The 51,524-nt window shown below is 63.0% G+C and carries 38 protein-coding genes; 34 read left to right on the top strand and 4 right to left on the bottom strand.

What is annotated here, in order from left to right:
• From QZ307_RS02740 to cydB, 12 genes are all read left to right on the top strand, one after another.
• A partial coding sequence (locus tag QZ307_RS02740; protein ID WP_295995481.1) for a YfcC family protein occupies window positions 1-1,232 on the top strand: 1,232 nt, incomplete at its 5' end.
• Between the two features lie 335 nt (window positions 1,233-1,567).
• Complete coding sequence (gene rplU / locus QZ307_RS02735; RefSeq protein WP_275208080.1) at window positions 1,568-1,888, top strand: 50S ribosomal protein L21; 321 nt, start codon at window positions 1,568-1,570, stop codon at window positions 1,886-1,888.
• 22 nt (window positions 1,889-1,910) lie between these two features.
• Window positions 1,911-2,171, top strand: coding sequence for a 50S ribosomal protein L27 (gene rpmA / locus QZ307_RS02730; RefSeq protein WP_275208079.1), 261 nt, complete (start codon window positions 1,911-1,913; stop codon window positions 2,169-2,171).
• Window positions 2,172-2,509: 338 nt separating this feature from the next.
• Entirely contained in the window at window positions 2,510-3,907 is a 1,398-nt protein-coding gene (gene obgE / locus QZ307_RS02725; protein WP_295995476.1) for a GTPase ObgE, read from the top strand.
• Complete coding sequence (proB, locus tag QZ307_RS02720; RefSeq protein WP_295995474.1) at window positions 3,907-5,046, top strand: glutamate 5-kinase; 1,140 nt, start codon at window positions 3,907-3,909, stop codon at window positions 5,044-5,046. The genes obgE and proB overlap by 1 nt, the downstream gene beginning before the upstream one ends.
• A 53-nt stretch (window positions 5,047-5,099) precedes the next feature.
• On the top strand, window positions 5,100-6,392 hold the full coding sequence (locus QZ307_RS02715; protein ID WP_295995469.1) for a glutamate-5-semialdehyde dehydrogenase: 1,293 nt from the start codon (window positions 5,100-5,102) through the stop codon (window positions 6,390-6,392).
• A gap of 122 nt (window positions 6,393-6,514) precedes the next feature.
• Window positions 6,515-7,186 (top strand): nicotinate-nucleotide adenylyltransferase, encoded by a 672-nt coding sequence (gene nadD / locus QZ307_RS02710; RefSeq protein WP_295995466.1) that lies wholly within the window; start codon window positions 6,515-6,517, stop codon window positions 7,184-7,186.
• 1 nt (window position 7,187) lies between these two features.
• Window positions 7,188-7,829, top strand: coding sequence for a bis(5'-nucleosyl)-tetraphosphatase (symmetrical) YqeK (gene yqeK / locus QZ307_RS02705; protein ID WP_295995463.1), 642 nt, complete (start codon window positions 7,188-7,190; stop codon window positions 7,827-7,829).
• Between the two features lie 116 nt (window positions 7,830-7,945).
• Window positions 7,946-8,419 carry a ribosome silencing factor gene (gene rsfS / locus QZ307_RS02700; RefSeq protein ID WP_295995460.1) on the top strand — a complete coding sequence of 158 codons (474 nt, stop codon included), beginning with the start codon at window positions 7,946-7,948 and terminating at the stop codon, window positions 8,417-8,419.
• 376 nt (window positions 8,420-8,795) lie between these two features.
• Window positions 8,796-11,546 (top strand): BTAD domain-containing putative transcriptional regulator, encoded by a 2,751-nt coding sequence (locus tag QZ307_RS02695; protein ID WP_295995457.1) that lies wholly within the window; start codon window positions 8,796-8,798, stop codon window positions 11,544-11,546.
• 134 nt (window positions 11,547-11,680) lie between these two features.
• Window positions 11,681-13,162, top strand: coding sequence for a cytochrome ubiquinol oxidase subunit I (locus QZ307_RS02690; protein ID WP_295995454.1), 1,482 nt, complete (start codon window positions 11,681-11,683; stop codon window positions 13,160-13,162).
• Window positions 13,163-13,164: 2 nt separating this feature from the next.
• Window positions 13,165-14,196: a cytochrome d ubiquinol oxidase subunit II gene (gene cydB / locus QZ307_RS02685; protein ID WP_295995451.1), complete on the top strand. Its 1,032-nt coding sequence runs from the start codon at window positions 13,165-13,167 to the stop codon at window positions 14,194-14,196.
• A 937-nt stretch (window positions 14,197-15,133) separates the two neighbouring features.
• On the opposite strand, the gene QZ307_RS02680 is transcribed toward cydB, so the two are convergent.
• Window positions 15,134-15,760 carry a hypothetical protein gene (locus QZ307_RS02680; protein ID WP_295995449.1) on the bottom strand — a complete coding sequence of 209 codons (627 nt, stop codon included), beginning with the start codon at window positions 15,758-15,760 and terminating at the stop codon, window positions 15,134-15,136.
• A gap of 621 nt (window positions 15,761-16,381) precedes the next feature.
• On the opposite strand from QZ307_RS02680, the gene QZ307_RS02675 reads away from it, so the two are divergent.
• The 17 genes from QZ307_RS02675 (at window position 16,382) to fdhD (ending at window position 39,342) form a co-directional block, all read left to right on the top strand.
• Window positions 16,382-16,786, top strand: coding sequence for a PaaI family thioesterase (locus QZ307_RS02675; protein ID WP_295995446.1), 405 nt, complete (start codon window positions 16,382-16,384; stop codon window positions 16,784-16,786).
• A 351-nt stretch (window positions 16,787-17,137) separates the two neighbouring features.
• Window positions 17,138-19,933 (top strand): preprotein translocase subunit SecA, encoded by a 2,796-nt coding sequence (gene secA / locus QZ307_RS02670; protein ID WP_295995442.1) that lies wholly within the window; start codon window positions 17,138-17,140, stop codon window positions 19,931-19,933.
• The gene (gene prfB, locus QZ307_RS02665; RefSeq protein ID WP_295995439.1) at window positions 19,934-21,031 is read left to right on the top strand and encodes a peptide chain release factor 2; all 1,098 of its coding nucleotides are present in this window, start codon (window positions 19,934-19,936) and stop codon (window positions 21,029-21,031) included.
• A gap of 230 nt (window positions 21,032-21,261) precedes the next feature.
• Window positions 21,262-22,095, top strand: a complete 834-nt coding sequence (locus QZ307_RS02660) for a transketolase (protein WP_295995436.1) — start codon at window positions 21,262-21,264, stop codon at window positions 22,093-22,095.
• A gap of 13 nt (window positions 22,096-22,108) precedes the next feature.
• Window positions 22,109-23,086, top strand: coding sequence for a transketolase C-terminal domain-containing protein (locus tag QZ307_RS02655; RefSeq protein WP_295995432.1), 978 nt, complete (start codon window positions 22,109-22,111; stop codon window positions 23,084-23,086).
• 216 nt (window positions 23,087-23,302) lie between these two features.
• Entirely contained in the window at window positions 23,303-24,007 is a 705-nt protein-coding gene (gene ftsE, locus QZ307_RS02650) for a cell division ATP-binding protein FtsE (RefSeq protein ID WP_366143067.1), read from the top strand.
• Window positions 24,000-24,914 carry a permease-like cell division protein FtsX gene (gene ftsX / locus QZ307_RS02645; protein WP_295995429.1) on the top strand — a complete coding sequence of 305 codons (915 nt, stop codon included), beginning with the start codon at window positions 24,000-24,002 and terminating at the stop codon, window positions 24,912-24,914. Before ftsE ends, ftsX begins: the two co-directional genes overlap by 8 nt.
• An 88-nt stretch (window positions 24,915-25,002) precedes the next feature.
• Entirely contained in the window at window positions 25,003-26,310 is a 1,308-nt protein-coding gene (locus QZ307_RS02640; protein ID WP_295995426.1) for a S41 family peptidase, read from the top strand.
• 3 nt (window positions 26,311-26,313) lie between these two features.
• Complete coding sequence (locus QZ307_RS02635) at window positions 26,314-28,383, top strand: VacB/RNase II family 3'-5' exoribonuclease (protein WP_295995423.1); 2,070 nt, start codon at window positions 26,314-26,316, stop codon at window positions 28,381-28,383.
• A 5-nt stretch (window positions 28,384-28,388) separates the two neighbouring features.
• Entirely contained in the window at window positions 28,389-29,339 is a 951-nt protein-coding gene (gene nrfD, locus QZ307_RS02630; protein ID WP_295995420.1) for an NrfD/PsrC family molybdoenzyme membrane anchor subunit, read from the top strand.
• Window positions 29,340-29,411: 72 nt separating this feature from the next.
• Window positions 29,412-29,846, top strand: coding sequence for a GntR family transcriptional regulator (locus tag QZ307_RS02625; RefSeq protein ID WP_295995418.1), 435 nt, complete (start codon window positions 29,412-29,414; stop codon window positions 29,844-29,846).
• A 27-nt stretch (window positions 29,847-29,873) separates the two neighbouring features.
• Window positions 29,874-30,806, top strand: a complete 933-nt coding sequence (locus QZ307_RS02620; RefSeq protein WP_295995415.1) for a slipin family protein — start codon at window positions 29,874-29,876, stop codon at window positions 30,804-30,806.
• A gap of 300 nt (window positions 30,807-31,106) precedes the next feature.
• Window positions 31,107-33,842, top strand: a complete 2,736-nt coding sequence (locus QZ307_RS02615) for a molybdopterin-dependent oxidoreductase (protein WP_295995412.1) — start codon at window positions 31,107-31,109, stop codon at window positions 33,840-33,842.
• 15 nt (window positions 33,843-33,857) lie between these two features.
• A complete protein-coding gene (locus tag QZ307_RS02610) occupies window positions 33,858-34,469 on the top strand; it encodes a 4Fe-4S dicluster domain-containing protein (protein WP_295995410.1) in 612 nt (203 codons plus the stop codon).
• A gap of 361 nt (window positions 34,470-34,830) precedes the next feature.
• Entirely contained in the window at window positions 34,831-37,572 is a 2,742-nt protein-coding gene (locus tag QZ307_RS02605) for a molybdopterin-dependent oxidoreductase (protein WP_295995408.1), read from the top strand.
• Between the two features lie 14 nt (window positions 37,573-37,586).
• Window positions 37,587-38,198 carry a 4Fe-4S dicluster domain-containing protein gene (locus QZ307_RS02600; RefSeq protein ID WP_295995404.1) on the top strand — a complete coding sequence of 204 codons (612 nt, stop codon included), beginning with the start codon at window positions 37,587-37,589 and terminating at the stop codon, window positions 38,196-38,198.
• A gap of 343 nt (window positions 38,199-38,541) precedes the next feature.
• On the top strand, window positions 38,542-39,342 hold the full coding sequence (gene fdhD / locus QZ307_RS02595; RefSeq protein WP_295995401.1) for a formate dehydrogenase accessory sulfurtransferase FdhD: 801 nt from the start codon (window positions 38,542-38,544) through the stop codon (window positions 39,340-39,342).
• 497 nt (window positions 39,343-39,839) lie between these two features.
• Here fdhD and QZ307_RS02590 read toward each other — a convergent pair whose 3' ends face one another.
• A complete protein-coding gene (locus tag QZ307_RS02590; RefSeq protein ID WP_295995398.1) occupies window positions 39,840-41,219 on the bottom strand; it encodes a sodium-dependent transporter in 1,380 nt (459 codons plus the stop codon).
• Between the two features lie 216 nt (window positions 41,220-41,435).
• On the opposite strand from QZ307_RS02590, the gene QZ307_RS02585 reads away from it, so the two are divergent.
• Complete coding sequence (locus QZ307_RS02585) at window positions 41,436-41,906, top strand: DUF523 domain-containing protein (protein ID WP_295995395.1); 471 nt, start codon at window positions 41,436-41,438, stop codon at window positions 41,904-41,906.
• Window positions 41,907-41,974: 68 nt separating this feature from the next.
• On the opposite strand, the gene QZ307_RS02580 is transcribed toward QZ307_RS02585, so the two are convergent.
• Window positions 41,975-42,331: a hypothetical protein gene (locus tag QZ307_RS02580; protein WP_295995393.1), complete on the bottom strand. Its 357-nt coding sequence runs from the start codon at window positions 42,329-42,331 to the stop codon at window positions 41,975-41,977.
• Window positions 42,332-42,791: 460 nt separating this feature from the next.
• On the opposite strand from QZ307_RS02580, the gene QZ307_RS02575 reads away from it, so the two are divergent.
• The 3 genes from QZ307_RS02575 (at window position 42,792) to ffh (ending at window position 49,192) form a co-directional block, all read left to right on the top strand.
• Window positions 42,792-46,115 (top strand): SNF2-related protein, encoded by a 3,324-nt coding sequence (locus QZ307_RS02575; RefSeq protein WP_295995390.1) that lies wholly within the window; start codon window positions 42,792-42,794, stop codon window positions 46,113-46,115.
• A gap of 86 nt (window positions 46,116-46,201) precedes the next feature.
• On the top strand, window positions 46,202-47,728 hold the full coding sequence (gene ftsY / locus QZ307_RS02570; RefSeq protein WP_295995387.1) for a signal recognition particle-docking protein FtsY: 1,527 nt from the start codon (window positions 46,202-46,204) through the stop codon (window positions 47,726-47,728).
• Between the two features lie 48 nt (window positions 47,729-47,776).
• A complete protein-coding gene (gene ffh, locus QZ307_RS02565) occupies window positions 47,777-49,192 on the top strand; it encodes a signal recognition particle protein (RefSeq protein ID WP_295995384.1) in 1,416 nt (471 codons plus the stop codon).
• A gap of 87 nt (window positions 49,193-49,279) precedes the next feature.
• Here ffh and QZ307_RS02560 read toward each other — a convergent pair whose 3' ends face one another.
• Window positions 49,280-50,176, bottom strand: coding sequence for a LysR family transcriptional regulator (locus tag QZ307_RS02560; RefSeq protein ID WP_295995381.1), 897 nt, complete (start codon window positions 50,174-50,176; stop codon window positions 49,280-49,282).
• 221 nt (window positions 50,177-50,397) lie between these two features.
• Between QZ307_RS02560 and QZ307_RS02555 the strand changes: the two genes are divergently transcribed.
• Window positions 50,398-51,524, top strand: a 1,127-nt coding sequence (locus QZ307_RS02555; RefSeq protein WP_295995378.1) for an FAD-binding protein, incomplete at its 3' end; no start/stop codon positions are given.

The following is a 51,524-nucleotide window of genomic DNA, read 5'->3' as shown; positions in this document are numbered from 1 at the left end:
TCTACCTGCTGCTGGCCGCCACCATGGTGGCCGCGGGCTTCGACAGCCTCACCGGCGCCGCCGTCGTCCTGCTGGGCGCTGGCTGCGGCGTGTTGGGCTCTACGGTGAACCCCTTCGCCGTGGGCGTGGCCGTGGACGCGCTGTCCGGCGTGGGCATTGCAGTGAACCAGGCCACCATCATCGCCCTGGGCGCTATCCTCTGGATTGTGACCATCGCCATCTCTATCGTGTTCGTTATGCGCTATGCGAAGAAGGTCAAGGAGGACAAGGGTTCCACCTTCCTGTCTCTGCAGGAGCAGCAGGACATGATGAACGAGTGGGGTCTTGAGGAGTCCGAGGACGAGGGCAAGGTGGGCGACACCGCCGCCACCCCGAAGATGACGGCTCGTCAGAAGTGGTCCCTCGTGGTGTTCGCTCTGACCTTCGTGATCATGATCATCTCCTTCATCCCCTGGACTGACCTGAACGTGAACGTGTTCGAGGCCGGCCAAGTGACTGAGGAAGTTACCACCACCGTGGGCGCCGAGGACATCGTGGCAGCCTATGACCAGCAGACTGACACCTCTCTGGCCCTGCCCGAGGGCACCGAGGGCGTCGACACCGCTGAGGTCACCGTGCAGCCCGCTTGGTCCTCGTTCCTGACCGGCGTGCCCCTGGGCGGTTGGTACTTCGATGAGGCCTCCACCTGGTTCCTGCTGATGGCTCTGATCATCGGCATTATCGGCGGCGTGTCCGAGAGCCGCTTCGTGAAGGCCTTCATCAACGGCGCTGCCGACATGATGTCCGTCGTGCTCATCATCGCCCTGGCCCGCTCCATCACCGTGCTCATGGCCCAGACTGGTCTTGACATGTGGATCCTGGAGAATGCGGCCAACGCCTTGTCCGGCATGTCGGCGATTATCTTCGCCCCGTTGAGCTTCCTGCTCTACATCGTCCTGTCCTTCCTGATCCCGTCCTCCTCGGGCATGGCCACGGTGTCCATCCCGATCATGGGCGGCCTGGCTCACCAGCTGAACTTCTCGGTTGAGACCATGGTCATGATCTACTCTGCCGGCAACGGCCTCGTGAACCTGTTCACGCCTACCTCCGGCGCCATCATGGGCGGCCTGGCCCTGGCCAAGATCGAGTACTCCACCTGGCTCAAGTTCGGCGCGAAGCTGTTCGTGGTCCTGGGCGTGGTGTGCATGGTCATCCTGACGGCGGCCATGATGATCCTGCCCGGTGCAGCCTAAGAGGCAGCCCGCGGGCTCGGCTCGATGACCTTCATCGGCCGTACATAGTGAAAGCAGCCTGCCGGCTGTTATCCTTCCAAGGGCGCCCGCTTGTCGGGCGCCCGCCTTGTGTCCGCAGAAAGCGTGGAGAAGGGGAGGGGTGCGGCAAAGAGCCCTATACTGAGGGCAATCGATCCAGGACGCCTTCCCCGATGGCCTCCCCGCGTAACCAACGGTTCACTAATATGTAGATGCTCGGTGAACGGTGGTAAAAGTGCGGAGAAAATCATTGACGGAGGGGGATCACGCTGGTAAGATATCGCCTTGCGTTTAGTCACATTCAAGGAGAAATATACATGTACGCAATCGTGAAAACGGGCGGCAAGCAGTACAAAGTCGCCCCCGGAGACAAGATCAACATCGAGAAGCTCAACGTGGAGCCCGGCGACAAGGTCGAGCTGGAAGCCATTTGCGTGGTGGACGGCGACAAGGTCGAGGCCGACCCCGCGAAGGCTGCCAAGACGAAGGTTGTCGCTACGGTGCTCGAGCAGTTCAAGGGCGACAAGCAGTTGGTCTTCAAGTTCAAGAAGCGCAAGAACTACAAGAAGCTGCGCGGTCATCGTCAGAACCTGACCCGCGTCAAGATCGAATCCGTCGGTACGGCTAAGGCCGAGTAAACGGGTAAAGGAGGAATCTCTCATGGCACACAAGAAAGGCTTGGGCTCTACCCGTAACGGTCGTGACTCCCACGCACAGCGACTGGGCGTGAAGAAGTTCGCCGGCGAGGTCGTGAAGACGGGCAACATCATCGTTCGTCAGCGCGGTACCCATTTCCACCCCGGTGAGAACGTGGGCCGCGGCAAGGACGACACCCTGTTCGCCCTGTGCGACGGCACCCTGAAGTTCACGCGCGGCGACAAGCGCAAGATCCACGTGATCCCCGCCGAGCAGACCGCCTAAACGCTTCAGTCTCAACGACTGCGTAACATCAAGCTGGTAGCAATGCCCTCCGAGCCTCTCGGGGGGCATTGTTGCGTATAAAGACCTGGGGAGGGCTCCGGGATCCGCGCTCGCCGTCCGCTGAGCGCTTGTTCCCGCTGCGAACGCGGCAACAGAAATAGCGAAGATGATGCCCATAAGTCGGTACCATCCCCGGCCTGGTGCTGGCGAAGTAGAAGCTATTTCTTAACGGCCGCGTTCTCCGCGGGGCGCTCAGAGGCTGTCGATCGCGGAGCCCGGAGCCCTCGCGGGAGGTTTTCCTCTATAATCTCAACCAATGTCATCTATGAGAGGTTCATATGTTTATCGATAAAGTCAGAATCAATGTGAAGGGCGGCAATGGCGGCGCTGGCTGCATGTCGTTTCGTCGCGAGGCCCACGTGCCGAAGGGCGGTCCCGACGGCGGCGACGGCGGCCATGGCGGCAACGTGGTGGTGCAAGCCGACGCCAGCGTGTCCTCGCTGATCGAGTACCGCTTCAAGCACCACTTCAAGGCTGAGCGCGGCACCCACGGCAAGGGCAGCCGCATGCACGGCGCTACCGGCGAGGACTTGGTGCTCAAGGTGCCGGTGGGCACGGTGGTCCACGAGTACTTCGAGGACGAGAAGGAGGTGGGCGAGATGATCGCCGACCTCACCCATGACGGCGAGTCCGTGGTGGTGGCTCGCGGCGGCATGGGCGGTCGCGGCAACATCCACTTCGTCACCTCCACCCGTCGTGCTCCGGCCTTCGCCGAGCTGGGCGAGCCGGCTGAGGAGCGCTGGATCGAACTGGAAATGAAGCTCATGGCCGATGCGGCCCTGGTGGGCATGCCCAGTGCGGGCAAAAGTTCGCTCATCGCGAAGATGAGCGCGGCCCGTCCGAAAATTGCCGACTATCCCTTCACCACACTCGTGCCCAACCTGGGCGTAGCTACGTCGGGCGATCTTTCCTTTGTGGTGGCCGACATTCCCGGTCTTATTGAGGGCGCCCATGAGGGGCGCGGCCTGGGCCATGAGTTCCTGCGCCACATTGAGCGCACGGCGCTTATTGTGCAGATTGTCGACTTGACGGGCGACTACGAGGGTCGCGATCCCTTGGAGGATTACGAGATCATCAAAAATGAGCTGGAAATGTACGCTCACGACTTGGCCGAGCGGCCCCGCATCGTGGTAGCGAACAAGATCGACGTGCCGGGAACGGAAGAGGCCTGCGAGGCCCTGGCGGCTCGCGTGCGCGAGGATTCCATTGCCGCGGCTGGTGGCAACGAGTTCATCGACAGCCCCATCGACCCGAAGCTCTATCGCATCAGCGCGCTGACGGGCGAGGGCGTCGACTCGCTGAAGGCGGCCATTGCCACGAAGGTGCACGACCTGCGCGAGGCGGCCCGTGCGGCGGCCGAGGAGGACGTGCAGTACGATCATGTCTGGGAGCACAAGCGCGAGGCCCGCGAGCGTCGCTTCGACATCGTGCCCGAGGGCGACGGCATCTTCCGCGTCAAGGGCGTACAGGTGGAGCGCATGGTGGTGCAAACCGATTGGGAGAACGAAGAGGCCGTGGCCTTCTTCCAGCACCGCTTCAAGCGTCTGGGCGTCGACACGGCCCTGGAGAAAGCCGGCGCCCTCGACGGCGACGAGGTGCGCATCCTCGGGTATTCCTTCGCCTTTGAATCGCCCACGGCCCAGGCAGTCGACGTGTACCAGGAGCTTGATCTGTAATGACCGCGCAAGAGAAGACGGCGCGCGCCAAGCGCCTGGTGGTGAAAATCGGCTCGGCCACGCTTACCACCTCGGAAAGTTCCATCGACTACGGTTTCCTGAACGACCTGGCCGCTCAGCTGGCCCAGGTGCGCCAGGCTGGCTGGGAGCCCATCGTGGTTACCTCGGCGGCCATTGCCTGCGGTCTGGAGGCCTTGGGGATTGCCAAGCGCCCCGAGGACATGCCCAGCCTGCAGGCGGCGGCCTCGGTGGGGCAGAGCGCCCTGTCCACGGCCTACGCCCAGGCCTTCGCCCCCTACGATATGCTTACCTCGGTGGTATTGCTCACGCGACGCGATACGGCCGACCGCAGCGCCTACCTCCACGCCCGCGACACGCTCAACCGCTTGTTGGAGCTGGGTGTGGTGCCCATCGTCAACGAGAACGACACGGTGTCGGTGGAGCAGATTCGCTTCGGCGATAACGATACTCTGGCCGCCTTGGTGGCCTGTCTTATCGACGCCGACCTCATGATCATTCTGTCGGATATCGACGGCCTGTATACGGCCAACCCCCAGATTGATCCCGCAGCCACGTTGATTCCTCAAGTGGATCGTGTCAGCCGCGACATTCTGGCGGCGGCCGGTGGGGCGGTGTCCGGCGTGGGCTCGGGCGGCATGATCACCAAGATCAAGGCCGCTCGCGTGCTCATGGCCGCGGGCATTCCCATGGTTATCTGCCAGGGGCGCACCCCTGAGGCTATCGTGGACGTGGCGGCGGGAAAGTCCGTCGGTACCCTGTTCACCGCGCCCGAGCGACCCCATGAAATTACTCCGAAGAAGCTGTGGATTGCCCTCGGCGATGCCGTACACGGCACCGTGGTAGTGGACGAAGGTGCTCGTACGGCCCTGGTGGAGCGCGGCAAGTCGCTGCTCTCGGTGGGCGTGCGAGCCGTCAAGGGCGATTTCGACTACGACGACGTGATCGATGTGGCCGATGAGACGGGTCACGTGTTCGCCCGCGGCAAAGCGGCAGCCACCAGCGATCTTATTGCCCTGGCGGTAGGGAAGACGCGCGAAGAAGTGGCAGCCAATCGCCTTTTGTCCATCTTGGCCGATAAGCCCATCATCCATCGCGATGAACTGGTAGTCTTTGAGTAGGTAGTGGGCGCCCCGTCTGCAACGAGGCGTTTCATGTTCGAAGGGAGCATCTGTTGGAACTGCGCGAAGAGGTAGTGGCCTTAGCTGAAGAGGCCAAGCGGGCCAGCGTCCAGCTGGCCGTAACCACCGGCGAGGCGCGAAACGGCGCGCTGACGGCCATGGCTGCGGCGCTGCGTGACCATAGCCCCGAGATTGTCATGGCTAACGAGGCCGATATGGCGGCGGCCCGTGAGGCGGGTACCAGCGAGGCCCTGCTCGATCGGCTCATGCTGAATGCCGAGCGTGTCGAGGCCATGGCCGCGGCGCTGGAGGAGCTCCGCGAGCTTCCCGATCCTCTGGGCGTGGTGTCCATGGAGTCGACGCTGTACAACGGCATTGAGCTTACGCGGGTGAGCGTGCCTTTGGGCGTGGTGGCCATGGTTTACGAAGCGCGCCCCAATGTGACCGCCGATGCCGCCGGCATCTGCATCAAGTCGGGCAATGCCTGCATTCTGCGCGGCGGTAGTCTGGCGGCGCGCTCCAACGAGACCATTGCCGACATTTTGGCCGCCGCAGCGGTGGATGCCGGTATGCCCGAGGGTTGCATCTGCGCTCTTACCACCACCGACCGCGCGGCCACCGATGTGCTCATGACCTTGCACGGCCTGGTCGATGTACTCATTCCCCGCGGGGGCGCCGGGCTCATTCGCCATTGCGTCGAGCATGCGAAGGTGCCGGTCATCGAGACGGGCACGGGCAACTGCCACGTGTACGTGCACGCCTCGGCCGATCCGGCCATGGCCCGCGACATCATTCTGAATGCGAAGTGCCGCCGCTTGGGCGTGTGCAATGCGGCCGAGACCCTGCTGATCGACGAATCTGTGGCCGACGAGATGCTGCCCTCGATGCTGGAGGCCTTGCATGGACAGGGCATCACGCTGCACGGTGACGCCCGAGCCCAGGCGTGCGCCCGGGCCGCCGGCCTCTCGGTTGGAGACGAAGAGGGCGCCGCTCTGGTGCCGGCCACCGAGTACGATTGGGAGACGGAGTACCTCGGCCCTCATTTGGCGGTGCGCTGCGTGAGCGGCGAGGACGAGGCCATCGCGCACATCAATCGCTACGGTACGAAGCACTCTGAGGCCATCGTGGCTACCGATGAGGCTGCCATCGACACCTTCCTGAGCCAGGTCGATGCCGCAGCGGTCTATGCCAACGCCTCCACGGCCTTTACGGACGGCGGCCAGTTCGGCCTTGGCGCTGAAATTGGCATCTCCACCCAGAAGATCCACGCGCGCGGCCCCTTCGCTCTGGAGGCGCTGACGTCCTACAAGTACGTGCTCCGCGGCAACGGCCAAGTGCGCGCCTAGGGCGCGGTGCGGCACGGGAAAAGGCAGACGGTGCTTTGATGCAAGAGAGTAGGCGGGAATCGACGGGCGCCTCAGGCTCTTCGCGGAGGGCCGCGGGGGAGACGCGGGAAGCTCAGGGTCCCTTGAATACTTCGGCGCGGGGGGCGGCCCTTGGGCGCTTTGCGGCACTGGGGCAGACGGGCGCGCCGGCGCGGCTCGGCATTATGGGCGGCACCTTCGACCCTATTCACTTTGGGCACCTGGCCTGCGCCCAAGAGGCGCTCGAGGCACTCGATCTGGACGGCGTGCTGTTCATGCCGGCGGGCATTCCCTCGTTCAAGCGCGACCGGGCGGTGTCCCCAGCGGCCGATCGCGTGCGCTGGTGTCGCAAGGCCGTGGCGGGCAACGAGGCCTTTGATGTGAGCACCTTGGAGGTCGATCGTCCGGGAGTGACCTACGCGGTCGACACGCTGGCGCACTTGCGTGACGCCTATCCCTCCTGCGTTGAGCTCTTCTTCATCGTGGGCGCCGATGCGGCCTTGACCTTGCCGCGCTGGTATGAAAGCGAGCGCCTGGCCTCTTTGGCGCGGTTCGCTGTGGCGACGCGTCCGGGGTATACCGTGTCGGCCGAAGATCGCCGCTCCTTGGAGGAGCACGGTTTTCTTCTCGACTTTTTCGAGGTCACGCCGTTGGATATCTCGTCGAGCGATTTGCGCGGCCGACTGGCTTCGGGTCGATCGGTGCGCTATCTGACGCCCGATGCGGTGGCGGAATGCCTCGCCGATGAGCACTGGTATCGAAAGGAAGTGGTCTGAGATGACCAACGAGTCCCATAGCGACGCCTTTTTCGCGGCGCGCCGTGACGAGCTGCAAGATCGCGTCGGCCCGCGTCGCTTCGCCCATAGCCTTGGGGTATCGAAGACGGCGGAAGAGCTGGCGCGCGTGTACGACGTCGACGCCGATGAGGCGCGCATTGCCGGCTTGCTCCACGATTGGGACAAGGGCTACGACGATCCGGGGATCCTTGCCCGTGCCGACGAGCTGGGCATGGAGCTCGATGCAGAGCTGCGGGCCATTCCCCGCGTGCTTCACGGCATGACGGCTGCGGTGGCACTGGGCCGTGATTTCCCCTGTCTCTCCCCGGAAGTGCTCCAGGCCATCGATCGCCACACCCTGGCGGCGCCCGATATGACCGATCTCGACATGGTGCTCTACATAGCCGATGCCCTGGAGCCGGGACGCAAGGGCAAGCGCGTGGTTCAGCTGCGCAAAGCCATCGGTACGCTCACACTGCGAGAGTTGTTCGTGGAGGTGTACGCCTATTGGGTCGAGCTCATCTTGGAGCGGAGGCATCCCATGTATTCCAAGACCGTGGATATCTGGAATGCCTATATGCCCGAGCAGGAGCCCTTCACGGCGGCTCAAGGGGCCGACTATATGCCCTACGGCCGTCCGTAGCCTTCGTGGGGCGCTGCCTTCCCGTTTCCCGACGGATTGCGGAGAAAGGGGGAAGGGCCTGCGGGTTGTGCTATGGTGGTGCCAAACAATGACGTTACCCTGAAAGGGAGGAAGCTATGACCGATGCCGTTGCCGAGCAGGCGGCTTTTTCGCGCCGCTGCGCTCTGATTGCCGCTCAGGCGGCCGACGAGAAAAAGGCCACCGATGTGGTAGTGCAGGAAGTGCGCGAGCTCATCGGCGTGACCGACTATTTCATTATTGCCACTGCCGCCAACAGTCGCCAGGTGGATGCCATTATCGACGAAATTGAGGACAAGCTGCGGGAAGATGCGGGCATCAAGCCCACCCATCGCGAGATGTCCCCCGACGGATCGTGGTCGCTGCTCGATTACGGCAATATCGTGGTCCATGTGTTCCAGCCTGAGACGCGCGAGTACTATCGCCTCGAGGCTCTGTGGAACGATGCCCCCGTGGTCGACTTGGAAGCCGAGGCGGGCCTGAAGGATCTCCAGTACTCCGAGCGTATTGCCAAGCTGCTGTCCCGCGAGGCTCAGATCATGGCCGACGCCGCCGCAGCCTCTGAGGCCTAGCGATCGCTTGGGCTTCTCGGATGCTCTTGTAAGCGAGGCTTCGGCCTCGCTTTTTTTGTGGTTCGTAGGAAAACCGCCTTCGCTCCGTCGTGCCTTCGCGGTAAGTGACGGAAAAGAGCCTGTTGGTTTCCCTGCCCGATCGTGTGCGCGACCTGTCGATGGCTTCGGAGGCGCCTTGGGGGAGGGGCCAGGATAGCTGCAGTAGCCTACGGCGTTGCCGGCCAATACCTGTTGCTTTTGCTGTGCTCGGCGCTTGAGGCCCTGTCTTCTTCCTGAAGATACAGCGGCGAGGGCGCGGATCGCTGCCGACAGCTTGCGCTTGACGCGGAGCCCCTCTATGGTGTGATGCCCTGTCCAGGAAAGAGAGGAGTCCGCCATGACGACGTTTGTCCAGCAGGCTGCCTGCAAGGGCCATAGGCCATCGGCGGTGGTGCCCCGCCGCCATCAAAGCCGCGGGGCCTTGGTGGCTCAGCTGCTACGCGATAGAGAGGTCCCGCGCTTTTTGGTTGCGCCGACGGGCTATGGCAAAACGATGCTTGCCTATGAGTACGCCGAGGTGGTTTTCGGCTTCTCCCATGTCTTTTGGGTCAATGGCCAGTCGCCGTGCTTTTTGCGCGATGTGGACGAGGGATCGTTTGCCGAGGCCCTCCTTGCGGTCGACGAGCACTGTGCGCTGGTGGTTTTCGAGGATCTGCCGCTGTTGCTCGACGAGCGTGCCGAGCGGTTCTCGGCCGTGATCGATCGCCTTATCGAGCACGGGTGCGAGGTGATCGTCACCACCACGCCCTCGCGCGACGGACTCGCATCTCTGCAGCGCGACAGGCTGGTGCTCGACGGAGCCGACTTGGCGCTCAGCGACGAGGAGGCGGCCCGCAACGATAAGGGCGAGCCAACGGGACGGCGCGCCCCTTTTACCGCTGACGAGCAAACGCCCTGCGTGCAATGGGGCACCGACGGCGTTGATGTCGTTCTCGAAGGGTGCCGACACGAAGAGCTGCCCTCGGATCTCGCCTTTGTCCTCTGGCTGCTTCTCGCTCTTCAGCGGGGCACTGGGCAGCAAGTCGCTTCGTTTGTAGGGGAAGAACGCGCGGTCGAGGCTTGGGCGTTTCTTGGCGCACGGTATCCCTTTCTCGGCATCGACGAGGGGAGGGGCGCCTTCGCTGCCCTCGATGTGCCCATAGAGAACCTGGCGAAGGCCTACGAGGGCGCGTTGGACGATCTGGCCCGGGCGGCTCAGGGCCTATCGCGCGGGGTGCTGGTGGAGCAGGTGGCCGACCAGCTGATCGCGCAGGGGGATGCTCGGCGCGCAGTGAGTTTGGTGGCTCGGTGCGATGGGCGCGAGCGGGTGGCCCCCTGGCTCGTGAGCCGGGGTTGGAGCGCGCTGTGGGGTCGGGCGGCCGCGGAATTCTGCGATGCCTTCGAGCTGGTGGCCCGCATGCGCATCGAGGACCGTCCGACGGCCAATGCGCTTATGGCCTGGGCTTCGGCTCAGGTGAAGGACGCGCGGCGCTCCCTTGACTACGCAAAAAAGGTGCTCGCCGTAGACGAGGTGGATGATCGGGCGCGCATGACGGCCATTCTGGCCTGCCGCCTTCAGGGCAATGCCACCGTAGCGCGTCGCATGGCAGCGGCTCTGCGCGCCTGGGGCGAAGAGCGGTCGCCTGTCGAGAGCGAAAGAGCGGTCGCTGCCGATGGGGAGTCGGGAGAACCGCTTGAAACGGGGGCTCCCGCCGAGGAGTCCGTGGTGCCTGCCGAGACGGGTCTGCTTTCAGCGCGAAGGGCGCAGAGTGCCGCGCTCGACGTGTTGGCGCGCACTTCTTTGGCGGCCGATCGCTTCGATGAGGCCCTGGCCCAGTGGTGCCGAGCTTGGGAGCGCGTCTCGCCTCCCTTGCTGGCCACGGGCGAAGAAGCGGAGCCGTGGCTGCTGGCGGCTTCTTGGGTGCTCGAGGCCCTGGCGATCCGGGAGGAAGCCGCGGGCCCTGCTCTATCCCTTGAGGACAATGCGCGTCTCGATATCCTGCTCGACTTCGTCAGCGCCTCCCTGGAAGAGCGGGTGGCGTGGGGGATGCCCCTGGGCTTCGGCTCGCTTGCGGCCGCCGAGGCCCTGGAGCGCTTGGACGCGTTTCTGGAGGCGCGGCGCACCGCGGCCCTCGTGCCCGAGGTGGTGGCGGCTCTGCGGCGCGCCCAGATCGAGGTGGCTCGCGCCCGGGAAGACTATCGGGCCATGCGTCAGCGCCGCCAGCCGCGCAAACCCTTGGGCACCGTGGGGCCCTTGCGCAACCGGGCTGCGCAGACAGTGCACGAGAGCTGGCGAGAGAACGCGTCGAAGTCCCTCGAGGCGCCCTTGCTCTCGATACGGCTCTTCGGCGCGCTCGAGGTGCGCCTGGGCGACCGGTTGCTGCCTCCGTCCCTCTTTGGTCGTCGCAAGCTTCGCCTTCTTCTTGCCCTGCTGGCGCTCAATCGTGGCCGCGACCTTACGCGCGAGGCACTGACGACGATGCTCTGGCCCTCCTCGCAGCCCTCCTCGGCCGCTAAGAATTTCTACCGTCTGTGGAGTGATTTGGCCTCGGTGCTTTCCGTTGAGGGCCGTTGCCCCTACCTGGTGCGCGATCGCTACGGGTGCCGCCTCGATCCGGCTCTGTTCGCCACCGATGTGATGGAGTTCGAGGAGATAACGCGCAGCCTGCTGTTCGGCGATGCGCCCGCGGCCCTGGGATGGGAGACGCTCTACGAGAAAGTGACCGGGCCCTTTGCCGGTGAGCTTCTGCCCGTGGAGCAGGAGAACGAGACCCTGTGCGCGGTGCGCGATCGCTTGAACATCGAGATGGTCGACAGCCTCATTGCCGCGTCGCGTCGCCTTCGCGTCCAGGGGGAGCCCCAGGGGGCCCTATGGTTCGCCCGCGAGGCCCTTGCCCGCGACGAGACGCGCGAGGACTCCTGCGCGGCGCTCATGGAGGCGCAGATGGCCGCGGGTCAACGGACGGCAGCGCTGGACACGTTCTTCACCTGCCGCACCTATCTGTCCGAAGCGCTCGGCCTCGATCCCTCGACGCAGCTTTTGGTGCTCTACCAAGCGCTGCTGGAAGAGGATCCTTCCTTGATCCAACGTGCGCCGCTAAACGTTTGAAACTTGACACGCGAGGGGAGGGCATCCTCGTATATGATGGACGTTGACCAATTTGCCTCATAAATGGCTCATTGGTCGGCTCAATCGCTTGCGGTGCCCGCGGGGTGCCGCGCCAATCAGAGAGGGGGTGTGCAATGGAGGCTTTCGCTGATGTGGCCCTGTTGTCGCGCATTCAGTTTGCGCTGACGGTGGCCTATCATTTCTTGTTCGTGCCCCTGTCAATTGGACTCGGCCTGATTTTGGCCATCAACGAGACCCGCTATTACCGCTCACGCAAGGAAGAAGATGCGGCGGCGACGAAGTTCTGGGTGAAGGTGTTCACGGCTACCTTCGCCATCGGTGTCGCCACAGGTATCACCATGGAGTTCTCCTTCGGCACCAACTGGGCGAATTATTCCCGGTTCGTGGGTGACATCTTTGGTGCTCCCTTGGCGGCTGAGGCCCTGTTCGCCTTCTTCCTGGAGTCGGTGTTCTTGGGCGTGCTGCTGTTCGGCCGCAAGCGCGTCTCGCCGAAGTTCTACATGGTTTCGGCGTGGTTCGTCTGGTTCGGTTCCTGCCTGTCCGCCCTGTGGATTCTCATTGCCAACTCCTGGATGCAGACGCCGGCGGGCGGTGAGCTGAACGCCGCGGGCAACGAGGCGGTCATCACCGATTTCTGGTCTGCCGCCTTCAATCCGTCCATCTTCGCACGCTACACCCACACGGTTGACGCGCTGCTCATCATGGGCGCTTTTGTGGCCATGGCTGTGGCTGGCTGGTACATGCTCAAGCATCGCCACAGCGACTTCGCCATGAAGACCATGCGCATTGCCGCGGTGGTAGGCATTGTCACTTCCTGCGCCATGATCGTCTTCGCCCATGCCTCCGCTGTGGTGGTGTGGGAGGAGCAGCCCACGAAGCTGGCCATGATGGAGGGCCAGTACGAGACCGAGGCGCCTCCGCTGTACGCCATCGGCATCGTGGATGAGGAGAACCAGCAGGTTATCGCTCCGTTCGCCATTCCCGGCGGCACCAGCTTCCTGGCCACCGGCACCTTCGACACCGAGTATCCGGGCCTGAACGACCTGGCTCAGACGGAGGAGTACAGCGACATGGTGGTGGAGGACCTGCCCGTGGGCCTGGTGTTCCAGAGCTACCACATCATGGTGGCCATGTACGGCCTCATCATGATCACGTCCATTCTGGTGCTCATCTTCACCTTCAAGGGCGGCCGTATTCGCCAGATGCGCTGGCTGCAGTGGTTGGCGGTGCTGTCGCCTATCTGGCCGTTCATCGCCATCCAAACCGGTTGGATTACCGCTGAGGTGGGGCGCCAGCCCTGGGTGGTCTATCCCTCCGTGTCCGGCCCCGACGGCGTCTCACTGCTCACTGTCGATGGCATTTCCATGTCGGTGTCGGCGCCCGAGCTGTGGGTGACGCTGGCGCTGTTCGTCGTGGTGTACCTGGTCCTGCTCATTGGCTGGGCCCGCGTCATCGGGCGCTTCATCAAGGAGGGCCCGGTGGTCGAGGGCACCGGTGCGCTCGATCGTCAATTGGGCAGCGATGTTGACGACGAGGTTGTGGTCGAGGATGTCGTGATCGTGGCGGAAGACGCTGCTGCGAAGGGAGGCGAGTAGCCATGTTCGAGTTCTTAAGTGTTCTGTGGTTCTTCCTCATCTTCGTGCTCATCGCCGGCTATTTCGTGTTGGACGGCTTTGACTTGGGCATCGGCGTGCTGTCGCCGTTCATTGCCAAGAACGACGAGGAACGGGCTATTCTGCGTCGCGCCATCGGGCCGGTATGGGACGGCAACGAGGTGTGGCTCCTTACGGCGGGCGGCGCGCTCTTCGCGGCGTTCCCCAACGCCTATGCCACGACGTTCTCCGGGTTCTATCTGGCCGTTATGCTGGTGCTGTTCGGCCTTATCGTGCGTGCCGTCTCCTTCGAGTTCGGTGCGGCCGATCCTACCTGGCGCAAGCTGTGGGACGTGTGCTTCTTTGTGGGCTCGCTGCTGCCGGCACTGCTGCTCGGCGTGGCCGTGGGCAACATCTTCGCTGGCATTCCCATGGACGCCATCGGCGACTACGCCGGCGTGCCGCTGCTGGGCCTTGTCACGCCCTTCACCCTGCTCACGGGCTTGCTGGGTTTGGTGATGTTCCTGGCCGCCGGTGCCTGCTGGGCCGCCTTGAAAGCACCGCTTCCCTCCGAGCTGCAGGCGCGCGCCGCTGCGCTGCGCTTCCCGCTGCAGGTGGTGGCCCTCGTGCTGTTCGTCGTGGTGTCCGTCTTCGCCCTGGGGCTCGTCGGCACCGAGATGGACCCGGCTTTGGGCGTCCTGCGCTGGCTGTTCGCCGCGCTGGTTGTGGTGGGCCTCGGTGCTTCTATGCTGGTGGGCAAGATGCAGGGCGACGACCTCAAGGCGTTCCTGGCCCAGTCGGCGGCCATGATTGCCTTGGTGGCGCTTTTGGCTTGCTCGATGTTCCCCACGCTGGTAAACGCCACGGCCGATTCCGTCGGTCCGGCTATCACCATCTTCAACGCCGCCTCGTCCGAGCTGTCGTTGACGTGCATGACCATCATCACCTGCATCGGCTTGCCGCTGGTGCTGGCCTACCACGTCATCATCTACCGCACCTTCCGCGGTCGCGTAAAGCCGGAGGACCTGCAGCACTAAACGCTGCGCCGCTCCGCTTCAACCCCGAGCCAGGCTGCTTCGCGCAGCCTGGCTTTTTTGTGCTCACTCTTGTACGCGCATTTTTGCGCTCGCGTCCGCCCTTTTGGCGGCTTTCTCGAAATCGAAGGTCTCCTGGTGTTTACGGCAAAGAATTTGCGGTTTGTTAGCAGTATTCTGCAGACAGGACGTGCTCCGCTCTTTCTGCGAATGGAGATCAATGTGCGTAAAAATATGCCGTTGTCCTCATCAGGGGTTTTATTGACTGGAAGTCGCTTCCTTTATTGCGGGACATCCAAGACTGCGATACCTCGGGATTCCTGGGCAATTGATGGCCCTTTTTCGCTAACAAAACGAAAAAAATAGTTCCATTTCGGGGAAGGAGCTTTTATTTCGCTCAGGTTCGTTTACGAAGAAACAGCTTCTTCTTGAGTGGCGTTACTATGACGCCATGGATATCGTACTGGGCTACAGATCGGCTTTCGATTTCTGGCGTTCTTGGAGCGTTCGGCATCCCGTGTCGCTTGCGCGTTTTCACAGTCGCAACCCCTCGGATACGCGCGATCTGCCCTTTCGGGTGCTGTCAACGTCGGGAATCTTGCGCGATGCCGCTTACGACGTGCGATCGGCGCAGCGGGTTTGCCAGGACCTTCGACGTCGATGCGATCAAGAGGGCGAGCGTGCGGCGGGGACTTCGTTGATGGATAAAAGCGATGTTGAGTTTGCGCTTGCTCTGGTAGCTGGTGCCGTTTTCCCTCGAGAGCATCGGGAGGGGTGCGCGGCGGAGGGCCAAGAGGGGATGCCCGTGCTTCACCTGGTTGGACGAAGGCGGCCGGGACTTAGGAGAAAACCCGGAGTGATATACCATCATCGGAGTGTTGATTTTCCAGCGCCGTTCCTTGCGAAAGTGACTTCGGGGCTGTATGTGTGTCTTCCAGAATTAGTCTTTTGCCAAATGGCTGAAACGCTCAGCTATGGAGAGCTTCTTGCGCTTGGGTTCGAGCTCTGTGGTTGCTATCCGCTTGACGGGGAGCGTGGGATGATGGTGCGCCATCCGTTGTGTTCCCCCGGTCGATTGCGTTTGTTCGCAGAGCGGTTGCATGGCGCCCACGGGGTCAAGAAGGCTCGCGTGGCGGCGTCGAGGGTGCTGGCGAAATCGGCTTCGGTGATGGAAACCGAAGTGGCTGCCGTACTTTGTGCGCCTCGGTTGCGCGGTGGCTTTGGTGTAAGGAACATACGCCTTAATGAAACCATCGAATTTGTCCGAGGGGCGAGAACGTTGGCTCGTAGAGACCGTATGACCGCGGATCTTCTTCTGGCCGATGGACGCCTTGTCATCGAGTGCGACGGATTGGCTTTTCATGCGGACGCCCGTGCCCAGGTGCTTGATGCGCGCAAGCGCAATGCCCTGGCGGCGTGCGATATCCAGATGCGCTCTGTCACCTGGAGTCAGTTTGCGAATGTGATCGAGTTCCAAGAGCTCGTATGCCAGTCGCTTGGGGAAGCGGGCCAGCGGGTGCGACGGATGGATGCTCGCGAGCTGGAGAGGCATATGGAACTGCGGCATGAGCTAAGCGCGTTCCATCGGAACTTCGCCCCAGAGCTTCAGACGCCTGCTAGTCAAAGAGGGCTCCCGCGGTAAGGCATGGGACGCGGACTGTTTCGAAGGCAGACGTGCTTTTTGGTCAGGTTTTCTGCGTTTTGTTAGCGGTATAGGTGCTGAATTGCGGTAGAGGTGGACCAACTTGCCGCTAAGCAGAAGAGCAGTGATGCTCTGACCTGGTCTTTTTTTGAATAGATTACACTCGTGCGAGAAAAACGAGAGGAGCGGTTTTGCTGGAGAGGGTGGACAGTTAACATATCGAAAAAAATCACCCAATTGAGGCTCGAAGCTTTTGCCGGGCGGTCTAGAGGGCTGCAGCCTTTCGATTTTGCTTGGGGCGGTTAAGGCGGTGTGACGTTTTTGCTCAGGGGGTTGGGGCACCGCCTTGCGCTTTGCGCTCAGAGCCGAGATCGTAGTTCTGCGCTCTCGGTTCGGATAAGTTGCGTGCAGCACCTCGCGCTTTCCGCTTGAAGTGGCAGGAGGGGGCGTGCTTCTCTTAGGAGATTGGTGGGGAAGAGTGGGCCATGGTCTTGCCTGCCAGGTAAAATATTCTGAAGATAAAGAGACTCGGAAGAGGAGGCAGCTATGCTGGACGAATCGTTGGCTCAGGCGGCTATGAAGAACGTGACGGCGCAGGCGGAGATGGCTTCGCTGCGCATTACCGAGGCCGAGCGAGGGCATATTGCGTTTGAGGTCGAGGTGCCGGAAACGGCGGCCAACTACCATGGAGGCATCCACGGCGGCTTTCTCGCCACGCTGCTGGAGGTGGCGGCAGGCATGACGGCGACGACGCTCGGACTCAACAATGTGGCGCTGACCAGCGCCGTCAACTTCATCAAGCAGGCTCCGGTTGGCCCTGTATGCGCCTTTGCCGACGCCTCTCATGTAGGGCGCAGCACCATTGTGGTGCACTGCCGCCTCGAGCTGCCCGACGGCACTCTGCTCACGGAGGCCACTTTCACGCTCTTCGTGCTGCCTCCGGAGGCGTAGAGCCGCGCCACTCGGCAGCGGCGCAGGCGGAAGTGCGACCTTTTGGCCGCGTCGAGAAGGGGCCGCTGCGTCGGGAGGGGGCGTCGCGTCGAGAGGGAATCGTCGCGTCTTGAGAAGCTGCGCTGTGCTGCCCGGCTGAAGGGGTGGCCGGCGGCTCGGTTTCTTGCCCCAGCTTGCCGTGGGGCGAAAGGGGAATTTTACGGGCTTCGTAGCCCTCCTGCAAACCCTGTGAAATTCCCCTTTGCTCCTGCTCAGTGTGGTAGAGTGGAGCGGATTTACGCACGGAGGCCTTCGGCGGTGCGCCGAAGCGCATCTATCACGACACTACCGCAGAGAAAGAAGACGTCACCCATGGGATTTCTCTCAAAATTGCTCACGATGGGCGAAGGGAAGCAGCTGAAGCGCTACCAAGCCAAGGTTGAGGAAATCAACGCCTTGGAGCCCCAGTTCCAGGCGCTGTCCGATGAGGAGCTGAAGGCTAAGACCCAGGAGTTCCGCGAGCGCTACCAAGTGGGCGAGAGCCTGGAGGACCTGCTGCCCGAGGCCTTTGCCGCCGTGCGCGAGGCGTCGGTGCGCACGATCGGGCTGCGTCACTTCGATGTGCAGCTCATCGGCGGTATGGCTTTGAACGACGGCCAAATTGCCGAGATGAAAACCGGTGAAGGTAAGACGCTCGTGTCCACCTTGGCCGGCTACTTGAATGCCATTCCCGGTCACAACGTGCACATCGTCACCGTCAACGATTACCTGGCTCGCCGCGACTGCGAGTGGATGGGCCAGATCTACCGCTTCCTGGGCATGACCACGGGCCTCATTCAGAACGGCATGCCTCCGGCGGCGAAGATTCCCGCCTATAAGGCCGACGTCACCTACGGCACCAACTCCGAGTTTGGCTTCGACTACCTGCGCGACAACATGGTCACCCGCGGCAGCTCCCGCGTGCAGCGCGGCCATCACTTCGCCATCGTCGACGAGGTTGACTCCATCCTCATCGACGAGGCCCGTACCCCGCTTATCATTTCCGGCGCGGGCACCCAGGCGGCCGACACCTACAAGAAGTTCGCCCGCGTCATGCCGGGGCTGCAGAAGGGCGTCGACTTCGACATGGACGAGGCGAAGAAGACCATCAACGCCACGGAGAGCGGTCTTGAGAAAATCGAGACCATGCTCGGCATCGAGAACATCTATGCCGATCCGTCCGGCCAGCTGGCCAACCATCTGCAGCAGGCCCTGAAGGCCCAGTTCCTGTTCCATCGCGATGTGGACTACGTGGTCATGGACGGCGAAGTGAAGATCGTCGACGAGTTCACGGGCCGCATCATGGAGGGCCGCCGCTACTCCGAGGGCCTGCACCAGGCCTTGGAGGCGAAGGAGAAGGTGCTCGTGCGCGAGGAGAACCAGACGCTCGCCACCATCACCCTGCAGAACTACTTCCGCCTCTACGACAAGCTGTCGGGCATGACCGGTACCGCCATGACCGAGGACGCCGAGTTCCGCCAGATTTACAATCTGCCCGTCATGGCCATTCCGCCGAACCGCCCTGTGGCCCGTAAGGACGAGAACGACCTGGTCTATCGCACGGTGGACGGTAAGTTCAACGCCGTGGCCGATGACATCGCCGAGCGCAACGCCAACGGTCAGCCCTGCCTGATCGGCACCGTGTCCATCGAGAACTCCGAGAAGCTGTCCCGTTTGCTCGATAAGCGCGGCATCAAGCATGAAACCCTGAACGCCAAGCACCACGAGCGCGAGGCCCATATCGTGGCCCAGGCCGGTCGTCTCGGTGCCGTCACCATCGCCACCAACATGGCCGGTCGTGGTACCGACATCCGCTTGGGCGGCGAGCCCGAGATGCTGGCGGAGGACCTGCTGCGCCAGCGTGGTCTCGACCCCGATCTGCCCAGCGTGGACGAGGACGGCAACCCCGTCGAGGGCGCTCCCACCGAGGCCCAGCGTGCGGCGGCTCTGTCCCAGGCCAAGGAAACCTGCGCCCTCGAGCAGCGCCAGGTGCGCGACGCCGGCGGCCTGTGCGTCATCGGCACCGAGCGCCACGAGAGCCGTCGTATCGACAACCAGCTCCGCGGTCGTTCCGGCCGTCAGGGCGACCCGGGCGTCACGCAGTTCTACCTGTCGCTGGAAGACGACCTCATGCGCCTGTTCGGTGGCTCGAAGATGGACTCCATCGCCGCCATGATGGAGAAAACCAACCAGGCCGACGATATGCCCATTCAGGCCGGCATGGTGTCCAAGTCCATCGAGAACGCCCAGCGCCAGGTGGAAACGATGCACTTCGCCGCTCGTAAGAACGTGCTCGAGTACGACGACGTCATGAACTTGCAGCGCAAGGCCATCTACGAGGAGCGCAATGCCATCCTCGACGGCAAATCCATGACCGAGCGCATTCCCGGCATCATCCGCGACGCCGTGGATGCCATCGTGGGGGAGTGCTGCCCCGACCGCACGGCGTCCGACGACTGGGATGCCAAGGCCATCGACCTGTGGGCCGCCAACATGACCGGCTGCAACGACTTTTCCGTGGCCAACGTGGACCACGGTGACGACCCCGAGGCGGTGGCCCGGGCCCTGTACGAGTTCCTCGAGTGGATCTACGAGCAGAAGACCGAGCAGCTGGGCCATGACCTCATGGAGAACCTGTCGGCCCAGGTTATGCTGCGCATCATCGACACGCGCTGGATGGCGCACCTTCAGGAAATGGACTACTTGAAGACGGGCATCGGCCTGCGCGCCTTCGGTCAGCGCGACCCGCTGGTGGAGTACAAGAACGAGGCCTACAACGCTTTCCAGAGCCTGACGAACTCCATGTACGACGACTACCTGCGCACCCTGCTGCGCCTGGAAATTGCCAAGAAGCCCGAGGCTCCGAACGCGCCGGCCCTGGAAGAGCAGGCCGATCCGCTGGAGCGCAAGATGAGCTACTCCTCGCCCGAGGAGGCGCTGGAGTCTTCGGCCATTCGCGGCAAGCACGCCGCCGGCAATGTGCCCGCCGCTCCGCCGAAGCCGGCGGCGGCCAAGCCCCAGACCTTCGTGAAGGACAAAGAAGACCCCTACGCCAACGTGGGCCGCAACGATCCGTGCCCCTGCGGCAGCGGCAAAAAGTTCAAGAAGTGCCACGGGGCTAATTTGTAGATGGAACTGAAAGATTTACAAAAGGAACTGGAGAAGGCGGCGGGCCGGGTGGACGACGCCTTCTCGTTCTTGCATATCGAGGACAAGCGCGCCGAGCTGGCGCGGTTGGACGAGCAGACGGCGGCCCCGGATTTCTGGAACGATCCGGCGGCGGCCCAGACGGTCAGCAAGCAGGCGGCCAACGTGCGCGCCACCATCGAGGACTTCGAGCGCGCCCAGGGGCTGCTTGACGATGCGCGCACGGCCCTTGAGCTGGCCGATGACGACGAGGCCTTCGCCGAAGAGGCTGCGGCTGCGGCCTCCGAGCTGACCCCGCTGCTCGACCAGCTGGAAATCCAGTCGTGGTTCTCCGGCGAGTTCGACGAGGGCGACGCCATCCTCACGGTGAACCCGGGCCAAGGCGGCCTGGAGGCCCAGGACTGGACCGAGATGCTGTACCAGATGTACGTGCACTACGCCGAGGACAAGGGCTGGAAGGTCACCGTGCTCGACTTGGTGCCCGGCGAGGGCATCGGGCTTGACAAGGCCACCATCCAAATTGAGGGGCGCTACGCCTACGGCATGCTGCGCAGCGAAATTGGCATTCACCGCTTGGTGCGCATCAGCCCCACCGATGCGAAGAAGCGCCGTCAGACCACCTTCGCCAGCGTGGAGGTGCTGCCGGTCATCTCCGACGATATCGAGGTGGATTTGAACCCCGCCGACGTGCGGGTGGACGTGTACCGCTCCAGCGGCCCGGGCGGCCAGTGCGTGAACACCACCGATTCCGCGGTGCGCCTCACCCATGAGCCCACGGGCATCGTGGTTACCTGCCAGAACGAGAAGAGCCAGCTGCAGAACAAGGAGGCGGCCTTCCGCGTGCTGCGCGCCAAGCTCTACGAGCTGGAGGAGCGCAAGCGCCAGGAGGAGCTCGACGAGCTGCGCGGCGAGCGCATGGACAACTCCTTCGGCAGCCAAATTCGCAACTACGTGCTGTTCCCGTACCAGCTGGTGAAGGACTTGCGCAGCGGCGTGGAAACGGGCAACGTCGACGCCGTGCTGGGAGGAGCCCTGGAGCCCTTCGTCATCGGTTATCACACCTGGCGCGCGGCCCAATAGGGCGTTCGGCGAAGTTCCGCCGACAGAAAGCGCGCAGGTCGCTCCTTTTCCGCAGCCATGAATTGCTCTTGGTCCGGCTCTTCGCCAAGGACAGGGCCCCGGCTTCCCCTGGATTCTCTTGCGCCAAGCCTTCGGCGGGAAATGTGTGCAGAGGGGACGGTTGGGCTTGATAGGTGAGGGGTCTCATAAGGTACAATGATCTCACCAATCATCGGTAGGAAAGGAAGCCCATGGACTCAGCCCAGCTGGCCGCCAAGGCCAATGATCTTCGCAAGGATATCCTGACCATGATCACCGAGGCGGGAAGCGGGCACCCTGGCGGGTCGCTCTCCTGCATCGATATCCTCACGGCGCTCTACTTCGGCGGCGTGATGGACTACGATCCCGCTGATCCGAAGAAACCCGGCCGCGACCGCTTTATCCTGGCCAAGGGCCATGCGGCGCCGGCGCTGTACGCCACGCTGGCCCATGCGGGCTATTTCCCCACCGACGAGCTGAACACCCTGCGCAAGCTGGGCACCCGCCTGCAGGGCCATCCCGATTCCAACCTGGTGCCGGGCGTGGAAGTGTCCACGGGCTCGCTGGGCCAGGGGCTTTCCGTGGCCGCCGGCCTGGCCGCCGGTCTGCGCCTTTCCGGTGAGGACGGCGTGGTATTCACCGTGCTCGGCGATGGCGAGTGCGAGGAGGGCCAGGTGTGGGAGGCGGCCATGTTCGCCGCCCATCAGCAGCTGGGCCGCCTGGTGGCCATCATCGACAACAACGGCCTGCAAATCGATGGCAACATCGTCGATGTGTGCAACCCCGAGAATCTGGGAGAGAAGTTCGCTGCCTTCGGCTGGGATGTCGTCGAGGTGGATGGCCACGATATCGACGCCCTCGTCGCGACGCTGTCGGCGGCCAAGGAAAATGCGGTCGATACGGGCGCGCCCCTTGCCGTCATCGCCCACACCGTGAAGGGCAAGGGCGTCTCGTTCATGGAGAACGTCGCCGGCTGGCACGGCAAGGCGCCGAGCGCCGAGGAACTGGAAACCGCGTTGGCGGAGCTGTCCGCCGCTTGTGCATAGGAGGCGTGCGATTATGGTGAAACTGGCTGACGCCGAGAAGGCCCAGACGAAGAAGGCAACCCGCGCCGCCTACGGCGCCACCCTGGCCGAGCTGGCCGAGGCGGGCGTTCCCGTGGTGGCCGTGGACGCCGATTTGACGGGCTCCACCACCACCAAGAAGCTGGCCGACGCCGGCTATGGCGACCGCCTGTTCAACTGCGGTATTGCCGAGCAGAACATGATCGACGTGGCCGCGGGCCTGTCCTTGGCGGGCAACGTGGCCTTCACGGGCTCCTTCGCCGTGTTCGGCACGGGCCGCGCCTACGATCAAATTCGCAACACGGTGTGCTACTCCAACCTCAATGTGAAAATCGCCCCCACCCATGCCGGCGTGTCGGTGGGTCCCGACGGCGGCTCGCACCAAATGCTCGAGGACGTGTCCCTTATGCGCGGGCTGCCCGGCATGCGCGTACTGGTGCCGGCCGACTATGCGGCGGCCCGTGCAGCCCTCAAGCTGGCGGCGGCCACGCCCGGCCCGGTCTACGTGCGCATGGGCCGTGCGGCGGTGCCCTGCGTTTACGACGATGACGTCGAGCTGGAAATCGGCGGCGCCTATGTGCTGCGCGAGGGCGCCGATGTCACCATCGTGGCCAACGGCATCGAAATTCGCGAAGCGCTTCTGGCGGCCGATGCCCTGGCGGCCGAGGGTATTCAGGCCGAGGTCATTGACGCGTTCTCGGTGAAGCCCCTCGATGCGGACACCATTCTGGCGTCGCTGAAGAAGACGGGCTGCGCCGTGGTGGCCGAGGAGCACTCGGTTATCGGCGGCTTGGGCTCGGCCGTGGCGGAGCTGACCGCCGCGCAGTACCCGGTGCCCCTTGAGCAGGTAGGCGTGCGTGACCGTTTTGGCAAGTCCGGCGATCTTGACGAATTGCTTACCTACTTCTCACTAGACGCTGACGCCATTGTTGAGGCTGTGAAGAAGGTTCGGGCGTGCAAGGGCCTGTGCTAGAATTACGAGCGTCTCAGTACACAATTAACATGAACGGAGCAAGCTGTGACGAATGAACCTTACCAGGACGCCCCCGGGCGCACTGGTCGTCACGCTGGCCGTCCCACCGCCCAGCCAACGGCGCGCGGCACTGCCAGCCATTCGCGAAAAGCGCAGATGACCTCCCAGTTATCGCAGTCGCTTCCCGTCCTCGAAGTCGATGAGATGGCCGCCCCCATGGGTGCGCCGGTCATCACCTTCGATCACGTGACCAAAACCTATCCCGCCCAGCCGAACAAGCCGGCGCTCTCCGACGTGACGCTGCAAATCTTTGCGGGCGAGTTCGTTTTCCTGGTGGGCCACTCCGGTTCCGGTAAGTCCACCTTCATTCGCCTGCTCACGCGCGAGATCAAGCCCACCTCGGGTAAGATCTACGTGGCCGACGAGGACCTTACCACCATGCGCAACTGGCGCGTGCCCTACCTGCGCCGCAACATCGGCTGCGTGTTCCAGGACTTCAAGCTCCTGCCGAACAAGACGGTGTTCGAGAACGTGGCCTTCGCCCTCGAGGTAATCGGCAAGAGCCGCCATGTCATCAAGACCCAGGTTCCCGAGGTGCTGCGCCTGGTGGGCCTGTCCGAAAAACTCAACAGCTACCCCGACCAGCTGTCCGGCGGTCAGCAGCAGCGCGTGTCCATTGCCCGCGCCATCGTGAACCGCCCGCCGCTGCTCATCTGCGACGAGCCCACGGGCAATCTCGACCCGCAAACCTCCCGCGGCATCATGGATCTGCTCGAGCGCATTAACCGCACGGGCACCACGGTGCTGGTGGCTACCCACGACCGCGAGATGGTCGACAACATGCGCCGCCGCGTTATTGCGCTGGACCGCGGCCACCTCACCCGCGACCAAGACAGGGGGGTGTACGGTTTCGATGTCTAGTCTGTTCTACTTCTTCAAGGAGTCGCTGCAGGGCTTTGCCCGCAACCTCTCCACCACGCTTGGCTCCATCATCACCATTTTCCTGTCGCTGCTCATCATCGGTGTGTTCTTGGTGGGCGGCACCATTGTCGAGCGCCTCGTGTCCTCCATCGAGTCCGAGGTGTCCATCACCGCCTACGTGGCCGACGACGCTCCGCAGGAGTCCATCGATGAGCTCATGAACACCATCAAGGGCATGAACGGCGTGGCCACGGTGGGCTTCACCACCAAGGATCAGGCTCTTGAGAAGTTCAAGGAGTCCATGACCACCAACCCCGAGATCATCGAGCAGCTGGACGGCACGAATCCGCTGCCCGCCTCCATCGACATCGACTTGTCCGACCCGCAGATGGTCGACCAAATTGCCGACGACATCGAGGCCAACGAGACGTTCCGCACCATTTGCGACAACCCCGACGATCCGGCTGACTCGCTGAAGTACGGCCAGAAGACGGTGGACAAGCTGTTCTCGGTGACGAAGTACGTGCGCTACCTGGGCGCGGCCCTTATCGTGCTGCTCGTGTTCATTGCGCTCGTGTTTATCAACAACACCATTCGCCTGGCCATCATGGCGCGCCGCAAGGAAATTGCCATCATGCGCCTGGTGGGTGCCTCCAACGGCTTCATTCGCGGGCCCTTCCTGATGGAAGGCGCGCTCCATGCGCTCATCGGCTCGCTTCTGGCCGTGGGCGTGCTGCAGCTGCTGCGCATGTACGCCATGCCGAAGCTGCAGAATGCCCTGTCGTTCCTGTCGCTCGATGTCAGCGGCACCACTTACGCGATGATCTACATCTCGCTGGTGGTGGCCGGCCTCATCATCGGCCTTATCGGTTCGGCCTTCGCCATGCGTCGCTACTTGAAAGTCTAGCGGCGGCGGGTACAATTTAAGTTGTTGGCGCGACCCTTCGGCTCATCGCCGCGGGGTCGCGTTTCGTTTTGAGAAGGAGTGCAGATCCATGGCTCATAAGGCTCGGCACACGGTGCCCAATCCGCAGGCCCGCGGCGCGCGTCGCATGGAGCGTGCGAACAACCGCCTGCTGTTCCGCTTGTTTATCGTGTTCATCTTGCTGGCGGTGGCCTTTGTGGGCGGTTTCGTGCTGCGCAGCCAAACCGAGCTCATTGCCTCCTGGGGCATTCCCGTCACCGATGCCGAGCAGGAGGCGCTCAACCAGGCCGCCGCTCAAAGCAATGAGGAGTCCATCACGGCCCGCGTCGGCGATGTGGAGCGCATCCTTACCACGTACAGCCTTGATGAGATCAACCTCACCGACGCCACCTATACCATGCTCGACGATTTGATGAAGTCCACGGGCGACCCCTACGCCACCTATTACAACCCCGATGTGTACAACAACTACATCAAGGAATCCACGGATCGAAGCTATGCGGGCATCGGCGTGGTCTTCGCCGACTACAACGGCCGCGCCTATGTGGCCGATGTGTTCGAGGGCTCCGAGGCCGAAGCCAAGGGCGTGCAGCAGGGCGACTACCTTGACTCCATCGACGGCACCGACGTGGCCACCTGGTCCATGACCGAAGTGGTGAACGCCCTGGCCAAAGACGAGGGCGCTGAGGTGACCATTACCTGGATGCGCCCCACGAGCCTTGATGCCCAAACGGGAGAGAGTTTCACCACCACGCTGCTGTGCAAGGTGTACGAGGAGGCGAATCTCAGCACCGAGCTGGCCAAGGGGAAGGTGGGCGTCATCAAGCTGCGCCAGATCACCCAGAACTCGGCCGAGTTGGTCAAGCAGGCGGTCGAGGCGCTGACCGCCGAAGGCGCCACCTCCTTCGTGCTCGACCTGCGCGACAATCCGGGCGGCTACCTTACCCAGGCCGTCGATATCGCCAGCCTGTTCATCGAGAGCGGCGTTATTGTAGAAATCCAGACGGTGGACGGCCCGGCCTCCTCGAAAAAGGCGTCGGGCGCCACCATTACCTCTGCGCCCTTGGTGGTGCTGGTCAACAAGTACACGGCCGCTGCGGCCGAGGTGCTGGCCGCAGCGCTGCAGGACAATCAGCGCGCCCAGCTGGTGGGGGAGACCACCTTGGGCAAAGGCTCGGTGCAAGTAGTGCGCGAGCTGGATTTCGGCGGTGCGGTGCGCTACACCGCGGCGCTGTACCTCACGCCGCTCGGCTATCACATTGACGACACGGGCATCGTGCCCCAGGCCGTTGTGGCCAACGGCGACGCTGACGGCAAGACGGACGATCAGCGCATTGTGGCGCTCGATACGGCCCGGGCCCTTGCGAAGGAGGCGTAGGCCATGGCTCGTTCCCGCACGCGTCGAGCGGCCACGCGCCGCCGTCCCAAGGCCCAGCCCCGCGGCGTGCTGGTGGCGCGCACTGAGGGCTACGGCTTTGTGCAGACCGCCGAAGGGGAGTACTTCATTCCCGCGAGCGCCATGGGAGGCGCCTTCGACGGTGATCTTGTTGAAATAGCGCCGTTGCGCGGCAAGGGGCGGGGCGGTGAGGGCGCGCCCGGCTCTCAGCCGGCGGCCCGTATTCTGCGCGTTATCGATCGCGCCCATGACACGGTGGTGGGCCGCTACGAGGTGGCCGAGCCCTTCGGGGTGGTGGTGCCCGCCGACGCCCGCATTCCCTATGACGTGTTTACCATGCGCGCCGATTATCCCGACGTGCCCGACGGCGCGCTCGTGCGCGTGCGCATCTCCCAGTTCCCCTCGCGCCACAGCGCCGCCACGGGCGTTATCGAGGAGGTCATCGCCGAGAAGGCCGACGAGGCCACGGTAGGGGTCGACCTTATCATCGGGCGTCACAAGCTGGAGACGGTCTTTTCGGAAGGGGCGCTTGCCGATGCGGCCGCGGCGACGCTCGACGCGGAGGGTGCCTTGGCCGCCGGCTATCGCGACCTGCGGGATCGCTTCGTGTTCACCATCGACCCCGTCGATGCGAAAGATTTCGACGATGCGCTGTCCATGGACTATGTGGGGCGCGACGGAGACTGGAACATAGCCACCGTCGATCTAGCCACGCTGCAGCCGTTGGAGCGCGAGAAGCGCTCGGCCCGGGGCGTGTGGCGCTGCGGCGTGCATATCGCCGACGTGTCGCACTATGTGCCCTGGGGATCCTCGGTCGATCTGGACGCCCGTCGCCGGGCCACCAGCGTGTATCTGGTCGACCGCGTCATTCCCATGCTGCCTCCGGCTCTCTCCGACAACCTGTGCTCGCTGCGTCCCGACGAGGACCGGCGCGCGATGACCGTTGATTTGTACCTGAACGATCAGGGCCAGGTGCTGCGCTCGGACATCTACCCGTCGCTTATCCGCTCGAACCATCGTTTGAGCTACCCCGAGGTGGCCGACATCCTGGTGGACTACAAGGCCGCTTCCGCCGTCGGCGTCGATCTGTCGTGGCGTCTGGTGGCCTGCTCGCGTTTGGCGAAGTTGCGCGATGCGGCGCGCCGCGAGGCCGGCGGCATCGACTTCTCCACCACCGAGGCCAAGGTGGTGCTCGATGACGAGGGGCGCCCCGTCGACATTGCCCTGCGCCATAAGACCGATGCGACGGCTCTCGTGGAAGAGGCCATGATCTTGGCCAACGAGACCGTGGCGGCGTTTTTGGAGCAGAAGAAGTTTCCCGGCATCTTCCGCGTGCACGAGGCGCCGGCGGCAGACGCCCTGGCGGGACTGGTGCCCATCTTCCAGGAGTTCCCGTGGTTCGAGGCGTCTATGACGACGCGCCTGGTGGCGGGCGATCCCCATGTTATCCAGGATATCCTCGCGCTGGCGGCAGACCGCCCCGAGGGCGAGCTGGTTTCGTCGCTGCTGCTGCGCTCCATGAAACGGGCCCTGTACCGTCCGGTGAACGAGGGCCACTACGGCTTGGCCAGCGAAGCCTACTGCCACTTCACGAGCCCTATTCGCCGCTATCCCGACCTGGTGGTGCACCGTATGCTGCGCGCCGCTCTGACGCGCCGTCCCGAAAAGTTCGATCAGGAAGTGGCAGCGCTGCCCTGGATTGCCGAGCACTCCTCGACTATGGAGCGGGTGGCCGACGAGGCGGCACGTCAGTCCCAGGAGCTCAAGATGATCGAGTACCTGCAGCAGTTTGTGGGCCAGGCATTCTCGGCGGTGGTTTCGGGGGTGGCTACCTACGGGCTGTACGTGCGCCTCGATTGCACGGCCGAGGGGCTTTTGCCCGTGCGGGCCTTGGGCGACGAGTACTTCGCCTTCGATCCCGAGGGTCATACCTTGATCGGGGCCGACAGCGGCAAGCGCTATCGGCTCGGCCAGCGCGTGGCCGTCAGACTCAAGGTGGCGAACCCAGCCACGTTCACCCTGGAATTCGGATTGGCCGGTGGGGAAGGGGCCTAGGGGTCATGGTCAGCATCTACATCGCACTGTATCTGTTCTTCGCCGGTGCGGGCGGCGGCGCCTTCCTGCTGGGGTCGATCGTCGATTTGACACTGCGCTTCCGGCCCGACGCGGCCCGCGGATGGTTTGCCCGCGTGAGCCCGGTGACCGACGCGGGGCTCGTGCTCGGGCCGGTGCTGGTGGTGGCCAGTGCCGCGTTCCTCGTGCTTGACTTGGGGGTGCCGGAGAAGGCGCTCTACCTCTTCTTTGTCTCGAACCAAAGCTTGCTCTCGATGGGAGCTTGGGCCATCCTGCTGTTCGCGGTGACCGCCTTTGGAGCGCTGGTGCTGGGCGTGGTAGCGGCCGACGGCAGCGACGAGGGCGATGTCGACCCCTCGGCGCGGCGGGTGATTCTGCGCGCCATCGAGCTGGGATGCAGCTTGCTGGCCACGGGATTCGCCCTCTTCGTGGTAGTGTACTCCGGTGTCTTCCTGGCGCTGTATCCCTCGCTGCCTTTTCTGCACACGCCCTGGATTCCCGTGCTCTTCGTGGCCTCTGCAATGGCGACGGGGCTTGCCGCGCTCATGGTCGTTGCCTTTTTCCGACAGCCCGTGCCGGGCATGATGGAAGGCGCTCGCGGTTTGCTGGGGCTCGACGCGGCGCTGATCGTCCTGGAGGCGGTGGCGCTGCTGGTGTTTCTGGTTGTTTCGCTTGCTAGCGGCTTTCCGGCCCGCAGCGGCGCTCTGCTGGTGCTCACCGGCTCGCTGGCGCCGGCATTTTGGGGCGGGGTGGTGGTGCTGGGTCTCGTGGCGCCGTTCTCGGTGGATGTGGTCTGCCGCGCCACTCCCTCGTTTCCCGCTGTGGCCCTGGGAGCGGCGGGAACGCTGGTGGGCGGTTTGGTGTTGCGCGTGGTGCTACTCATGGCCACGCAGCGCTTCAATCTGGCCTTTATGAGTGTGCTGCCGTTCTGGAGCTAGGGGCTTGCCGCGCTTTTGCTGTCGTCGTCCTCTGTGGTACTATGACACGTAAGCTAAGAGAAAGGCACGAATATGGCGACAAAAGAAGAGGTGCGCGATGCTGTGGGCGCCCAAGAGGATGCCTGCTCTTTCCGCATTAACGAGCGCAGCGTCGTGCCTATTTGGATTCAGATTCGCAAGCGCCTGGTCTACCTTATTTCTGCGGGGAAGTTCGAGCGCGGCGACCGGTTGCCGTCGGTGCGCGAGCTGTCGGTGCGTCTCGGCGTCAACTACAACACGGTGAACAAGGTGTACCAGGACCTCGAGCGCGATGGCTATATTTATACGCAGCGTGGTCGCGGTACTTACGTCTCCGATCTCAAGGGGGTCAAGCTCTCGGCCGTCGATGAGGACGTGGAGGCCCTGGCCATCGATTTCGTGCAGCAGGCCCTTACCAAGGGCATGCGCTCGGAAGATATCCACGATTTAGTGTCCGAGCAGCTCATCTTGCTGGGGGGCAACGTCTAAGAGCTACGTTCGACCGAGGGGGTCGTTGTGAGGGACAAAGCGAAGCAGGCCCAAGGGGAGCAGCCGTCCACGGCCCGCGCTACGGCGCTGGCCGGTTCCATGGCCGCGCCCATGGCGAAGAAGACATCGCGCAACAGCGTCTACGTGTTTGCGGTGGCGGTGTTTCTCATAGTTGCAGGTGTATTCGCCTTGGCCCTTTGGACGGTGAACGAAGCGGTGGCGCTCATTGGGGGAGCCCTGATCGGTCTCCTCGTGGCCGCCTCCGTGCGCATTGCGCCCCAATGGGAGCGCGTGGTCATCCTGCGCTTGGGGCGGTTCGATCGCATCGGTGGCCCGGGCCTTTACTTCGTGGCTCCCATTGTGGAGTCGGTGGCGGCCCGCGTCGACCAGCGCATGATCACCACGCCCTTTTCGGCTGAAGAGGCGCTGACGGCCGACCTGGTGCCGCTGGGCATCGACGCCGTGCTGTTCTGGATGGTGTGGGACCCGAAGGACGCTTGCGTCGAGGTGGAGGACTATTCATCGGCCGTGTGGTGGGCGGCCCAAACGGCCTTGCGCGATGCCGTAGGTCGCATTAATCTGGCCGAGGTGGCCACGCGCCGCGAGCAGCTGGACAACGAGGTCAAGGAAATACTCGAGGAGAAGACGCGCACCTGGGGCATTACGGTCATCTCTGTCGAGATTCGCGACATTGCCGTGCCGTCGGACTTGCAGGACGCGCTTTCCAAAGAGGCTCAGGCCGAGCGCGAGCGTAACTCGCGTCTGCTGCTGGCCGAGGTGGAGAAGGACATCTCCGAGATGTTCGTTGAGGCAGCCTCGGTCTATGAGCAGAACGACAAGGCCCTGCAGTTGCGCACCATGAATCTTATCTACGAGAGTGTGAAGGAAAAGGGCGGCCTCATCATTGCGCCCAGTGCCTTTGGCGAGGCATTCAACAACATCGAAGGATTCCTCAAGTAGGTAGCGCTATCGCGAATAAGCAGCCCTTTTGCCTGGGTGCGAAAGGGTCGCTTTGCTTTCGACGCCCAAGTGCGGCAGGGCTCTGAACGCGCTGTCTGTCTTCTGAACAGGGAAAAGTTACCCATAGGTAAGACTTATTATTCATCAAGTAGGACAATCTAAGTGGTTGATTGTCATAGTGTAGTAGTGTACCTTGACAATATGCATCAGAGAGATGCGAGGAGGGCTTTCCCGGGGAGGGAAGGCTAAGAGGGCTCCCGCATGATGCGGGGGTTCAAAGAAATAGAAGGGGGTAAAACCATGGGCGAGAACGGTCTGAACGTCAGCCGTCGAGGGTTCGTGGCAGGAGCCGGTGCAGCGGCTCTTGGAGCTGGTCTTGCGGGATGCGCTTCGGGCACCGCAGAGAAGGAGGGTACGGATCTGGCGAGCACGTCGCCCGCTGCCGAGAAGGTAGCCTACGATCCGAACGCCGGGGAGTGGATTCCCACGGTCTGCAACATGTGCTTCAACAACTGCTCCATTAAGGCTCACGTCGTTGACGGCGTGGTCGTCGAGCTGACGGGCAATCCCGACGGCATCGGCGGCGGCCACATTTGCGCCAAGGGCGCGGCGGGCATCATGACGCTGTACGATCCCACCCGTCTGACGAAGCCGCTGAAGCGCACCAACCCGAAGAAGGGCTTGGATCAGGATCCCGGTTGGGTTGAGATTTCCTGGGATGAGGCCTGGGACGCTATCTTCGCCGGACTCGGTCCCATTGCTGCTGAGAATCCCATGGCCATCGGCGGTGCCTCCATGGTGTCGACCCTGAATGCCAGTACGCAGCGCGCGGCAGCGCTGGCGTGCACCTTCGGCGGTGCCCAGGGCCTTTTGTCTGACATCTGCGGTGCGGGCATCCATGTGGTCGAGAAAATGTTCACGGGCACCGGCAACGCTATGCCCGACTACCAGTATTGCCGCTACATCGTTCAGTTCGGCACCCAGGCAGGCACCGCTACGCGTCATGGCTTCAACATGACCGTCGATCGCTTGGCTGACCTGCGCGCTAACGAGGGCCTGCGTCTGGTTAACTTCGATCCCCACATGAGCGCTGGCGCTGAAAAGGCCGACCTGTGGGTGCCCGTGCGCCCCGGCTCCGATGCCGCCGCCGCTCTGGCCATGGCCAATGTGCTGATGGAGAAGGGCCTCATCGATCGCGAGTACCTGGCCGAGCGCACCAATGCCCCGGCGCTGATCGACTCCAAAACCCAGCGCGTTCTGCGCGACAAGTCCAGCAACAAGGCGCTGTTCTGGGACGAGGCCGACAAGAAGGCGAAGCCCTACGATGAATGCCAGCAGCCGGCGCTCGAGGGTGAGTATGAGGTCGATGGCGTGAAGTACCGCACCGCCTTCGAGATCTACAAGGAGCACATCAAGGATATGACGCCCGAGTGGGCCGAAGAGATCACCACGGTGCCCGCTGCCACGCTGCGTCAGGTGGCCGAGGAGTTCGGCACGGTGGCCCTGTCCGGCGACACCATCGAGATCGAGGGCAAGACGTTCCGCCATCGTCCTGCGGCGGTCGATATCTTCTCCGGCGTATCCCGCCACAAGCATGCCATTCTGACCACCTGGAGCTGCTTGATGCTGAACCTGCTGGTGGGCGCTGCCAACTCCGTCGGCGGTCTTCTGGGCTTTGCTCCGCGCAACCATGGCTGGATCGAGGGCAACCCCCAGGCCGGTTACGATATCGGCATCTGGGAAGACGATGGCTTCATCGTGGGCAACAGCTTCTTCCCCGGCACGCCTTCCAACAACTACGAAGATATTCGCAACAACGACTACACGCCGGTGGATATGACCCTGGCTCAGCTGCAGCCGCTGTCCGAGGACGGTCACTTCGTGCACGTGTGCCAGAGCGACCCCGAGCGCTACGGCACGACGCCGATCCGTGGCCTGTTCTGGTACGGCTGCAACCCGCTGAAGTGGTGGGGCAATGTGGACGAGCAGATCAAGGTGTTCTCCGAGTTGGAGTTCGTCGTGGGCTGCGACATCTCTCTGAACGATACGTCCTACTTCACCGATATCATGATTCCCGAGGCCTGCTACCTCGAGCGCTACGACGTGCTGCCGCAGTGGTACCTGAACCACCGTCAGCCGGGCGGCCTGAACGTGCCGTGGATCGTGGAGTTCTGGCAGCCGGTCGTGCCCGCCAAGGACGACGCGCCGGGCTACATGGACATCTGGGGCGAGCTGGTGTGGCGTGCCGGCGCCGAGTCCAACGCCGCCTTCATCGGCACCCTCAACGCCATGTACCGCCTGAAGGAAGAGTACGCGCTGCCGCTCGATGAGCGCCTCGATCCCGAACGATTCGTCGACAGCGTTTACAAGTCCTTCATTGACGAGGAGCACGGCCTCGACTGGTTCCGCGAGCACGGCATCTACACCCGGCCGCGCACGGTCGATGAGGTGTACATCTGGGATTCCGAGTCCGCGGGCCGCATTCCGTTCTACTGGGACTTCATGCTGGAGGCCAAGGAGAAGGTGGAAGCCAAAGTCGAGGAGCTGGATATTCCCTGGGAGACCGACGACTACATCCCGTTGCCCGAGTGGCGCCCCGGCGTGGACTTCTACGCCAAGGATGAGGCCTTCGATATCTTCCCGATCTACTACACCAACGCTCAGAACACGGACAGCTGGTCGCCGCAGAACCCGTGGATCAATGAGATCAACGAGGACGACGGGGTTACCTACTGCATCGAGATGAACACCGCCACGGCCCAGGCAAAGAATCTGGCCAGCGGCGACACCGTGCGCCTGACGAGCATGGCCGGGTACACGGTCGAGGGCAAGCTGGTGGTTACCGAGGGTATCCATCCCGAGTGCGTATCGACTGTGGTGGGTACCTGGGACAGCCAGTCGGGCAAGATGGAGGTTGCGCGCGGCAAGGGCGTGAACATCGTAAACCTGATCCCCGGCAATACCGCCGAGCGCTTGGACCATGTGGTGTCCGCGTTCGACCAGGTGGTACGTGCCAAAGTCGAGAAAATTTCCTAGAGGGGGTAGAGCATAATGACCTACGGAATGCTGATTGACCTGAAGAAGTGCGTCGGTTGTCATGCCTGCGCCACCGCCTGCAAGGAGGCCCACGGCACCCGCCCCGGCGTGCGCCGCTCGAGGGTAGTGCGCGAGTTCGAGGGCACCTATCCTAACGTGCGCAAGACCGCGGTGCCGATGCTGTGCATGCAGTGCGAGAACGCGCCCTGCGTGGAAATCTGCCCGACGGGCGCCTCGCAGAAGCGTGAGGACGGCATTGTCGTCATCGACAAGGACGTGTGCATCGGCTGCAAGAGCTGCATGAACGCCTGCCCCTACGACGCTCGCCAGTTCAGTGAGGATGAGAACGGCTACTTCGGCGAAGAGCTCAACGAGTACGAGGAGCTGATGTATCCCACGATGCCGGCCGGCACCATGGACAAGTGCACGTTCTGCGCCGACCGCATCGACGCCGGCAACGGCGAGATGCAGGCCTGCGTGGCGGCCTGCCCCGCCAAGGCGCGTGTCTTCGGCGAGCTGGAAGAGCTGAAGGCCCAGGCCGAGGCCAAGGGCGGCTACCAGCTGCTTCCCGAAGAGGGAACGAACCCCAGCGTGTGGTACATCCCGTTCAACGTGACCGAGCTGTAGCGCTTCGAAACGACATCTCCCTCCCTGTGGACGGCGACCCCCTCCCGGTCGCCGTCCCTTTTTTGTGTAAAGCATGAGTGAGCAATCACAATTTCTACATAATTCTGTTAGGGATCTGTAATTAAAAAGTTAAGAATCGGTAACTTTGTCATCGTCCCTTGTGAGAGGCTCAATTTCCCTTTGGCGACAGCAAAAAAGTAAAGATGATCAGAAAACTCCTCTTTTTATTAACCGTCAATTAGGATAATCCAAGCGCTGGATTGTCCTAGTCTTGTAAGTTACTGTGACGCTATGCATCTAAGGGGATGCGAGGAGTCCCTCGCAAAGGTGCGAGGGGGAAACAAAAGAGAGGGGAGAAACCATGGGCGAGAACGGTCTGAACGTCAGCCGTCGAGGGTTCGTGGCAGGAGCCGGCGCGGCCGCGGTAGGTCTGGGCCTTGCGGGATGCGCCTCGGGTACCGCAGAGAAAGAGGGGACTGATCTGGCGAATACATCGCTGGTGCCTGAGAAGATGGCCTACGATCCCAACGCGGGGGAGTGGATTCCCACTACCTGCAACATGTGCTTCAACAACTGCTCCATTAAGGCCCACGTCATCGACGGTGTGGTGGTGGAGCTGACGGGCAATCCCGACAGCCCCATCGGCAACGGCCATATCTGCGGCAAGGGCACCGCGGGCATCATGCAGCTCTACGATCCCAACCGCATCACCAAGCCGCTCAAGCGCACCAACCCCAAAAAGGGCCCCGACGAGGATCCCGGCTGGGTGGAGATCGAGTGGGACGAGGCTTTCGATATTATCGATGAGAAGTTCTCTGCTGCCGCCGCCGAGAATCCGGGCAACATCGGCAGCTTCTCCATGGTGTCCAGCCAGGCCGGTAGCTTGGTGAAGGGCATGGCTTTGGGCGCGCTCTACGGCACCTACGAGCCCGCCAACGCCACGGCCGACCTGTGCGGTACCGGCGTGCATCAGCTCAGCTACATCTACACAGGCGCCGGCAACGCCATGCCCGACTACAAGTACTGCAACTACCTTATCCAGTTCGGTACAAACGCTGGCGCAGCCACGCGTCACGGCTTCAACATGACGGCCAGCCTGTACTCCCAGCGCCGCTCCGAGGGCCTGCGCGTCGTGAACTTTGACCCGCACATGAGTGCCGGCGCCGAAACGGCCGACCAGTGGGTGCCCATCAAGCCCTCCACCGACGCCGCGGCAGCCAACTCCATCGCCTACGTGCTGGTGCACGAGCTCGATCTGATCGATCGCGAGTACCTGACCAACCGCACTAACGGTCCGGCTTTGGTCAGTGATAAGACCCAGCGTGTGCTGCGCGATAAGAGCAGCAACAAGGCGCTGTACATGGACACCACCGACAACAAGGCCAAGCCCTACGACGAGTGCGCAGCTCCGGCCCTGGAAGGCACCTTCACGGTGGATGGTGAGGCCTGCACCACGGGCTTCACCCTGTACAAGGAGCACATCAAGAAGTACACGCCCGAGTACCAGGAGGCCATCACCTCGGTGCCCGCTGACACCATCCGTCAGGTGGCTAAGGAGTTCGGCGAGGCTGCCTGCATCGGCGAGACCATCGAGATCGACGGCAAGACCATGCCGTTCCGTCCCGCCTGCGTCGACATGTTCTCGGGCATGACGCGTCACAAGCATGCCTTCCATGCCTGCTGGTCGGTCATCTTCCTGAACGTGCTGGTGGGCTCGGCCAACTCCGTGGGCGGCCTGCTGGGCTTCGACCCGGCCTGCAACGGCTGGACCGACGACGCGGAGCCCTACGTCACCTGGCGCCCCGCCATTTGGGAAGAGGACGGCTTCATCGAGGACGTGTCCCTGATGCTGGCCTATCCGGGCTCGTACTATCGCAACGTGCGCGAGTTCGAGTACGTGCCCACCGACATGTCCATGCTGGGCTTGCAGCCCATCGGCGCCGACGCCCAGTTCTTCAACATTGCCCAGGCCAATCCCGATCTGTACCACACGCAGCCCATCAAGGTTGCCCTGTACTACGGCTGCAACCCCATCAAGTGGTGGGCCAACCACGACGAGATGCGCGAGACCATGGGCAAGCTCGACTTCATCGTGGGCATCGATCTGTTCCTCAACGACTCGTCCTACTACTACGACATCTTCCTGCCTGAGGCCAACTACCTCGAGCGCAGCGAGCCCTTGCCCCACTTCTTCCTGAACCATCGCGTTATCGGCGGTCTGGATGTTCCGTGGACCATCGGTGTGTGGCAGAAGGTTGTGGAGCCGAAGGACGGCGGCATGGGCATCTTCTCCATCATGGGCGAGCTGGCTCACCGCAAGGGTCTCGATGCCAACTACATCGGCCTGATGAACAGCGTGTACCGTGTCAAGGAGGAGTACTCCATTCCCATGGACCAGAAGTTCGACATCGAGGCGTTCTGCGACTCGGTGCTGAAGAGCCTGGTAGACGAGGAGCACAACTGGGAGTGGTTCAAGGCCAACGGCGTGTACACCCATCCGCGCGACTTCGACGAGATGTACATCTGGGCCGATAACGCCCCGGGCAAGGTGCCGCTGTACTGGGACTTCATGTTCGAGGCCAAGGAGAAGATCGAGGCCAGCGTCAAGAAGCTGGACATTCCTTGGGAAACCGACGACTATCAGCCGTTCCCCGACTGGAAGCCCTCGGTGGAGTGGGAGCTCGACGAGCCCGACTTCGACCTGTTCCCCATCTACTACACCGACTCCATCAACGTTGACTCCTGGAGCGTGGAGAATCCCTACATCGACGAGATCAACCGCGAGAACCCCTACGCCTACGCCATCGAGATGAATGCGGCGACGGCGAAGGCCAAGGGCCTGGCTGACGGCGATCAGGTGCGTCTGACCAGCTTGCACGACTCGTTCGTGGAGGGCACCATCATGACCTCTGAGAAGATTCATCCGGATTGCCTGAGCGTTATTGCCGGCAGCTGGGGCTCCAATTCCGAGTTCCTGCCTCTTGCCAAGGGCAAGGGCACGGCGGTGGCGCACCTGGTGCCTGGCCGTGATCCGAAGCGTCTGGATCACATCTGCTCCGCACTTGATCAGACGGTCCGCGTCAAGATCGAGAAGATCTCTTAAGGGGGGAGACCATAATGACTTACGGAATGCTTATTGACCTCAAGAAGTGCATCGGCTGCCATGCCTGCTCGGTGGCGTGCAAAGAGGCCCATGGAACCCGCCCGGGTGTGCGCCGTTCCCGTGTGACGCGCGAGCTGGAGGGTGCCTATCCTGACGTGCGCATGACGTCCTATCCCATGCTGTGCATGCACTGCGAAAACGCGCCCTGCGTGGAGATTTGTCCCACAGGCGCTTCCGTCAAGCGCGACGACGGCATTGTCGTCATCAACAAGGACGAGTGCATCGGCTGCGGCAGCTGCCAGACGGTGTGCCCTTACGACGCTCGTCACCTGGCGGAAAGCGAAGAGGGCTATTTTGGCGAGCAGCTCAACGAGTACGAGGAGCTGATGTACCCCACCATGCCGCCGGCCACCATGGACAAGTGCACCTTCTGCGCCGAGCGCATCGATGCCGGTGATGGCCAGATGCAGGCCTGCGTGGCTGCCTGCCCCGGCGGAGCTCGCACCTTCGGCGACTTGGAAACGCTGAAGGCCCAAGCCGAGGCTGAGGGCGGCTTCCAGCTGCTGCCCGAAGAGGGTACCAACCCCTCGGTGTGGTATCTGCCGAAGAAGGTGAACGAAGCCTAGTTCGGTCAAGAGGAGTATCGAATCCCTGGCGTTGCCGCTCGTTTTGATGGATGATGACGCCCGGGTTAAAGGAAATATCTCCCTCCCTGTGGACGGCGACCTCCTCCCGGTCGCCGTCCTTTTTTGCCTGGGTTATGTTTCAGCCTCCTGGGAATGGGGGCGAAGGATCTTTGCAGGGAGTTTCGCGCAACGCAGGGCTAGGGTCTTGTGTCCTGCTGCAGCGCTCATGCGGGGTGTCTCGTGTAAAGGGTCGTCGTGAAGATGCCGTGAGGTGGCGGGGCGCGGGGCAAGGGCGCACTGTGGTGGGTATAATGGCCTTGTCCCTCTTGCGAGAAAGGTTGCCGTGAACACGCGCGCATCTGACGGAGCCGTTGACCAGGCAAGTCCGTCTTCATTCATCCATGAGCTCATTTGCCGCTTCGAAGAGGAAGTGGGCACCTATCAGATCGACACGGTCATCGAAGAAGTGGTGTTCACGATACTCGTCGACGGGGCGGCCGTGCGCGACATGACCTGCTCGCCCTGGCACATCCGCGAACTAGTTATCGGGAGCCTCTACACTTCGGGGAAAATCGACTGCATCGAGGATGTGGCATCGGTTGAGGTTGACGAAGAGGCCGGCGAGGTGCGCGTGCGCACCGTCGGGGAAAACAGCAGCCGTCCCGAGACGGCCGGAGCAGTGGTAGACCGAGTGCTCTGTCCGACGGCACGGCCTTCGGTGTCGGTCGAGCCCATGCTCACAGCCGAAGAGGTGTCGACGCGCATCGGCTTTTTGGAAGGGAACTCCCAGCTGTTCCATCGCACCGGCGGCGTGCACAGCGCCGTGCTGGTAGATGGCGAAGGGGAGCTCGTAGCTTGGTTCGAGGATATCGGCCGCCACAACGCCCTCGATAAGCTGGCGGGCTGGTGTTTGGCGAACCACGTCGATGCCTCCGACAAGATTCTCCTGTTCAGCGGTCGTGTACCCCGTGAGATTATCGCGCGCGCCATTCGCATCGGCGTGCCGGTGGTCATATCGCCGGGCGCGCCCACGAACCTGTCCATCGCCCTGGCCTGCGAGCACGGCATCACTCTCATCGGCTTCGCCAAAAACGGCAAGTTCAACGTCTACACCCACGCCACCCGCATCAAACCGGCGGAATAGCCCGTGGCAACTGCCCGCCCTCTCTCGTTGGGTGAGGAGCGAAAGGGCGGGGGTGTTCCGCAGGGCACCGTCTGAACACCAAAAAGAAGACGGCCGAAGGCCGCCCAGTAAATGCATGAAGGAGCGCAGCGCCCGAGCGAAGCGAGTCAGCGGAGCGGCGCGTGCCCGGAGGAATATCGCCGTCCTTTCGCGGACAACCAAGGAACGCTCTTGCTGGGGGTTAGGCCCTGAGAAGCCAGGTTCCAACGACGGGGCACACGGGCCAGGTTCCAGGATAGGGTGGTTTGGTACCCCTGCGGCGCTGTCGGAAATTTTCTGACCTGGGGTTTCGCGGAGGCAGGGAACCATTTCCCCTTATTTTGGCGGTCCGCACGGTACCAAACAGGCCGTTCTTGGAACTTAATTGCTGCGCGTGCCCGGAGGAATACCGCCGTCCTTTCGCGGACAGCTAAGCAAAGCGCTCGTTCTCGGAACCTGAGCCCTACTGCCGTCAGCTTCTACAGCCAAGAGCTGACAATAGGTACCCAGCCCATGATGAGGATGATAACCACCAGCACCGGCACACCGAAGCGCATCCAGGGGTGCAGCCAGGTAGGAAACTTCAGCCCCTCGCCCTCATTGGCCTCGGCCAGGAAGTTCTTCCATCCCCAGCCTCGCTTCGAAACGCAGAACAGCACAAACACCAGCGAGCCCAAAGGCATGATGTTGCTGGACACCAGGAAGTCCTCGATGGTTTGGATGTCGCCGACGCCCGGCATGACCACGTCCGACAGCACGTTGAAGCCCAAGGCGCAGGGCAGTGACAGCAGCGGGATGGCAATGAGGTTCACGGTGACGGCCTTCTTGCGACTCCAGCCCCATTCGTCCATGGCAAAGCGCAAAATGCCCTCGAATACGGCAATGACCGTGGACAGGGCCGCGAAGCTCATGAATACGAAGAACAGGGTGCCCCACACGTGTCCCAGCCACATCTGCTCGAACACGCTGGGCAAGGTGATAAACACCAGGCCCGGGCCTGAATCGGGCGCTACGCCGAAAGCAAAGCAGGCCGGGAAGATGATAAGGCCCGTGGCCAGGGCCACGCCCGTGTCCAGCACGCCGATGGTGGCCGCCTCACCCATGAGCGAGCGATGCTTGTCGATATAGCTGCCAAAGATGGTCATGGAACCCATGCCGATGGAGAGCGTGAAGAACGCCTGGCCCATGGCGGCGTAGGCGGCTTCGAAGAAGGCGTCGGGGCTGCCGAAGATCTTCGAGAAATCGGGCAGCAGGTAGAAGGCCACGCCCTCTTCGGCGCCCGGCAGGGTAAGAGAGCGAATGACCAGCACGCCCAAAATGGCCAGCAGACACAGCATCATGACCTTCGTGATGCGCTCTACGCCCTTCTGCACGCCCAGCGAGCAAATAAGGATAGAGGCAGCGCATACCACCACCATCCAGAACACCACTTCCACGGGGTCGGCCAGCATGGCGTTGAAGATGGCCGCCGTTTGCTCGGTACCAGCGTTGACGAACTGCCCCGAGGCCATTTTCGGCACATAGGCCAGCATCCAGCCGGCCACGGTGGTGTAGAACATCATGAGCAAATAGCAGCCGGCAATGCCGATCCACTTGTACTTGTGCCAATGGCTGCCGCGCGGTTCCAGCACGTTGAAGGCGCGCGCAATGGACTTCTGACTGCCGCGGCCCACGGCGAATTCCATGACCATGATGGGAAGTCCCAGCACCAGCAAGAAGAACAGGTACAGCAGAAGGAAGGCCGCGCCGCCGTACTCGCCGGTAATATAGGGGAAGCGCCAGACATTTCCCAAGCCGATGGCGCAGCCGGCGCTGATGAGAATGAATCCGAGACGGGAACCGAAGCGCTCTCGTTCCATGAAGGCTCTCTTTCTAAAGGCGCAAATGCGCCCGGTCGGGCACCCGATCGGCAATCGGGGCGCAAATCGTACATCAGGCATGAATACCCGACTCCATGGTAGAGAAGCCGCTGCGGGGTTTTCGGGCCAGCCACGAATGGTAAGCTAACTGCAAACAAAAGGAAACAGCTGGGAACCAGATTTCAGAGAGGACTCTGGGAAGGGAAGGACGGCCCGATGAATATCTTGGTGAGTGCCTGCTTGCTGGGGGAGCCCTGTCGCTACGATGGGCGCGCGAAGCCCTGTGCCGCCGTGCAGGCGCTAGCGAAGCAGCATCGGCTGGTGTCCGTCTGCCCCGAGGTGCTGGGAGGTCTGCCCACGCCGCGCCTGCCTAGCGAGCTGCAGCGCACCGGAGCGGGAGTGCGCGTGGTGAATGTCGAGGGCCGGGACGTAACCGCCGCCTTCGAGCGCGGCGCCGAAATTGCGTGCCAGCTTGCGGAAGACGAGGGCTGCGCCGTGGCCGTGCTCAAGAGCGGTAGTCCCTCCTGTGGCAGTGAGACCGTGTACGACGGAACCTTTACGGGGCGGATGTGCCGCGGTGAGGGTGTTGCGGCGGCACGACTGCGGGGTCAGGGGGTAGTGGTGATCGACGAGGAGCATCTTGGCGCCCTTCCCCTTGAGGACGGTAACGACTGCCAGCGAGAATGACCGCCAACAAGAGAAGGCCCGAGAACTCATGCTCTCGGGCCTTCTCTCAGGAGTGGTTGGAAGAAACGCTACTTCTTCGCGTCGTCCTTCGCGTCGGCGGCGGCCTTCTTGGCGTCGTCCATCTTGTCGGCAGCGGCCTTCTTCAGCTCTTCGGCCTTGTCCGAGGCGGCATCGGCGATGTCGCCGGCCTTCTCAGCGGCGGCGTCCTTCAAGTCGCCGGCCTTCTCGACGGCAGCATCCTTCAGGTCGCCGGCCTTGTCGGCCAAGTCTCCGGCCTTCTCGGCGGCTGCGTCTTTCAAATCTCCTGCCTTCTCGGCGGCGGCGTCCTTCAGGTCGCCGGCTTTGTCGGCCAGGTCCTTGGCGCCATCCTGGAACGCTTCTTTGATGTCCTCGCCGGCGTCCTTCATCTTGTCCAGAAAGCTCATGGGATCTCCTTCCCGTGGGTTAACAGCTAAGGTCATCTTATGCGGGAAGAGAGGTTGGGGCTGAGGGCGGATTCGCTTCGATGCTGCGCCTTTGACGTCCCGTAAGCCTGCGGTTGAAATCGGGGAGGCTCCGTGCGGACACTGGCGCGGTGCGCGCCCGCACATTCGGACGTCGTGCGATAAGCGCGCTCGTTCGGGTGTCGGTGCGATACGCGCCCGCCCGCTCGGATGTCGGCGCGTTACGCCCCTGCTCATTCTGGTGTCGGTGCGATACGCACTCGCTCATTCGTTTGTTCGTATATCGTTCGTCTTCGGGCCTTGGACATTTGCGTAAGGTCGCGGCTCGTTCCGTGCATTTGCTCTGGTGCGCCGGCGACAACCTGTGATACCATGAACAAATGTTCTTATAATAGGAAAGAAGACAAGTTACTATAAACATATAAACTTATAAGGAATCGTCGTGACCGAAGATACTCCATCGTCGCGGGAGGGCGCTCGCTCGTCCAGCCCGGCCCTCGCCGCCTTTGTGCGCGCCATGGCCCAAGCGCCCACTGAGGGGGCGGGCGTCGTGCGGCTGCTGCCTACATTGACCTACGGTTTCGGAGAGTTCTCGCTCGCGTTCTCGGTGCAGGGGGAGCGCGGTTCCTACGTGGTGAAGTCCCTCGATGACTTCGTCGCCCATTGCGAAGGCGGGGAGGAAGCCACCTACGGGCCCAAGCTGTCGTTTGTGCACTGCCTTGGCGCCTTCCATCCGGCCAGTCGCCCCTTTGTGGGGTTTATCGGTCGCGCGGTGCGGCGGCGTCGTGAGCGAGAGGAGACTCGTCGTGGGTCCCGCGGCCGAGCGTTTGCCTACGAGGAGCGTTGGTCTTCGTCGTGCCGTGCGCCCGAAACGGTGGGTCGCACGCTGCATTTGAGCGAGGACGAGGTGGTGGAATTCCTGGATGCCACCGGAGAGGAGCCCTTCGCCTTCGCCTGCACCGACGGCAGCGTGCGCTCGCGTATGACCGTACATTGCGCCTCCGGGCGGCCGCCGGCCCTGCTGCGGCTCATCGAGGAAGACGGAGGGGTGGTGCTCACGCGGGACGATGCCCTCATCGGTGCCTTTTCCGATGACCGTGCCTATGTGCTTTTCGATGACGTCTTCTATCGCTGGGGAGATGAATGCGCCGAGGGAGCGCAGTTCATTCGTCAGGTCTATAACGCCGACGATGCCGAGCTGTTTGTGGCCGCTGCCGATCTGCCGGCCTTCGGCGCGACGGTGCTGCCGCGGTTGGAGGAGGCCTTCGAGCTGCAGGCCCCGGCGTTTCTCGATGCCTATCGCCGTCGTCCGTGCCAGGTGAACTTCTACTTCGACCGCGTGGGGGAGGCCATCGAGGTGGGCGCCCGCGTGCGCTATGGGGCTGATGAAGTGGTGCTCTCCCTGGGACCCTCAGAGGTTCCTGGGGCCGTGGAGCAGGTGCGCGAGGGTATCGTGGTGATGGCCGGCGTTGTGGACGAGGTGCCCGAGGCCAGCACGGAAATGCTTTGGCGCAACCTTGAGCGCGAGCAGGGCGCCCTCGAGATGCTTCGGCAGTATGTGCCTGCTTCGGCTTCGCTGTCCCTGGCTGACGAGGAAGCCGTGGGTCTATTGCTCTTCGAAGGGCTGGCACGTTTCCAGGAGGCCGGTGCGGTACATACCACGCCGGCTTTCGATCGGCTGCTGTTCGCGCGGCCTCCGCGGTTGTCCCTCGGGCTTTCCCTGGCGGGCAACCTTATTGCCATGGACGTGGCCTTAAGCGACGTGCCTCCCGAGGAGCTGGCCGCGTTGCTCGGCTCCTATCGGCGCCATCGCCGCTTCCACCGACTGCGCCAGGGCGCCTTCCTCGATTTGAATGCCAGTGACGTGGCCGAGCTGAACCGCCTGGCCCAGGATGTGGGCCTTGATGCGGCAACCTGGGACGGCTCGCCGGTGGAGTTGCCCACCTGGCAGGCCTTCTATCTGGATAACGAGCTGGCCGACGTCTATCGCGATCAGGGGTTTACCGAGTTCGTTGCTCGCTATCGGTCGCTCTATCGTCGCGCCCAGCGGGCCGGAAGTTCCTCGGGCGCGGGCGATGCCGCGTCTTCGGAAGGCGCGATAGCAGAGAATGCGGCGACGGAGGGTGCCGCAGCCCCTTCCGGAGCCCGCGCGACCCAGGAAGCAACTGCTGCCATTCCAGGCTTCGAGGCACGACTGCGCTCCTATCAGGCAGCGGGCGTGGAGTGGATCGAGGCGCTGTGGGAAGCGGGTCTCGGCGGCATTCTGGCCGATGAGATGGGCCTGGGGAAGACCGTACAGGTGATCGCCGCGCTCTGCCAACGGCGCGCTCAGGCGCTCGCGGCTCAGGTCCAAGCGCCCGAGGCTCAGGGCCAAGCGCCCGAGGACCAGGCCCAAGCGCCTGTTGGTGCGGCGACAAAGCCCGCGCTGGTGGTGTGCCCCGCGTCCCTGGTCTACAACTGGATGGCCGAGTTCGCCCGCTTCGCGCCTGCGTTGGGTGTCTGCGCGGTGAGCGGCTCGGCTTCCGAGCGGGCAGTCCAGCGGGCCGGCGCGGCGGAGGTGCTGGTGTGCTCCTACGACGTTGTGCGCCGCGATGCCGAGGCCTGGGAGGCGCTCGACTTCGATGTGGTGGTGCTCGATGAGGCCCAGTACATCAAGAATCACGCTACGGCCACCACGCGGGCCGTCAAACGGCTACGCGCCGATCATCGCCTGGCGCTGACGGGTACCCCGTTGGAAAACCGCCTCTCGGAGCTGTGGAGCATCTTCGATTTCCTCATGCCGGGCTTGCTCGGCCCCTATCAGCGCTTTCGCGAGCGCTTCGAGGCGGCCATCATCGGCGGCGATGACGACGCCGCCCGCCGGCTGCGCCTGCTGACGGCTCCCTTCGTCCTGCGGCGCACGAAGCAGGCCGTGGCGCCCGAGCTGCCGGCGAAGGCCACGGTGACCGTGCCCGTGGCGCTCGAGGGCGAGCAGCGCCGCCTCTATGACGGGGCTGAACAGTCGCTGCGCGAGCGCTTGGCGGCGCAAATTCGACTGTCCCGCTCCCGTGAGGCACGCTACCTGTCCGACAAGGAGCGCGAGGCGCGGGCGCCCCGGGTCCAAGTGCTCGCCGAGCTGTCCTCCCTGCGGCGCATTGCCCTTGACCCTGCCCTGGTGTTCGAAAACTACCAGGGCTCCTCGGCCAAAATGGAAGCGCTGCTGGAGCTGGTATGCGCCGGATGCGAAGCGGGGCAGAAGATGCTCGTCTACTCCCAGTTCACCAGTTTTCTTGCCCGTGTGGCGGAACGGCTGGAGCAGCAAGGGATACCGTTCTACCAGTTGACGGGCTCCACACCGAAAAAGGAGCGCGTGGCCCTGGCGGCGGCTTTCAATCACAATAAGGTGCCGGTGTTCCTTATTTCGCTCAAAGCCGGCGGCGTGGGTCTGAACTTGACGGGCGCCACCGTGGTGGTGCACACCGATCCCTGGTGGAACGACGCCGCCGCGCGCCAGGCGGCCGATCGCACCCACCGGTTGGGCCAGGACCAGCCGGTCACCGTGTACGAGCTGGTGGCCCAGAACACCATCGAGGAGCGCATGCGCTCGCTGGCTGCCATGAAGGCCGAGCTCGCGGCTTTGGTGCTGGGGGAGGCCGAAGAAGAGGACGTAGGGGACACTCTGCCGGGTGGTTCCCAAACGGGAAGCCCTGGCAAGGACGGGCTGGCTGCCGCGGGTGCGCTGTCGCCGGAAGAGCTTTACGATCTCTTGAACTGGCATGAAGAATGATCGGGCTCCTTCGCGTGGGCGCGGGAATAGCGTAAACTGGAACGAAACAACTTTGATGGCGGCCACGATGACAAAGGAGCACGTCCGTGGGTTTTTTCGATCGCATTAGCGAGGGACTGTCCCGTTCGCGCGACAAATTCAAGGAGTCGATGAACGTCCTTTTGGACCGCGGTCCCGATTTGGACGAGGAATTTTGGGACGGCCTTGAGGAGACGCTCATCCTGTCCGATGTGGGCGGTGCGGCCGCCAGTGCCATCGTTGAGAACCTGCGCGACCAGGCCACGCGCCAGGCGCTTCCCGATGCCTACGCGGTACTGGACTTGCTGAACGACGAGATTGCGGCCACCTTTACCGATTCCGAACAGGATATCTTCGGCGGCGAGCCGGCCGTGGTGCTATTCGTGGGCATCAACGGCACCGGCAAGACCACCACGGTGGGCAAGCTGGCGAAGGCCTCCACCGACGCCGGGCGCGCTGTCATCCTGGGCTCGGCCGACACCTTCCGTGCTGCCGCTATCGAGCAGCTGGAAGTGTGGGCCAAGCGCGCCGGAGTGGAGATGGTCACCCGCGAGCGCGGTGCCGATCCGGCCAGTGTGTGCTACGACACCCTGGAGCGCGCCGAGGCCACCGAGGCCGACTTGGTGCTCATCGATACGGCAGGGCGCCTGCACACCTCCGCCGACCTTATGCGCGAGCTGGAGAAGGTGGTCTCGGTGGTGCGCAAGCGCTCGAAGCTGCCGGTGTACACGGTGCTGGTCATCGACGCCACCACGGGGCAGAACGGCCTGCAGCAGGCCCGCGAGTTCAATCGCGCCCTGGACTTGGACGCGCTCATCGTCACCAAGCTCGACGGCACGGCCAAGGGCGGCATTGCCCTGGCTGTCAGCCACGATTTGGGCTTGCCCATTGTTAAGATCGGTGTGGGCGAGGGCATCGACGACCTGCGCGATTTCGACGCCCATGAGTTCGCCACGGCCCTGGTGGGCTCCTTCGACGAGCGCTACGACGAAGTGGAGGACGCGCTGACGGGCGAAAACGCCAAGGAGGCCGCCATCACGGCCGGCGAGCGCCGCCGTGATGTGTTGGAGGGCCGTCCCGAGGCGCCGGTTCTCGCCGTCGGTGACGCCCCCGTGCTCGACGAGCAGGCCGATGTAGAGGACGCCTTCGCCACGGCCGCAGCCGAGGGCGAGGACGACTTCCTCGACGCTGCCCTGGGCCGCCGCACCCACGAGACTATCGTGGTGGAAACCGAGGAGGACACTCAGGAAGGCGTGGCGGCCGCAACGCTCACCGAGCTCGATCGCAATGCCCAGGCGGTGGCCGAGGGCGCTGAGGCCGGGGCCTTCGAGCCCACGCCCCTGTTCGAGGCGGCGCAAACCTTCGAGCCTACTGAGGCCGCCATTCCCTACGACGAGCTGCCTCCCACCGACGACACGCCGGCTGCCGCCGAGCTCGACGGTGCCTTGGATGCTCCGGCCGATGACGCTCCCTTCACCGATGAGGAGCTGGCCGAGCTGGCCATGGAGGCCGCCCAGGAGGAAGCCGAGGAGCCCGAAGAGGCCTCCGAGGAGCAGCCCCAGAAGAAGAGCTTCTGGAAGCGCCTGTTCGAGTAACCCCCTATAATGCTTGCGAACCATTTTCGCTGAAGGAGTACGTAGCCCATGCTTGAGAATCTTTCCGAACGCCTCCAAGGCATCTTCTCCGGCCTGAAGTCCAAAGGCCGTCTGACCGAGGACGACATCAATGCCGCCATGCGCGAGATCCGCCTGGCGCTGCTGGAGGCCGACGTCAACTTCAAGGTGGTCAAAACCTTCGTCGCTCGCACCAAGGAGCGCTGCCTGTCGGCCGAGGTGCTCGATTCCCTTACGCCGGCACAGAACGTCGTGAAGATTGTGCTCGACGAGCTCACCGAGCTTCTGGGCCGCACCGATTCGCGCCTGGTGCTGGGCAGTCGCATTCCCAACGTCATCATGCTGGTGGGCCTGCAGGGCTCCGGTAAAACCACGGCGGCCGCCAAGCTGGCCTACCGCCTCAAGCAGGAAAATCACAGCCCGCTGCTCATTGCCGGCGACGTGTACCGCCCCGCTGCCGCCGATCAGCTGCAAACCCTGGGCGACGAGATCGACGTGCGCGTCTATCGCGGCGACGGAAAAGACCCGGTGGCCATTGCGAAGGAAGGCGTGCAGTACGCCATCGACAACCTGCGCGACGTGGTCATCATCGACACCGCCGGCCGTTTGCATGTGGACGCCGACATGATGGAAGAGGCCCAGGCCATCAAAGAGTCTGTGAAGCCCGACCAAATCCTCATGGTGGTCGACGCCATGACCGGCCAGGACGTGGTGAACGTGGTGGAGGCCTTCGCCGAGTCGGTGGACTTCGACGGCGTCATCATGTCGAAGATGGACGGCGACGCCCGCGGCGGCGGCGCCCTGTCTATCCGCGAAGTCACGGGCAAGCCCATCAAGTTCATTTCCTCGGGCGAGAAGCCCGACTCGCTGGAGCAGTTTCACCCCGACCGCATGGCCAAGCGCATCTTGGGCATGGGCGACGTGGTGTCCCTCATCGAGAACGCCGTGCGCGTGCAGCAGGCCGAGGAAGAGGAGATGGAAGCCGAGCGCATGATGCGCGGCCAAATTACCTTGGACGACTTCCTTATGATGAACAAGCAGGTGCGCAAGATGGGCGGCGTCTCCAAGCTCATCAGCGCGCTGCCCGGTGGCGACAAGGCCCTGGGATCGGGCCAGGTAGACGAGGGGGCACTCGATGCCATGGAGGTCATCATCAACTCCATGACCAAGGCCGAGCGCGCCAAGCCCGAACTTCTGAACGGCAGCCGTCGTGCCCGCATTGCCAAGGGCGCCGGCGTCACCGTCACCGACGTGAACCAAATGATGAAGAAGTTCAATGAAACGAAGAAGATGGTGAAGCAGGCCACCGCCGGCATGGAGCAGCAGGCCTCCCGCAAGGGGAAGAAGGGCAAGAAAGGCAAGCGTCGCCGCGGCTTGGGGCTGCCCGGCATGGGCGGCATGTCCATGAAGGACCTCCAGAAACTCCAAGACATGATGGGGCAGTAGGACTGCCCGACTCGTTTTCGCATCCCAAGAGCCCCGTTCGGGGCTCTTTTCGATGATGCCCGATAGTGGGTCTCTGCGGTGCTAGTTCTACCGAGCGAGGTCGTTTGAGCAGGCCAGCGCGCAGGACTCCAAGATGGCCCCGTAGGATCCCTCAAGAGGCTCTTTGCTATGGACCACGCCGAAGCCCCAGCGCGATCCTTCGACGGGAATGGCGCGGATGGCGCCGTGGTGAGAGAAGGCGGCCAGATTCAGCATGTAGGGCAGCGTGAAGCCTAAGGCTCGACCTTCGGCAACCTCCTGATAGATCCACATGATCTCGCTTCGTTCGATGATATGCGGAGCGGGAAGCCCCGCGTCTTCCATTCGCGTCATCAGGCGGGTGTAGCATTTGAATCCGTGGCCGGGCATGGCGATGGTCTGATCAGCCAAGTCTTCCAGGGTCAGCTCGTCACGTTCGAAGAGGGGGCAGTGCTGGGGCACCCACAGGCATACGCTCGTAGCATATAGCTCCTTGAAGACGAGGTCTCCTCGAGCCGGCGAGACAAGTAGCCCCGTATGGTATTGCCCTTCTTCGATGAAGCGCTCGCACTCGGCGTCGGGCATTTCGATAAGCGTGAGACGAGCCTCCGGGCAACGCTGGCGAAAAGCTGCCTTGAGCGGCTCTTCGATAAGGCCTGAAATACCCAGCGAGGTGGGTACTTGGAAATCAAAGGCGCCGTTTTCGGTGAGCTCGTTGAAGCTGCTCTGCAGCTGGGAGCGTTCCCGCTGCAGGTTTTTGGCGAACTCGTAGTACAGATCGGCGTAGGGAGTTGGGGTGCGCTGGCCGTTGGCATCGGTGATGAACAAGGTGACGCCGAGTTGTTTCTCGAGGTTTCGGATGGCTTTCGAAAAGCCTTGGGGCGACATGGGCACTTTCGCTGCCGCAACGCTGAAGTTCGGCGACTCGTAGGCGTAAATGAAGTAATCGACTCGATCTTCGAGCATGACCCTACCCCTTTTCAATTGTGCGCCGCAGGGCGCCCTCCCGAAGGCTATTGTAGTACCCGAAATACATCAATGACCAGATCACTGGGCGAAACTTATAGTTTCAAGGGGCAAACAATAAGCTGAACCGAAATCTCTTCACAAAGGTTTTCGACTTGTCAATAATGCCAGCCATCGCGGTTCAGGGAAAACCGCACGAACCTTGTTTCGAGGAGGGAAACATGATCGAAGAAAGCAATTTGAGCCGTCGCTCGTTTCTGACGGGAGCGGGCCTTGTGGCTGCCGGCATCGCCGGCGCGGGCCTGGCGGGCTGCGCCCCCCAGGCGCAGAGCGAAGAGCCGGCGGCTGCTGCCAGCGACCTTGCCGCCACCGGCGAGGACGAGGCTGCGGCTTCTACCGCCGACGACATTTGGAAGATCGCCGAGCTGGGCGAGCCTACTGAGACCATCCAGGCCGACGTGTGCATCGTCGGTGCGGGCGGTACGGGCACGGCGGCGGCCATTCAAGCCATCGACCTGGGCCTGAAGCCGGTGGTTATCGAGCGCATGGAGGGCTACGGCGGCTCCTTCATCGGCACCGAGGGCATGACCGGCTTGGAGACCAAGTACACCTCGGGTGAGAACTGCCCGATGTTCGCCGGTGCCTACAACCCCGACCAGCCCTACGGCGTGAAGAACGCCATGAACACCTGCCTGAACTTCCATCATTGGATTCCGCAGCACAAGCTGTACGAGAACTTCTTCGGCCAGATGAACGAGACCATCGACTGGCTTGAAGGTCATGGCCAGGTGTTCGCCGACGTCATCGCCATCGGTGCGGGTCCGAAGATCTGGCACGTGTACGACAAGGGCGAGGATGCCTCCCCGGGCGGTCACTTCATGATGACCTTCGGCGCCGAGGCCGAGAAGCTGGGCGTCGAGGCTCGCTTCAAGACTTTTGGCCGTCAGCTGGTCATCGAGGACGGCAAGGTGGCCGGCCTGCTGGCCGAGGACGAGAAGGGCAACGTGCTGAAGGTGGAGGCTCCGGTGGTGATGATCGCCACGGGCGGTTACGCCAACAACGCCGACTTCCTCTACGGCGTGTCCGAGACCAAGAACGTGAACATCCAGGCCCTGGGCATGGACTGCCGCGATGGCGACGGCATCAAGATGGCCAAGGCTGCCGGCGCTGCTATGGCCGAGGGCCTGGGCACCGTGATGTGGTGCGGCCCTGTTACCCTGGGCGCCATCACGGCTACCTGGACCACTGACGCCTACTGCGCCGGCGTGCAGCCCACGCTGTGGATCAACCAGAATGGCGAGCGCTTCTGCAAGGAAGACCTGTGGATCGACGACTTCGCCGGCGCCGG

It is taken from the genome of uncultured Adlercreutzia sp., assembly GCA_910585575.1.
Classification (GTDB): domain Bacteria; phylum Actinomycetota; class Coriobacteriia; order Coriobacteriales; family Eggerthellaceae; genus Adlercreutzia.
The sequence above is the reverse complement of the archived record's forward strand: the minus strand, read 5'-3'. Positions and strand labels throughout refer to the sequence as shown.

Bases quoted from the DNA above. Each gene is read 5' to 3' on its own strand.
- rplU (WP_275208080.1), top strand. From the start codon at position 1,568: ATGTACGCAATCGTGAAAACGGGCGGCAAGCAGTACAAAGTCGCCCCC.
- rpmA (WP_275208079.1), top strand. From the start codon at position 1,911: ATGGCACACAAGAAAGGCTTGGGCTCTACCCGTAACGGTCGTGACTCC.
- obgE (WP_295995476.1), top strand. From the start codon at position 2,510: ATGTTTATCGATAAAGTCAGAATCAATGTGAAGGGCGGCAATGGCGGC.
- proB (WP_295995474.1), top strand. From the start codon at position 3,907: ATGACCGCGCAAGAGAAGACGGCGCGCGCCAAGCGCCTGGTGGTGAAA.
- yqeK (WP_295995463.1), top strand. From the start codon at position 7,188: ATGACCAACGAGTCCCATAGCGACGCCTTTTTCGCGGCGCGCCGTGAC.
- rsfS (WP_295995460.1), top strand. From the start codon at position 7,946: ATGACCGATGCCGTTGCCGAGCAGGCGGCTTTTTCGCGCCGCTGCGCT.
- QZ307_RS02695 (WP_295995457.1), top strand. From the start codon at position 8,796: ATGACGACGTTTGTCCAGCAGGCTGCCTGCAAGGGCCATAGGCCATCG.
- QZ307_RS02690 (WP_295995454.1), top strand. From the start codon at position 11,681: ATGGAGGCTTTCGCTGATGTGGCCCTGTTGTCGCGCATTCAGTTTGCG.
- cydB (WP_295995451.1), top strand. From the start codon at position 13,165: ATGTTCGAGTTCTTAAGTGTTCTGTGGTTCTTCCTCATCTTCGTGCTC.
- QZ307_RS02680 (WP_295995449.1), bottom strand. From the start codon at position 15,760: ATGCCGCAGTTCCATATGCCTCTCCAGCTCGCGAGCATCCATCCGTCG.
- QZ307_RS02675 (WP_295995446.1), top strand. From the start codon at position 16,382: ATGCTGGACGAATCGTTGGCTCAGGCGGCTATGAAGAACGTGACGGCG.
- secA (WP_295995442.1), top strand. From the start codon at position 17,138: ATGGGATTTCTCTCAAAATTGCTCACGATGGGCGAAGGGAAGCAGCTG.
- prfB (WP_295995439.1), top strand. From the start codon at position 19,934: ATGGAACTGAAAGATTTACAAAAGGAACTGGAGAAGGCGGCGGGCCGG.
- QZ307_RS02660 (WP_295995436.1), top strand. From the start codon at position 21,262: ATGGACTCAGCCCAGCTGGCCGCCAAGGCCAATGATCTTCGCAAGGAT.
- QZ307_RS02655 (WP_295995432.1), top strand. From the start codon at position 22,109: ATGGTGAAACTGGCTGACGCCGAGAAGGCCCAGACGAAGAAGGCAACC.
- ftsE (WP_366143067.1), top strand. From the start codon at position 23,303: ATGGGTGCGCCGGTCATCACCTTCGATCACGTGACCAAAACCTATCCC.
- ftsX (WP_295995429.1), top strand. From the start codon at position 24,000: ATGTCTAGTCTGTTCTACTTCTTCAAGGAGTCGCTGCAGGGCTTTGCC.
- QZ307_RS02640 (WP_295995426.1), top strand. From the start codon at position 25,003: ATGGCTCATAAGGCTCGGCACACGGTGCCCAATCCGCAGGCCCGCGGC.
- QZ307_RS02635 (WP_295995423.1), top strand. From the start codon at position 26,314: ATGGCTCGTTCCCGCACGCGTCGAGCGGCCACGCGCCGCCGTCCCAAG.
- nrfD (WP_295995420.1), top strand. From the start codon at position 28,389: ATGGTCAGCATCTACATCGCACTGTATCTGTTCTTCGCCGGTGCGGGC.
- QZ307_RS02625 (WP_295995418.1), top strand. From the start codon at position 29,412: ATGGCGACAAAAGAAGAGGTGCGCGATGCTGTGGGCGCCCAAGAGGAT.
- QZ307_RS02615 (WP_295995412.1), top strand. From the start codon at position 31,107: ATGGGCGAGAACGGTCTGAACGTCAGCCGTCGAGGGTTCGTGGCAGGA.
- QZ307_RS02610 (WP_295995410.1), top strand. From the start codon at position 33,858: ATGACCTACGGAATGCTGATTGACCTGAAGAAGTGCGTCGGTTGTCAT.
- QZ307_RS02605 (WP_295995408.1), top strand. From the start codon at position 34,831: ATGGGCGAGAACGGTCTGAACGTCAGCCGTCGAGGGTTCGTGGCAGGA.
- QZ307_RS02600 (WP_295995404.1), top strand. From the start codon at position 37,587: ATGACTTACGGAATGCTTATTGACCTCAAGAAGTGCATCGGCTGCCAT.
- QZ307_RS02590 (WP_295995398.1), bottom strand. From the start codon at position 41,219: ATGGAACGAGAGCGCTTCGGTTCCCGTCTCGGATTCATTCTCATCAGC.
- QZ307_RS02585 (WP_295995395.1), top strand. From the start codon at position 41,436: ATGAATATCTTGGTGAGTGCCTGCTTGCTGGGGGAGCCCTGTCGCTAC.
- QZ307_RS02580 (WP_295995393.1), bottom strand. From the start codon at position 42,331: ATGAGCTTTCTGGACAAGATGAAGGACGCCGGCGAGGACATCAAAGAA.
- ffh (WP_295995384.1), top strand. From the start codon at position 47,777: ATGCTTGAGAATCTTTCCGAACGCCTCCAAGGCATCTTCTCCGGCCTG.
- QZ307_RS02560 (WP_295995381.1), bottom strand. From the start codon at position 50,176: ATGCTCGAAGATCGAGTCGATTACTTCATTTACGCCTACGAGTCGCCG.